This is a genomic window from Endozoicomonas sp. G2_1 (assembly GCF_017744155.1).
Taxonomy (GTDB): Bacteria; Pseudomonadota; Gammaproteobacteria; order Enterobacterales; family Alteromonadaceae; genus JAGHQT01.
The window spans coordinates 1-57,671 of the sequence record NZ_JAGHQT010000008.1; the positions used below are offsets into that span (position 1 = coordinate 1).

The following is a 57,671-nucleotide window of genomic DNA, read 5'->3' on the forward strand; positions in this document are numbered from 1 at the left end:
TGGTCGAGGAATCAGTTGTTATCTATAATCAACGAAGGCCACACATGGCCTTAAAATACAAAACGCCCGATGAAGTACATCGAGCGTTTTAGCGTAAATAGTGTCAACCTATACTAGGACAACACAGACCTATTTTGATTTATCTTTTAACTAACTCACCATAGCTCAAGATAAATTCCTTACTACCGCGCCACCAGCGACCGAAAACTCGTCCTAAGTCTTCAAAAATAACATAGAGACTTGGAATCAATACTAAGGTTACAACCGTTGCAAACAAGACACCAAAGGATAATGATACCGCCATTGGAATAACAATTTGTGCCTGTGTACTGGTCTCGAGCATGATAGGTACAAGGCCAATAAAGGTTGTTAACGACGTTAGCATAATCGCCCTAAAACGTCGGCAACCGGCGTAAACAACAGCCTCTTTTAGTGGAATGCCTTCACGTCGAGCATTGTTAACATAATCAACCATAACCAAAGAGTCATTAATAACTACACCCGCTGCCGCAATAATGCCAAACATCGACAAGTTACTGAGATCCATTCCTAAAACTAAGTGGCCAATTGTTGCACCGATAATGCCAAATGGAATAACAGTCATGATCATCAGTGGCTGTGTGTACGACTTCAATGGCACCGCCAGTAGCGAGAAAATAACCATTAACGAAATCACAAAGTTACGCAGTTGGTTACTAGTGCTCTCCATTTCCTCTTGAATACGACCAGATACTTGGCTTTGTACTAGCGGATACCTCTTCAATAACTGTGGAATAAAGTTATCGCGGATATCATTGGCAACTTTAAATGGCTCCACTTGTTCGGCATCAACACTTGCCCAAACGTTAATAGTGCGGTTGCCGTTTTCTCGACGAATACGGGTTACACCATCAGTCAATGTGATCTCAGCCAGTTCAGACAGAGGTAACTCGGCACCGTTTGGCGCTTTGATTAAGACATCATCAACATGTCCAACCGCACTGCGCTCTGCCAACGGGTAACGCACCATTACTTTAATTTCTTCACTGTCGCGAAGAATGCGCTGCGCTTCCAAGCCATAGAAACTATAGCTGACTTGAGCAGCAATATCAGACAACGTCAGACCGAGGCTATTTGCCAAAGGTTTTAAAGCAAACTGTACTTCCTTCGCACTTGTTTGACGACTATCGTTGACATCACCAACGCCTTTTAAGCTGTTTAACTTGGTTTTAAGCTCATTGGCAGCAGCGAGTAATTGCTCGTCGTTTTGGCTCTCAAGTCTAAAGCTGACATCGCCATCTTCACGACCACCGCCAAATAAATTATCGTCAATTTTAAACTGCTTCACACCTGGTAAGCTCGGGATGGCTGCACGCCATCGGTCAGCTAATTCAAAGGTGTTAATAGGTCTAAATTGTGGCTCGACTAACTTAACCATTAAATTGGCTCGGGTACGACTGCGCAAATCAACCTGCATATTAGCAATCATGGTTTGACCGCCAAACTCAGCGGCAATTTGCTCGTCAACTTGATACATAATACGCTCAACAGTCAGCGCTGTATCTAGAGTCGCTTGCTCTGAAGTATCGGTATTCATTTCAATGCTAATGCGAGGAAAATCATGTGGGATTTTCGGTTGACCAACATAGCGCACTAAGCCGCCTGCGAACATCCCTGCACTAACTAGTAGAATCGCCAAGAATACTGTTAATACCGTATAGCGGTAATGGATGGCACGAGTAATAAAAGGTTGATAGTAGTTATCAATAAAGCTCTTCAAGGTACCGTCAATAACTCTGCGTAAGCGATCTAAAGGGTTTTTATCACTTTGCTTTTTCACTTTCATTTGCGCTAAGTGAGCTGGCAGAATTAATTTCGACTCAATCAAAGAGAAAATTAAACAAAAAATAACAACAAAACCAATTGATTTACCAAAAGCAGATTCTGGGCCGTCGCCAAGTACTAATGGAACAAATGCGGCAATTGTTGTTAAGACCCCAAAGGTTGCTGGCATAGCAACGCGTTGAACACCGCGAATAACGCTTTCAGTTGAGTGACCTTTGTCTTCAATTTCAGCGTGAGCACTCTCCCCCATTACGATGGCATCATCAACCACAATCCCCAGTACCAAGATAAAGGCGAATAAACTGGTGATATTGATGGTAACGTTGACGAATTCCATTGGCATAACCAATAGCGTACCTAAGAAACAAACGGGTAACCCCATCATCACCCAAAATGCCAAGCGCACACGTAAAAATAGCGCCAACATTAAGAACACCAATACCGCACCACTTTTCATGTTGTCGAGCATCATGTCTAAGCGGCCTTCGAGGTAATACGTAAAATCTACCCAGGTTTCTAAAGAGACGCCATCAGGTAAGCTCGCTTGCTTTTCAGCAACATACTTTTTAACGACTTGAGCAACATCTGTAATCGACTGATCACCAGCAGCACCTACGAAAAAGGTGACAGAGTTCTTACCATTGAATTTAGAGTACTGTAGACCTTCTTCAAAGCCGTCAACTATGGTGGCAATATCACCTAAAAAGATATTAGAACCATCGGCTAAGGTCAGCACTGGAATCGTTTCAAATTGATGACCGCGATAGGCTTGGTTTTCAACGCGCAAGTTAATATAGCCATTTTCTGCGCGAATCTGACCTGCCGACATATTGCGTGAATGGCCACGCACAGCATTAGCGACGTCGTTGAAACTGAGGTTGTATTCACGCAATTTATCTTTGCTGACTTCAACCGAAATTTCATAACTCAAACCACTGTAATATTCTGAGATATTAATCAGCGGTAATTGTTGAATTTCATCGTGAATCTTGCGGCCAAGATCTTTTAACTCAATTGAACTCAAATCACCGTACAAGCTAATATACATAACTTCTTGGCGATATTTTTCACGTTCAACACTAATGCGCTCCATACCGTCAGGGAAGCTTGGAATTGAATCAATCGCGGATTTTACTTCTTCAAGTACTATTTGTGGGTCATATCCCAAATCTACTTCAAACCAGCCATTTGACGAGTTGCGATTTGAGTAAGTAATGACCCGCTTCAAGCCTTGCACGGTTTCAAGGGCTTCTTCGATTTTAATCGTAATGCCCTCTTCCACTTCTTGTGGCGCTGCACCAGGATAGGCAACGTTATATGAGAGCCAGTTGATTTCTATTTGTGGGAACATTTGCTTACTGATGGTGCCAGCAGTTAACCAACCACCGATAAGAATAAAAATCATCAATAAGTTAGCGGCAACACTGTTGCGGGCAAACCAGGCAATAAGCCCTTTTCTTGTTTTGTCTTCAGTTGCAGTGGTCATAATTAGTCCTCAACACTTGCTAGCTGAGTTTCTGACTCTGGTTCTACATTTGAGTCATCGTCTTCACTAATTTGACCAGGTAATGCTAACTGCATGCCATCAACGGGATAATCCAATGCTGAGGTAATGATTTGATCGCCGTCAGTTAAACCATCAGAGATGATCATATTTTTACCATCTTGTCGAACAATATTAACTGTTTGATAGCGCAACTTAGTGTTCGCATCTAATGTTGCAACTTGGTTATTGTTTACTAAATAACGTGGTACCGCCGCAGCATGAGCTAGCTCTTGACCAAGGATATCAGCATTGACATAAGCACCGAAACGCAGAGCTTTTGCTTCATTATTTTTGTTATTAGTAGTTAGCGCATAAGGATCTTGCACCGCCGCAACAAAGTAATTCATCCGGCTCATGTTATCGACGACACCTTCACTGCGAACAACCGTCGCTCGCCACTCTTGCATTTGACCAGCAAACTCACCTTTTAAAATAACCTCAGCGTTGTTGCCAGAGTCAGTCAAAAACTGAATTTGGTTATCGGCCACCGGTAAACGTACTTCTGCGACCGATGTGCCCAACACCTTACCCAATGGTAAGCCAGTAGTAACAAACGAGCCCAAACCAACAGAACGGCTTTCGATTAACGCATTATAAGGGGCTTTTATATAAGTGCGTTCGAGATTGCGTTTTGCTCTAAGTACTGATGCTTCAGCTGCTTTAACTCGCGCCAACTCTTGAGCGAGTTGAGGCTTACGCAAGCTCAGTTCAGTTGGTGCAGCATCGGTAATGCGTTTCCATTCATCTTCAGCGACCTTACCCTGAGCGCGCTCAGTTTCAAGTGATGCCCGTGCTGACGCTAGGTTTGCTTGAGCATCAATCAACGCGGCTTGATAATCGCTCGGGTCGATGCGAGCCAAAAGCTCGCCCTCATTAACAAAACCACCTCGAACGAAGGTATCAGACAGTTCAACAATTTGACCGCTCACTTGAGCAACTAAATCAGTTTCATATTTTGGTCGAACAACGCCATAAGAAGTTACTTTCAGCGTCATAGGCTCTACTTTAATCGACTCCACTGAAACAATAGGCGTATTGTCGACTGGCGCTTTCTCTTCGGGTGGTTTTTTCATACTCGATAGCAAGACAAAAAAACCGATGCCGACGGCTAAAACTATGATAGGTATAAAAATTTGTTTCCGTGTCACTTTGAATTCCCCAAAACTCAATGTTAGGTTTAACCCTAATTTAATTAAGTGAATCATAACGAATTTTTTACGTTAGTTTCACACAAATATGTAAATGCTTGTTACAAGAAATACGCCGAAATCACGACATTGTTTTACATTGCTAACAAATATTTTTAAGTATTTAAAAATCAATAAGTTAAAACCACTACAGACTATAGAAAAATACCTTAGCTAAAAGACATCTTGCTGTAGAGACAATATTGAGTTTAGTCGTTCTCGCTAAATAGTAAGTGATTAATGTTAAATTTGGTTTAATAGACTAAACCATTTATAAATTTGAACATTATCGAAAATATTTGGTCTTAACCTTTGGTTGCAGCGTTTTATCACTGTGCTTATGCTGCTCAATAAACCTTTTCTCAAAACAAATTCTCTAAATAAAGTTTCTTCCTATGCTTTCTATACTCAAAAAACTCATTAGCGATATCGAACAGGATCACCAAACTGACCAATACTCTATTGAAGCAGCGTGTACCGCGCTGCTATGTGAGGTGATGCGCGCAGATGGCCACCTAGACGCTGAAGAAAAAAGTAAGTTAAATGAGATTATTAGTGATAAATTCAGTTTAACAGCTCAAGAAACAGCTGAGATTATTGAAGAGTCAATGGCGTTAAGTGATCAAGCAATTGATTTATACCAATTTACTTCTGTCATTAATCAGCATTACAACACTGAACAGCGCATTGAAGTGGTTAAATTACTGTGGCAACTTGCCTATGCAGATCAAGAGCTTGCGGCCATAGAACAACACACCATTCGCAAAATTTCTGATTTACTACATTTGCGACACAGCGAATATATTCAGGCCAAACAAGCCATCGGTTTACCTTAAAGCGACGCAGGTGTAATGCTCGTATTTGTCGAATAGGTTACGGGAAATAAAACAGCAAGCCAAAGTCAAAGCAGGTATAATAACGCTTTTGAATTAACATCGAGCTGCGAATGGCGAAAATAGGCACTTATAACTCACTCCCAGTACTAGAACAAACCGAACAAGGCGTGTATTTAGACGCAGGAGAGTTAGGCGCAGTGCTGTTGCCTGACAGCAATGCGATATCGTCATCGGCATCGAGTGATCAGTTCGCCACTGGCCAAAGTGTTAAAGTTTTTTTGTATCACAATTCAAATGACCAGTTAGTTGCCACCACGGAACAAGCACTCGGTCAAGTTGGCGAGTTTTGCCAATTAAAAGTAAAACAAGTCAATAACATTGGTGCATTTTTAGATTGGGGGTTGAGTAAAGATCTACTCGTGCCCTTTAGTGAACAGAAACGCAAAATGGAAGCCGAACGTTCATATTTAGTTCGCATATACCAAGATCAACACACCGGCCGAGTGGTTGCCTCAAGCAAGCTTGATAAATTTATTAACGTTTGGCCAGCTGACTATCAATCAGGTCAGAAAGTTGAGCTCACTATTGCCACCAGAACCGACCTTGGCTTTAAAGCCATCATCAATAATTTGCATTGGGGCCTACTGTACAATAACGAAATTTTCCAATCGTTGCGCACAGGTCAAAAAGTCACGGGTTACATCAAAAAGCTACGTGATGATGGCAATATTGATCTAAGTTTAAGCCGAGCCGGTAAAGGCAAAGTCATCGACTTTTCTGATCAATTTATTCAGCATTTAATAGAAAACGACGGTTTTACCGCCGTGCATGACAAGAGTTCTCCGGCGCTGATTCAAAAGCTCTTTGGCGTGAGTAAAAAAGCGTTTAAAGCAACGGTCGGACACCTGCTCAAGCAAGATAAAATCGTCCTCGAAACCAATGGGATCAGGCTCAAACACAAGGACTAAAGCGGTAGCTAAAACAGTAGTGACAGACTATTTTTCGGCTAACAAAGACTTTTCTATTTGCCACAAGCGATCTTGCCCCCAACAGGTAAGATCGCCAAATTGAAAACACGGTACTCCCCAAAACCCCATATCATCCAGCGCTTGTTGATTGATTTGCATTTGAGACTGCCAATCAGTTTGCTGACCGTAATCAAGCGCTTGCTGTTCATCGACACCAAGCTCATTACAAATATCTTGAATATTATCGCGCTGCGCTAAATCGCGGCCTTCTACATAAACCGCTTGATATAACGCTTGCACATATTCCGTCAACAATCCTTGTTGCTCCATATACGGAAATAAAGGATAGCTATTGAAGATACCCTCACCAATAGGATCAGCAAATTTACCGAAGCGAATTTGATGGCGCTTGGCTTCTCGGATAGCATCTAAAAAAATGTATTTTTGTTTTGCTGGCGGTACCGTCAATCCCCGCATAACCATAGGTATAACCGGCTTTATTTCGAGCTGGAGTTGATAGTGCTTAGCCAATCGTTGCGCCTGTATTAAACCGAGGTAAGAGTATGGACTGCGGATCGATAAATATGCCGTTAATGTTCTACTTTTGGAGCTACTAAGCTGGTTGGGTAATGTAGTTAATTGTAAACTATTGCGCTGATAATAAATCTCACCATCAGCTATCGCCATCTTGAGTTTTTGCAATCGCACTTCAAAATGCGCTAATCGATCTAAACTCCAAAACCACTCGCCAGCAAAGAAAATGGTTGCTGGCAAATAATGTCCTTTGCGCTCTAAGCGCGCTTGATTGTGCAATTGAAAATTAATCACAGGAGTGGATAAATGATAATGGCGTTCAAATCCAGTCTTCCACGTCTGCTCAAAAATATTAATCGCGTCATCTATTGACTTTACCTCGAACTGCCACATGTGCTGGCCAGTTGCCAAATTGTCGGCATCAGGCATATCTGCGGGAACGTTAAGTTGATAGAGTTCAGCAATTTGTCCGGCATCTTTTAACGACCAATCGCGCCACAACTTTGGATTTGCCATGCTCGGCGAGTTTTCATAGACCAAATACAAGGTAAACTCGATTTTATAACGCGCAATTAACTCAGGTAGTGCCTGAACGAGAACATAACTGTAGGGATCATTTAATGCGAGGTAGACTTCAGCCCGAGCTTTTCGCCCCAGTACTTTAGGTACTAAGACATAGCGCAACAATAACCAACAACGACGTGCTTCGCTTTTTAACCACCGGATAACCATCCGTCGAACTGCATTGATCAAAACCTATCCTTATCGTCCAGACAACATTAAACATGTGCGTTGAGGTGACATGAGTATAGAGTAACTCTTGGTTGACTGTGTTAAAATACAACTTTCATCTAGCTTAATTGATCACTGAACACTTTTCACCCTATGTCAGACAGTAATATCACTCAAATTTTATCCCGTAATATCGATTTACTCGACAGTACTAGACCATTACTCGTCAATCTTACTGACAATTCGATTTTCTCTGAACTAAACAAAGCGTTCGATGGCTGTGAAGTGACTAGCTACCACAATAATTTCAAATACTATCAAGCAGATAAAAACAGAGGCTACACAAGCCATTTTGGTGTCGAATACCAAAGTTCTACCCCACACGACTTGGTGGTGATCGCATTTCCCAAGTCAAAAGCAGAGCTAAACTTTACGTTAGCAATGTTGGCCAGCTCGATAGCTGATGACGCGACTATTATTGTTGTTGGTGATAACAAAAGCGGTATCAAATCACTTGCCAAATTAACCAGTGGCGTTCTCAACAATGTTATTAAACAGGACTCGGCCAGACACTGTCTGTTATTTAGTGCTCAATTGATCGAGCCACAGTGCCCATTTAACCTTGAAGACTGGTTTGACGATTATCAAATTACCGTTAATTCCGAATCAATTTCAGTTGCTGCACTGCCCGGCGTATTCAGTCAAAAAGGGCTAGATAAAGGCACAGCGGTCTTGCTACGCCATGTTAAACAGCGCTTTTCTGGCAAGTTACTCGACTTTGGCTGTGGTGCCGGTGTCATTGCGGCTGCAATTGGCAAGCAAAACCCCGAATGCCAGTTGGTGCTCGCTGATGTTAGCGCACTGGCATTAGTGTCAGCTGAAAAAACCTTAGAGATGAATGAGCTCTCGGGTAGCTTTATCGCCACCGATAGTTTGTCTCATATTGCCGGTAAATTTGAACACATTATCTCGAACCCACCATTTCATCAGGGCTTGAAAACCTTTTATCAAGCAACTGAAGACTTTTTAGCCGGCGTAAAATCACACATGAGTAAACGCGCTGATATATACGTTATTGCCAACAGTTTTCTCAAATATCAGCCAATCATGGAACGCGCTATCGGGACTACGGATGTTAAAGTACAAGAAAATGGCTTCAGCCTCTATTACGCGCGGTCAAATTAGCGCTAAGCTCGCCGGATACCGGAAATGATATTGCTATTTAGCTGCTTTTCAGCAATTATCTAGATGAGTTCACTAAAACAAGTAGATATGACGACCAACCGCCAAATTCACTCAATCAACAAACCAATATTTTTCGGCGTAGTCGGCTTAATTGGTGCTAGCTTCAGCTGTGTTATTCTTTTGGTTGCTGCACTATTTCTTAACAGTACAATTGAGTACGCCAAAACAGACAGTGAACAAACGGCAAATTTGATTGGTCAAGCTAGCTTAACGCTACTAAAAGCCGATAATTACAATGCGCTCCAAAAGCAGCTAACCTCGCTCAACAAAGTCGACAGTATTAACTACGTTCACATATACACTAGCGATACCATCACAGGTAAAACGAGCTTTTTTTGCAGTTACAATCGCAGTACCGATTTCCCTGCAATCCCAGATAAAATTGATCAGATTAATCAGCTTAGCGTTGCTCGTTATCAAAATGGTTTGATTGAATTTATCGTCCCCATTGTTGAAAACAACATCCGCTACGGCTACGTCTATATCCAGATGAATGACAAAAAGATAAGTGCGGCTAAATCACAGGTCTTTATTGTTATTCTAATATTTATTATTAGCTTGTTGTTGATATCACTCTTTGTTTCAAAAAGAATTAAACATTTGTTAACGACTCCCTTAGAGGTGATGACTGCCGATATTCAGCACATCGCGCAAAAAAAAGACTATCACTACCGCTGTCGCGAACTGCCTTATCAAGAGTTAGATATCGTTGCGAAAAACATCAATATCATGCTGATGAGAACAGAAAAACATATCAGCAAGCAGCAAGATGCTGAACAAGAAATTCTCAAGTTAAACCAAGAGTTGGAAGATAAAGTTAGTTCCCGGACAAAAGCGCTCAAAGAGTCCAATCAAGAATTGCTGTCAACATTGGATAAGCTTCACAAATTCCAAAATCAACTAGTTGAAAGTGAAAAAATGGCTTCACTTGGTGATATGGTTGCTGGCGTCGCGCATGAAGTGAACACACCAATAGGCTTAGGGGTAACAGCTTCGACCTTGCTCAGCGATCGGTTGGACGAAATCAAAGACGCGTTTGAGCAAAAAACGCTGAAGTCTAGCCAACTCAAAAAGTTCCTCAATGACGGTGAAGAGAATATTCAGATTATCTGTCGCAACCTCGACCGAGCTGCTGAATTAATTTCAAGCTTTAAAAAAGTTGCCGTTGATCAATCCAGTGAAGCAGACCGAGAGATTAACCTTGAACACTTCATTCAGGATGTCTTTTTAACGCTAGCACCTGAAACTAAAGGTAAGTGTTTGTTAGAACTCAATTGCGCTGACAATATCGATGTCATCACCAAGCCGGGACCACTTAACCAGATTATTGTTAATTTAGTGATGAATAGTATTATTCATGGCTTTGAACACACTAACGACGGAAAAATTACGTTATCAATCAGCCAAGTTGGTCAGCAGCTATTAATGCAATATCAAGATAATGGCTGTGGCATCGCTGATGATATTCAAGACAAAATATTCGAACCATTCACCACCACCAAGCGCGGTGAAGGTGGCAGTGGTTTAGGCTTGCATTTAGTCTATAACTTGGTCACACAAGCACTTGGCGGCACGATTGCGCTCGTTAACAAAAATGAATCAGGCGTTAGCTTTGAAATCAACTTCCCAATCACATCAACTAGATTAGACTAGTCATTACTAAAAGCAGCTTTATCATATAGTTAGTTTTACTATTTTTTGCACAATTAGTTTTAATTGACTAAGATAGCGTTATAAACGTTAACAACTTGTAAACAGCATTCGTTAAAACTCTGTAAATAATTAGTCTTGTTAGCAATAGTATGTAACAATTGGCAGATAGCACTTTATGTAAATATCTTGCTATAAAATAAAGCAAAACAGATCAAATAGTAAACGGAATAGCATAATGCATAAACCTAATATTCTAATCGTAGAAGATGAAGAAGTTACACGCTTTAGTTTGCGTAACTTATTCGAAGCTGAAGGTTACCAAGTCTTTGAAGCGACCGATGGTCAAACCATGGACGATGCCCTAAAAGCTAATCGCATCAACTTAGTGATTATGGATATTAACTTACCCGGTAAGAATGGTTTATTGCTCGCGCGTGAGCTAACTAGTAATCCAGATTTAGGGCTTATTTTCTTGACGGGTCGCGACAACGACATCGACAAAATTCTCGGCTTGGAAATTGGTGCCGACGATTACTTAACTAAGCCGTTTAATCCTCGTGAATTAACCATTCGCGCTCGCAATATCTTGAGCCGCATTAGTCATCAGCCTCAGCTTGATAGTTCGGTGATCAAATTCAATCAGTGGACACTAGATGGCAATTCGCGACAAATGACCTCGCCAGACGGCGAAGTGTTAGCAATTCCAAGAGGTGAATATCGCGCCTTGCGTTTATTGATTAAAAATGCCGGTCAAATTGTTACCCGACAGCAATTGATTAAAGAAATGACAGGCAGAGAGTTACGTCCAAACGACAGAACTGTCGACGTTACTATTCGCCGCTTGAGAAAGCACTTTGAAACAGCGACAAATTCACCTGAACTGATTAATACAATTCACGGCGAAGGTTATCGCTTTGTTGGCTCTGTAGAATAAGCCAACACTTTACTGGCTATCTAGGCTGAGGGTTTAGTTATCGCTCAGCCAGGTTTCAAATTGAGCAATCCCTTCACTGTTTAGTTGTTCAAATACAGCAATTTTACCGCCAAATAACTCAGTATTAGTTTCATGCTCTGCTTGCGCTAGCTGCTGCTGCAATTCAGTCATGCCAACGCTACTCGCCGCCCCTTTCATCTTATGACAATGTTGACGCCATAACTCTTGATTTTCTTGCTCTGCTGCAGTTTTGATATCAAGCAAATATTGCTGCGCTTGCTCAACATACAAAGCCAACATTTGTTCAACAACACTTTTCGGCAACTGCTCGATATAACCTTTGAGTAAATTTGTATCTAACATAAATTCAAATCCGTGATAGTTTGGCTTCATCCTGCCGATTAACGATACAAAGATCAATAGTTAACCATCTAGGTTTCACCGTTTGACTGTAAACTAGCCGTAACTGTTAAAAGATAATCATTTGACAATAAAACGGTTAGCCATTGCTTTTGTTATCGAATTATTTGAGAATACCCGACCTTTTTACTAGGTTTTTGACTAAGCTATAGCAAGTAAAACTAGTAAAGCCAGTGTTAGCGCGTGATTAATGACCTTTCAAGGCTCGCATTTTAGAGCTGTTTAGGTATAAAATATGCCGCTTCATTTTGCCAGATAACAACTTGTAACCAAGACTAAGTAGCGGAGTAGTAATGCCGACATCTATGCCTGATATTGCCAACCACACTAAGGCACAAACCGAAGGTCGACTCGACTGGGTGGGTATGGGCGATATTGAAATGCCAATTATGATTGCATCTCAAGACCAATCACAGCGTATGGTTTCTGCTTATATTGACGCTTATGTCAATTTAAAAGATCCTCACGCCAAAGGCATTCACATGTCTCGTTTGTATCTGTTACTTGATGAATTATCAACGGAAAATACACTCAACTATCAAAGTCTAGTCAGCCTACTCGACGGTTTTGTTAGCAGCCACCAAGATCTCAGCGACAGTGCCAAAGTTAATATTAACTTTGACTACCACTTACGCCGCAAATCTTTAATCAGTGGCAAGCAAGGTTGGAAAGCCTACCCAATTACCTTGTCAGGCAGCTTGGTTGAAGGCAAGTTATCGATTGAATTATCAATTGATGTTCGCTACTCATCTACTTGCCCTTGTTCTGCAGCATTAGCAAGACAGTTAATCCAAAAGGCATTTACAGAACAGTTTGATCAAGACAGCATCGACTTTGACAAAGTTCATCAATGGCTCGGTACCACCGAAGGTATTGTCGCAACTCCACATAGCCAGCGCTCCATTGCGACAGTAAAAGTGAAGCTCAATGCCGCTTGTAATGAATTTCCTATTGTTAGTCTCGTTGACACCATAGAGCAAGCACTACAAACCCCAGTGCAAGCAGCGGTTAAACGGGCTGATGAGCAAGAGTTTGCTCGCTTAAATGGACAAAACTTAATGTTTTGTGAAGATGCGGCAAGACGTTTGAAACACGCTCTTAACCAAAACAATCTATTTGACGATTTCTGGCTCAAAGTAAATCACTTAGAATCACTACATGCCCACAATGCGGTTTCAATGGCAACTAAAGGCATTGAAAACGGTTATTCATCTAATTAATCCGAACTTAGGTTAATTAACTAAGCAACTTAACAAAGTTCATCTGCTTATTCGGGAAGCTAGCTATGCTTCCCGACGCTCTCTGCTCTACTGCCTTTTCTTGTCATTCCTGCACTGAAATATCTCCCCCAGATACAGCTTATACTTACAGTTTTAAGCGATCAAATTCTCGTCTATACATGACGAATAAAATATGAATATTATTCACACCTTATCTGCATAACCGATGCATAACCAAATAAAACCAATCAATAACCTTTATTTATAACATCTCGTAATAAATTTACGTCTTTTTAGTCTAAAAAGCCACCAGCAGCAAACAAGCAAAATAAAAGTTAATTATTATCAATATAATAGCGAGAAATATAAACAGCGCGAATCGTAAATATGTAACAAAAGCACGAGTAAATACTCTATTCCCGATTGACCTTTAGTATAATTGTGTTTAGTGTAGGGAGTTCATTCGGGGGGGTGAGCAGGGTATTTATGCAGTTTTTTCATAAAACCATTCTAATAACCACACTCTGCAGCCATTAATTATGCATTTCATTGACTACAAACAAATATTAGCAAAATCGTCATTGAGGCAGTAATTGGAGAGAACAGATGCAGCTTTATGATCCCAACTTCCAGAAAGATAATTGTGGATTTGGCCTAATAGCCCATCAGCAAGGTGAAACTAGTCATAAACTGATCAAGACCGCTATTTCAGCACTTGCACGTATGCAACATCGCGGCGGTATTGCTGCCGATGGTAAAACCGGTGACGGTTGCGGTTTATTGATTCAAAAACCTGATAGCTTTTTTAGATCGATTGCCGAAGAAAACGGCTGGCAACTGGGCCGTAAATACGGTGTTGGTATGATATTTCTAAGCCAAGATCCTGAAAAAGCAGCGTTATCAAAACAGATTCTTGAACAAGAGCTCAGCCATGAAACATTAACCATCGTCGGCTGGCGCCAGGTACCTATCAATCCAGATATTCTTGGGCCAATTGCCTCAAGTAACTTACCGGTTATCGAACAGATTTTTGTCGATGCGCCTCCGGGATGGCGCAACCGCGATTTAGAGCGTCGCTTATATATGGCAAGACGCCGCGCCGAAAAACGCATTGAAGACTCAGAATTTTATATCGCGAGTTTATCTTGCCAAGTAACCATCTACAAAGGCTTGATGATGCCGGTCGACTTGCCGAATTTTTATCTCGACTTGGCCGATATTCGCATGAAGAGCGCTATTTGTGTCTTCCATCAACGTTTCTCAACTAATACTTCGCCACAATGGCCGTTAGCACAACCGTTCAGATACCTAGCCCACAACGGTGAGATCAATACCATCAAAGGTAACCGCCAATGGGCACGGGCTCGCACCTATCGCTTCCGTTCGCCATTGTTACCCGATTTACAAGACGCAGCACCATTTGTGAATGAAAGTGGTTCAGACTCGTCATCACTCGATAACATGTTAGAGTTGTTCTTGGCTGGCGGCATGGATTTATTCCGCGCTATGCGTTTATTAATGCCTCCTGCATGGCAAAATAACCCCTGCATGGATGACGACTTAAAAGCGTTTTATGAATTTAACTCAATGCATATGGAGCCTTGGGATGGCCCAGCTGGTGTTGTATTGACCAATGGTCGTCACGTTGCTTGTAACTTAGATCGCAACGGTTTGCGCCCTGCCCGCTATGTCATAACTCGCGACGGTTTTATCACGCTAGCGTCAGAAGTAGGTATTTGGCAATACGGTGAAGACGAAGTCGTTGAAAAAGGCCGTGTTGGCCCAGGTGAAATGCTCGCTATTGATACCTACACCGGCAAAATATTTACCTCGACTGCTATCGATCACGAACTTAAAGTTCGACACCCTTACCAAGAGTGGTTAAAGAACAATATACGCCGCTTAGTACCATTTGAACAAATGGATGCGGAATTGGTTGGCAAACGCGCGTTTAATGACAGCGAAATGAGCCAATATCACAAGTTGTTTAATTACAGTTATGAAGAGATGCAGCAAGTCATCAAACCATTGGCAGAAAACGGGCAAGAAGCGACGGGGTCAATGGGTGATGATACACCAATGGCGGTATTGTCGAGCCAATCCCGCAGTCTATTCGACTATTTTAGACAACAATTTGCTCAAGTCACCAACCCACCAATTGACCCGCTACGCGAGCGCTACGTCATGTCACTCGCCACTTGTATTGGCCGTGAGCACAATGTTTTCAATGAAACTACGGGGCATGCTGATCGCATCACTTTCGACACACCAGTCTTGATGTATACCGGCTTGAAGCAGCTAAGAGAGCTTGACCCAGAGCACTACCGCTCAGATACGCTAACCTTGAACTACGACCCAGATGAAGGCTTAGAAGCGGCAATTATCCGTTTATGTGATGAAGCGGAAGACTTAGTTAAGAACAAAAACACCGTTATCTTGGTATTGTCAGACCGTCAAATTTACCCTGGTTTGCTACCTATTCCTGCGGCGATGGCAGTTGGTGCAGTGCAAAAGCGCTTAGTTGATAAACAATTGCGTTGTGACTCAAATATTATCGTCGAAACTGCATCGACTCGTGATTCACACCAATTTGCTGTGCTGCTTGGTCTTGGCGCAACAGCAATTTATCCATACGCGGTTTACGAAACGATTGAGCAAATGGTCGAACAAGGTCAAATTGCTTTTGACGCACGCCAAGCGTTAATTAACTACCGCAACGGCATTAACAAAGGCTTGTTGAAAATCCTCTCTAAAATGGGGATTTCTACCATTGCCAGTTACCGCTGCGCATGCCTGTACGAAGTTATTGGTTTAAACCAAAATATCATGGATCTTTGCTTCCCTGATTTACCAAGCCGTATTCAAGGGGCTGATTTCAAAGATATTGAACAAGACAATATCAACCTTGCACGCCGCGCCTTTTTACCACATCAAAAAGTCAATCACGGCGGCTTACTCAAATATGTCCACGGTGGCGAGTATCACGCCTTTAACCCCGATGTTGTCCGCCATGTTCAACAAGCGGTTAAAACCGGAAATTACAGTGACTACAAGACCTTTGCCGACGCGGTTAACAACCGCCCACCAGCAATGCTGCGCGATTTACTCGCTCTCAAAACGGACCAAGAGCAAATTAGCCTTGACCAAGTCGAAGCAGACACTGCCCTATTCAAGCGCTTTGATAGTGCCGCGATGTCAATTGGTGCACTCAGCCCAGAAGCCCATGAAGCACTCGCCATCGCCATGAACCGTTTGGGTGGCTTTTCAAATTCAGGCGAAGGTGGCGAAGATGAAAAACGCTTTGGTACTGTGAAAAATTCACGTATCAAGCAAATTGCCTCAGGTCGATTTGGCGTAACGCCGCACTACTTAATCAACGCTGATGTCTTACAAATTAAAGTAGCACAAGGGGCAAAACCGGGCGAAGGAGGTCAACTGCCGGGTGACAAAGTAACACCACTTATTGCCAAACTGCGCTTTTCAGTACCTGGGGTGACATTAATTTCGCCACCCCCACATCACGACATTTATTCAATTGAAGATTTAGCTCAGTTAATTTTCGATTTGAAGCAGGTAAACCCAACGGCGGTCATTTCAGTCAAGCTGGTTTCAGGTCCGGGTGTTGGTACTATTGCCTCAGGTGTTGCCAAAGCCTACGCAGACTTTATTACTATTTCTGGTTACGACGGTGGTACTGGTGCTAGCCCATTAACCTCAGTTAAATACGCGGGTTGCCCATGGGAGCTTGGTCTTGCCGAAGCGCATCAATCTCTGGTTGCCAATGGCTTGCGCCACAAAGTGCGTTTGCAGGTTGATGGCGGTTTAAAAACCGGTTTAGACATAGTCAAAGCTGCTATTTTAGGTGCTGAAAGTTTTGGTTTTGGCACTGTGCCTATGGTCGCACTCGGCTGCAAATTCTTGCGTATTTGCCACCTAAACAACTGTGCAACAGGTGTTGCAACCCAAGATCAAGTATTGCGTGATGAATTCTTCAAAGGCTTGCCAGATCAAGTAATGAATTATTTCAAATTCGTCGCCCAAGACGTTCGCGAAATTCTTGCATCACTGGGCGTAGCTAGCCTGACAGACGTTATTGGCCGCACCGACTTACTTGAACAGTTACCGGGCGTTAGCAGTAAGCAGCAAAAACTCGATTTATCGCCGATTATTGCACCAGTGGTTGCCGACGAAAATACTGCCTTGTATCAAACCGAAAAGAACACGCCGTTTGATCCGGGCCAATTAAACCAAGATATTTTAGTCGCAGCCCAAGATGCCATTAACCACAGTACCGGTGCCGACTTGCGCTTTAACATTCAAAACACCGACCGCTCAGTAGGTGCTGCGATTTCTGGTGAAATTGCCAAACACCACGGCGATCAAGGGATGGCAGCAACGCCAATAAAAATAGCCCTTACCGGTACCGCCGGCCAAAGTTTTGGCGTCTGGAATGCCGGTGGTTTGGAGCTAACCCTCACTGGCGACGCCAACGATTACGTCGGTAAAGGTATGGCTGGCGGTAAAATTACCATCAAGCCACCAAAAGGTGTTGATTACACTAGCCACGAAACCATGATTATGGGTAATACCTGTTTATATGGTGCTACCGGAGGCAAGCTTTACGCTTGTGGCCGTGCAGGTGAGCGTTTTGGCGTGCGTAATTCAGGTTGTCACGCGGTTGTCGAAGGTACAGGTGATCACGCATGTGAATACATGACCGGCGGTATTGTTACCGTATTAGGTGATATCGGTCTTAATTTTGGTGCCGGTATGACGGGTGGTTTTGCCTATGTCTTAGATGACAAAGGCGACCTAGACGTCAGACTCAATACTGAGTCTATCGAAATGTTAGAAATTGGCGATTTAGTGATTCACCAAGAGCACTTACGCGGCATCATTAACCAGCATTTTGAGGAAACCGGCAGTTTACGCGCGCAAGCTATTCTCAACGACTTTGAACTGTACGCCAGTAAATTTAAGTTAATTAAACCAAAAGCGACCGACGTTAATAGCCTACTTGGTCATCGCAGCCGTTCATCGGCAGAACTTCGCGTTCAAGCGCAATAAACGGGGGACACATCATGAGTAAAAATGTTTATCAATTTATTGACGTGAAGCGCATTGATCCGCCGAAAAAGCCGATTGAACAGCGTAAAATTGACTTCGTAGAAATTTATCAACCTTTGGGTAGTGAACAAAGCGCTGGTCAAGCAGACCGCTGCCTTGATTGCGGCAACCCTTATTGTGAGTGGAAGTGCCCAGTGCACAACTACATCCCACAATGGCTTGAACTAGTGACCGAAGGCAAAATTTTTGAAGCAGCTGAACTTTGCCACCAAACCAATAGTTTGCCCGAAATGTGTGGGCGCGTTTGCCCGCAAGATCGATTGTGTGAGTCGGCCTGTACCTTGAACGACGAATTTGGCGCAGTCACCATAGGCAATATTGAAAAGTACATTACCGACACCGCCTTTGCCCAAGGCTGGACACCTGACCTATCACAAGTGATTAAAACAGGTAAAAAAGTTGCCATTGTTGGCGCTGGCCCAGCCGGCCTTGCCTGTGCAGATGTCCTCACTCGCAACGGTGTCGATTGTGTCGTTTTCGACCGCCACAGCGAAATTGGTGGCCTTCTTACCTTTGGTATTCCAGCGTTCAAATTGGAAAAAGACGTTATTGTTCGTCGTCGTAAAATTTTTGAAGGTATGGGCATCGAATTTCGACTCAATACTGAGGTTGGCAAAGACGTTAGTTTTAGTGAACTAAGTGACAATTACGACGCGGTATTTTTAGGACTTGGCACTTACAAAGATATGACCGGTGGTTTTGAGCACGAAGGCGCTCAAGGTGTTTACAACGCCTTAGATTTCTTAATCGCCAATACTCAGCATATAATGGGTGTTAGTGAAAACGCTAAGCCATATGTCAACTTTAACGGTAAAAAAGTGATTGTCTTAGGTGGCGGTGATACCGCGATGGACTGTGTTCGCAGCTCTGTTAGACAAGGGGCTACTGAAGTCACTTGTGCTTATCGTCGCGATGAAGCAAACATGCCTGGTTCACCACGGGAAGTACAAAATGCCAAAGAAGAAGGCGTTAACTTTCAGTTTAATCTCCAGCCTTTAGATATTGCTGTTGATGACAGTGGTAAGGCAATTGGCGTTAAGTTTGTTAAAACCGAGCTCGGTGCACCAGATACCAATGGCCGTCGCAGCCCAGAGCCAATTGAAGGATCAGAGTTTATCATGGAAGCTGACGCTGTCGTTATCGCCTTTGGTTTCTTGCCAAGCCCACCACAGTGGATGCTCGACGCCGGTGTAGAAATTGACAACAAAGGCCGTGTGATTGCAAAAGACAATTCTCAATTTGCTTTACAAACCAGCAATAACAATATTTTTGCTGGTGGCGATATGGTCTTAGGTTCAGACTTAGTGGTAACAGCAATTGATCAAGGTCGAAAAGCCGCTCTCGGTATTCTCGACTACGTTTTTGAAGATCAATACGCTTCTGCGGTTTAATTTCAAAAACCAATAATTTATTGACTCTACTTAGCATAAAAAATACTGAGTAGAGTCAAATTATTCTTGTTTCAAATCACATATTCCCATCGTTAGATTTTGTCCCGTACTTAATAAACTGTTATTATTTAACCAAGTAAGAATTTTTATAGGGTTTTGCAGTACCTGTGCAGCAACATTCTCAACAACGCATGATCAGCATTGTCTTTGTCATTATGTTTACCTCTTTGGTAATCGTATGTTGTTATGTCGCGCTAAATAAAATTAAGCAAAACACTGAACAAAATATTAAGAACACCATGCAAACAGTGCTGATTAGTGTTCAAGAAGCTCACCATATTTTGGTTGCTCAACGAATGATTGCCATTGAGAGCTTAGCCGAGTCGCCTGAGCTTGTCAGATACAGCCAAGAGCTATTGGCCATGCACAGTGCCAAACAAAGCACTAAAGATAGCCAAGCACTGCATCAATTAAGGCGAACGATATCTCCTTTGCTCAATAAATTTGGCGATCGTGGCTTTTTCATTATTGCACCTGACTTTATTAGCATTGCCTCGATGCGCGACGTCAATATTGGTCACATAAATCTGATTCACCAGCAAGAGCCAAATCGCTTAAAACAGGCTTTTCAGGGTAAAACGACGTTTATTCCACCAGTTCAATCAGATGTGCCAATTCACCGAGGCTTTGGCTATCTCATCGACAATGCTGATACCATGTTTATCACTACACCGATTGCCGATCAAAACGGACAAATTATCGCGGTATTGGCATTGAGATTAGATCCAATCAAGCACTTTTCTGACATTACACAATTGGGTCGTTTGGGCGATTCAGGTGAAACCTATGCTTTTAATAAAAAAGGTATTTTACTCACTGAAAGCCGTTTTGCTTATCAATTGATCAAAACAAACCTAGTACCGCTGGGGCAAAGCAACATATCAAACTTGCGCATTGCTGACCCAGGAGGCAATTTACTCAGCGGTTACCAACCGACGATTGAGCGAAAGGATATGCCATTAACAACAATGGCTGAACAAGCAATACACGGGAAAAGTGGCAGTAATTTAGACGGTTATCGAGACTACCGCGGCGTTGAAGTTATGGGCGCTTGGATATGGGATCACCAATTCGGTTTTGGTTTAACCACTGAAATAGACAAGTCAGAAGCACTGCAAAGCTATTACGACACACGGGACACTTTTGTTTTAACCATAGTCTTCACCTTTATGCTAGGTGCCGTATTGATCGCCATTATGATTCGCGGGCAACGCTTAGCTAAAAAACAAATCTTACTTGCCAATAGAAACCTAGAACACAAAGTGCAAGAGCGCACCGCGGAGCTCGAACAAGCAAAACGCAATTTGTCATATGTCATCAAAGAATTAGAAGTACTAGCAATTACCGATTCATTGACTAATTTAGCCAACCGCCGTCACTTCGACAACCAGCTCAAACAAGAGTGGAAACGCTGTTTACGCCATCACAAACCACTCTCACTGATCTTATTTGATGTCGATAGTTTCAAACAATACAACGACAGATATGGCCATTCCGGTGGTGACGAGTGTTTGGTGCAAATAGCCGAAATGTTGGCACATTCTAATTTGGCCAAACGCCCCGGCGATTTGATTGCTCGCTACGGCGGTGAAGAATTTGTGGTTTTGCTCAGCGATGCTGACGAGGATTACACCCGCGCGGTCGCAGAACGTATTCGCGATGGCGTCAGTCAATTATCAATCTCTCATGACTGTACGAAAGTCGCTGAAAGCAATCATGTTACTGTCAGTGTTGGCTTTGCCGTTGCTCGAATCGAACAAGAGCTAACGCCTGAGGACTTGCTGGTACAGGCTGATGAAGCGCTCTATCTCGCTAAACACTCTGGCCGCAATCGCGTATGCCAGTACCTAGACACGAGTGAAAGCGACAACGTCACCAAAATGCACAAGAAACCAACAGAGTCGTAACTTTATTTTCGTCAATGCTTGCCTGACTGATTAGCAAAGTGCACACTATTGCTAATCAACATTAATGAGATTTTTTGACAATGACCAGCCCTCTTTTTTCCGATAAATCAGTAGCGATTAATCAAGTACGTCAAATGCTTGCTCTGCAAGATGCTATGAATACTAAAGTCAGCGCTACATGGCGTGACAACAACTATGAATGGTACCGCGCGATTTGGGTTGAGTGTGCTGAAATGCTCGATCACTACGGCTGGAAATGGTGGAAACACCAAGAAATTGACGTTGCTCAAGTACAGCTTGAATTAGTTGACATTTTTCACTTTGGTTTAAGCTTGAGATTGGTCGCGGGCGGTGATGTTGGTGCTATCGCTAGCCAAGTGGTTAATGAATTTGAACAGCTCGAACAAGACAATCAACAAGGTGACTTTAAAGTCGCACTAGAAGCTCTGGCAAGTGCTGCTGTTAGTGAAAAGGCATTCGATGCCTTAGCCTTTGCTCAGTGTTTATTGTTAATTGATATGGATCTAACGGAACTGTTTCGTCAGTACGTCGGTAAGAATACCTTGAACTTTTTCCGTCAAGATCACGGCTACAAAGACGGCAGCTATATTAAAGTGTGGCACGGTCAAGAAGATAACGAAGTATTAGCAACTGTGGTAAAAGCATTAGACCCGAGTGCCGATGACTTTCAAAGCCAAGTATATCAAGCATTACAGAGCAACTATCCAAACTAAGTAACACTCACTTAGACCAAGACCAAGCGCTGCGATTACCTCTGGCATAAATTCTGCTTATTTCATTTAGAATTTTTATCTAAACGAAATACTGTCAAGAATTTATCTGTTGGAGTTACTATGGAACTTATTCTTTTCGCTATGCTTGGTCTTATTGTCACTGTCGCTGTGCTAGCAAGTCGACTCAATGACAACAGCTTCCCCTTTCCATTTGATCGCAAAAGTAGTGTCTTCACTCCTGCGGAAAAAAACTTTCAAACATTAGTAGAACGCGCACTTGGTGACGAATATCGCATTTTAAATCGAGTTAAGCTCAGCGATATTGTTACTATTCGCAATGGCGTGTCAAAAAAAGCTTCACAAACAGCGATTAACAATGCCAACAACAAGTACTTAGATTTTGTGATTTGTGACCGCAATAGCATGCAATTACTCGGGACCATAGATTTAGTCGATACCCAAGGTAAAGGTTACAAGGTGAAAAAGGACTGGTTTGTCAGCGGTGCCCTAGAAGCGGCAGCAATTCCGCACATTCGCATCAAAATCAAAAGCAATTATACCGTTGATGAAATTCGCGCTTGTATCAACAGTAAATTGTTAGGTCACAAGGTACTAGCACCTAAAATGGCTGGCCGTAAAATTCCAGCAAGCTTAATTAAGCCAAGACCGAAAAACACTGGCGTGCTGTCACCAACAGCCGTTAAAGCACCAGAGCAACTCGGTCATAGCAAACCGACACCAGCGCAAATTCCAGCACCACAGGTCGCAGCATTACCACATTAACGCACCTGTTTTCGTAGAGCGATGGAAAATGACTTACCACCCATTGCTCTGCCCCTGGGTTTATTCCAGTTTCTGATGACGTGAAACTGCCGACTTACAATCAATATCGCTCGTCAAAACAGCAACTTACTGTTGATATACTGAACAATTCATGTACAGTAAAACAAGCTGTTATATCAACATGGATTGCTGACAATGAAACGCCTATCTAGCTCTCGTGGCTTTACCCTTATCGAACTTGTCGTGGTCATTGTAATTCTTGGTGTCATTAGCGCCGTTGCCCTCCCTCGCTTTATCAATTTGAGCAATGACGCAAATACTGCAGTGTTACAAGGCGTTGTTGCCAGCCTGCGTTCAAGCTCTAATTTAATTCGCGCCAAAGCTCTAGTTGATAATGTCACTAATGGCCAACTCGCAGTCAATAATACGCAAGTGAGGGTGCGTGGCGGTTACATGGATGGCCGCTGGAATTCAGCTATTCGACAAGTACTTGACTTAGGGCAAGACACTAGTTTTACCAACCGCAATGCCATATGTACCATCAACGAAGTTTGTGCTGTAGGCGCACAACGCAATGCTCCGGGACTTCCCATTTCAACAACAGGTAACCGTGGCTTAGCGTTATTTTGGCAACGAGGACGGAGACTCGCTGACCGCTGTTACGCCTATTACTATAATCCTGGTAATGGTAGTGCGCCAAGCATTGGATTAGTAGACCAAGGCTGTTAATACCGCTCTGTTCCAGTATAATTGCGCCATTATTCGTCACGAGCAAGAGATATGAAAGCAGGTATTATTGGCGCAATGGAGCCAGAGGTAGCCATTTTAAAAGGCCAACTGACTAATCCAGAAGTAACAGAAATTGCGGGCTTCACTTTTTACCAAGGCCAACTTAACGGCGATGACGTCGTTATTGTGCAATCAGGCATAGGTAAAGTAGCAGCGGCTTTAGCGACAGTACTATTAATCGACAAATTTGCACCAGATTACGTCGTTAACACCGGCTCAGCTGGTGGTTTTGATCAAAGCCTGAAAGTGGGTGATATCGTGGTCAGTTCAGAAGTTCGTTATCACGATGTAAACTTAACGGTATTTGGTTACGAGATTGGACAATTACCGGCTAACCCAGCGGCTTTTATTCCACACCCAACGTTAGTTGAAGCGGCTAAAAAAGGCATTGAAAAGCTCGACAATATCAATACGCTAGTCGGCTTAATCACCACAGGTGATACTTTTATGACCGCTGATGAAGACATTGCCAAAGCACGCGCTAACTTCCCAACGATGGCGGCGGTAGAAATGGAAGGTGCAGCAATTGCGCAAACTTGTCACAAGTTTGACGTGCCGTTTGTCGTCATTCGTTCAATGTCTGATATTGCCGGAAAAGAGTCACCAAGCTCATTTGAAGCATACTTAGAAACCGCCTCAGTTAATTCGTCACAGCTGGTATTAAACATGCTTGCTGAACTAAAGCACGACAAACTAAGTTAATCTAGGGGAGCAGTATCAAGACATGGCTGAATTTTTTACATCGTTACCATCACTAAGCCAAGCTTGTTTACTCGCTGTTTCAGTTTATCTACTAAAAGCGCTATTGAGCCATTATTTACCACATCGGCCGCTAGCGTTTTTCACATTCTTCTGTCAATTGTTGGCGAATAAGGTCAATCGACGAGACAACGCCAGCAATCAACAAAAATTATCAGGTACCATTGCCATCGTTGTAAGCCTAGCACCTGTTGTTATTATCTTGTGGCTATTTGCCGATTTTATCGAAGTAATAGAACTATGGCATGGCTTGCTGCTTTACCTAGCACTTGGCGGTTTCGGTATTAGTCATGAATCTAAAGCCATGGCCCAGGCCCTTGTTGCCAAGCAAAACTATGTCGCCAAACAGACTTTGCAAACTCGAGTGCTAAGAGATACTAGTGAACTATCCACTATGGGCTTAGCCAAAGCGAATATTGAAATGCAGCTGCTGACTTTTGCTCAGCAACAAGTGATGATTATTGGTTACTTTTTGTTGTTTGGCCCACTGTTTGCCCTCAGCTGCCGACTGCTTTTAGAGATGCATTACAGTTGGAACCACAAACAAGACAGTTTTCGCTATTTTGGTCAACCAATTGCCGCGATGGTTAATCTATTACAGTGGCCGTTTAGCAAAACACTTGGCCTATTAGTGCTATTTTCAACCATTCAGCAAAACCTGGTGTTGCATTGGCGCTTGAGCAAGCAGCACTTATTGACTAATAACAATAACTTTTTACTCCACAACGGCGCGCTCGCGCTAGGTGTGCAATTAGCAGGAGTAGCAATATATCAAGGCAAAAAACTGCGCCGTGATAGCTTTAACCAACAAGCGAGACAACCAGAAATTCGCGACATTATTGCAGCCAGTCGCTTAGTGCGCTTACAAAAAATACTACTGAGCGTTATCTTGCTGTTTATTGCTATTGTGCCAATACTATTGAGCTAAATAGCATAAGTGTTCGCATACATACTAACGGGTAATATTATCCATTAACGATGAGTTTTCGCCTATGAGCTATGATCTTATTTATTGGCTTGACCTGTTTGGTGTCGCTATTTTTGCGCTTTCAGGTACGTTAATGGCTGGCCGCTATCAGCTCGATCCATTCGGCGTTGTCGTTTTAGCTGCGGTAACTGCAATAGGCGGAGGCACAACTCGCGATATTATTCTCAATGTACCGGTATTTTGGTTGGCAGATCCCACTTATCTGTACGTGATCTTACTCACCGCGCTGTTCACTATTTTATTAGTTCGAAAACCAAGGCTCATTCCCAAACGCTTTATTATGGTCGCCGACGCCTTCGGTTTAGCCTTGTTCGCTGTGTTAGGGACGCAAAAAGCGCTTGCTTTAGGTATGCCAGCGTCAGTTGCCATTGTAATGGGCACCATGACTGGCGCTTTTGGTGGTATGCTACGCGACGTTCTGTGCAACGTGATTCCGATGATTTTACGTCAAGAGATCTACGCAACCGCGGCAGCGCTAGGCGGTGGCATTTTTGTCTTGTTGGTAAAACTCGATATTACAGAAACACTGGCGATGCTATTGGCCATTTCAGTGGCGTTATCATTGAGACTTGCTGCCGTTTATTGGCGGGTATCATTACCCGCATTTGCTTTTGTTGACCAAGAATTGACTAACAAAAGTAGTAAGCGTTAACTAGGCTTCAATACCCCAACCGTCGTTGTAACCGTTAAATTTAGCGGCCAATTTTTCCATCGCTTGTTCTTGCTCAACAATGGCTTGATAACTCGGTGTCATCGCAATAGTGCAATCTAAATCCCAAACATTGGGAATTTCATCTGGGTGCACAGACACTGATAAGTCAGGCTGCTCTTGTCCAAGATGGGCTGCCATTGCCTTAGCGTCGGCCTCATTTTCAAATAACTGGAAAAAAACAACCGCGTGCTGCTTATTTAAATCAATACCGGCGGCCGCCATTTCCGTTAAAACTTGGCCTGTTTCATCATTTGGAAATGACGTTTCGTTTGTGCTTGCTGACATCAGTTATCCGACGCTAAGAATAAAAAAGAAAGCAGAATTATACTCGCTATTCGCTTGAGAGCAACTGACAGAGGTTGTCGAGGCAGCTTGCTTTTACTTTGCTCAATTGCGCGCAACTAGAATTTATTGATATTTGTCCTGGCGAAGTCAGGTCAACAAGCTTTTTCAATTGGCTCGCGCCAATAAAATTAACCGCGACAGCACAGTTATCCGCGTCAATAAAGCTGAGTGAAACCACTCGGCATTGACTGTCATCGCGACAGGTTAAATTGGCTACTATCAGCTCTTGCTCAGCCTCTTGCGCCTTGAGCAATAAGACCTGTTGATCTAATTGCGCTTTGACTAACGCGCGCTCAGCGAGGCTTGTTTGATTAGCCCTAGCTGGAACTGTTGTTTGTTGTTGCTGAGCTTGCTCGGCGAGCTGCTCAGAAAATTCAGTAACCTGCTGTTCATTGCTTTTTAACAGATAACCCAATGCCAAAATAACAGCGATCAAGCCCAATAACGCCAGCAAAGTAGCCATTAACCAGCGAAGCACAGGCGCAAATGAACGAGGCATTAGCGTGCTCGCTGCAATAACTGTTGGTCGGGATATTGACTAAGCATAGCGATCAAGGCTTGCTCAAATTTAACTTGCAGTTCTTGGCTGTTGTCTTTATCACTCAATCGAATATCACTGACTGCTCGCCACACCGAACGTTTGGTTTTGGTATCGACTAAATCAACAATAAAGGTACCAAAAGGCTTTACCGATAACTCTTTGCTGTCATTATCATATTCTTGCAAACAATAACGACAATAGCGCACACCTTGATTATAGCGAGCTAAATCTCGCCGGCTGTTCTGACTGACAAAATAAGTAATAATAAAATCTGCTTGTTCAGGCTCTTTGTAAGCAAAGCCGCGAGCATCAAACGCTTGTTCTATCGCCAACTCAACGCTATTTCTATCAGTGTCACTGAGGTTTTGATAGTCACTAAATACCGAATTGCGATAATAAAGGCTATAGCTCTTGGCCGTTGTGAAGTCAAAACTAGCTTGATAACGGCTTTGTGCCTTCGGTTTCACACTGCATGAAACAACGAGCAAAGCAAAGCATAGGGCAAGGAAGATGGTAGATAAATCACGAAAATTAAATAAGCTCAATTTGATCACAAACAAAAGCACCAGAAAAGACAATAACTCTAGCCTAACCCGCTAACTAGAAAAAACAAGCGCTAAACACTAAATCAAAGTGAAAAATAATCTCCAAATATAGCCGAACTAAAACCATTGCACATAGATAATTAGCCGAAAAAAAAGCGCTCAATGAATATCATTGAGCGCTCAGATAAAGCTACAACTTAAACAGTAAATTAATTAACTGTCACTCGTGCAAATTTGCGTTTACCCACTTGGTAAACAGCAGTTGTACCCGATTGACACTGTACTTTAGCATCGGCGACTTTTTCACCGTCAATTTTTACTGCACCTTGTTTAATCATGCGCATCGCTTCTGAGGTGCTGGCAACTAAGCCGGCCTCTTTCAATAAATTTGCAATCGCTAAACCGCCATCTTGACTGGCGAATTCAAATTCAGGCATTTCATCTGGCATCGCGCCTTTTTGAAAGCGATTGATAAATTCTTGATGCGCCGCTTCTGCTGCAGCACTGTCGTGAAAGCGCTCAATCAATTCTTTAGCAAGCTCAATTTTAATATCGCGAGGGTTAGCGCCATCCGCGACTTGCTGTTGGTAAGCTTCAATTTGCTCAAGTGGCTTAAAGCTTAACAACTGATAGTAACGCCACATCAAATCATCAGAAATAGACATGATCTTGCCGAACATTTCCGACGGCGTATCAGTAATACCGATGTAATTACCCAATGACTTAGACATTTTTTGAACACCGTCTAAGCCTTCTAACAATGGCATCATTAATACCGTTTGCGGGCGCTGACCTTCAGATTTCTGTAATTCACGCCCCATAAGCAAATTAAACTTTTGATCGGTACCACCAAGTTCAACGTCAGCTTCTAAAGCTACTGAGTCCCAACCTTGTACTAATGGATACATAAACTCGTGAATAGCGATAGACTGACCACCGGCGTAACGCTTTTTAAAGTCATCGCGTTCCATCATACGAGCAACGGTTTGACGTGCGGCGAGCTTTAACATACCTGCCGCGCCCAGTTTTTCCATCCACGTTGAGTTAAATTCAACGCGCGTTTTCGCCGGGTCTAAAATCTTAAACACTTGCTCTTTATAGGTTTCAGCATTGGCAAGCACGTCTTCTTCAGTCAGTGGCTTACGGGTAACGTTTTTACCTGTTGGGTCACCAATCATGCCGGTAAAGTCACCAATCAGAAAGATAACTTCGTGGCCTTGCTGCTGAAACTGGCGCAACTTATTGATTAATACGGTGTGACCTAAATGCAAATCTGGTGCTGTCGGATCAAAGCCAGCCTTGATTTTTAGCGGCTTTCCTTCCTTTAGTTTTTCCAATAATTCATCTTCTAACAAAATTTCTTCTGCACCGCGTTTTAGTTCAGCAAACGCTTGACTGACATCTGTCATTGAGTAGCTCCAGTGGCACCAGTTTTTCATAAGTTTGGCGAATTCTACTGCAATTTTTCGCCATGACAACACCCTACGGCTGTTTCATTGCTTAAATTTTGTTATAGTATAGCGTTAAAAGTCGTACAAGCCATTTTAAAGTAGTAGTAACACCTTGAAAAATATAGACAATATAAAAAATTTATATTTACAACTGCCGAAGAAGCACAAACTCATTATTAGTGCTTCAAGCCTAGTATTACTGCTATTAATCTTAATACCTAGTGAACCAGCAAGTGCCAGTAAACACAAAGCAGATGTCGAAGTTGGCAAACGCTATCAACTCGCTCTGCCAGGCCAAGCACCTATTTCTTCAGGCCAGCAAGCTGTCGAAGTCGTAAAAACTACACAAGCTGACACAACAGTCACAGCGAAAAAACAAAGTACACTGGCTGCGACAGAAGCAGCAACCGCAGAAAAAGCATCACACAAGCCATTATCAAACCTAGAAAGCACAAGTGCGGCTGAGACTGCCCCATCAACGGAGAAACTGGCTGCGAACATTAATTGGCAACAAACCAAAGTTCGCAGCGGTGATTCGTTAGCAAAAATATTTAAACGCTTGGGCTTTAGCGCTAAAACGACCCACGCGGTTACGGTTGCAAGCGGCCCAGCAGGTAAAATTTTAAAGAAGATTAACGTTGGCGACGTCATCAAATACCACAAAGACCAAGACCAACAACTGGCCGGGCTTGACTATCCACTGAGTGATATAAAAACCTTACACGTGCGCTTAACTGATAACGGCTATCAGTCAGAAATATCGGAAAAAGCCGTTGAGATTCGCGAAGCCGTGGCACAGGGAACCATCAATAGTAATTTTTGGAATGCCGCCAGCACAGCCGGCCTGAAAGACAACCAAATTATTAATTTGGCAAACATTTTCGGTTGGGATATCGATTTCGCACTCGATATTAGAACTGACGACAGTTTTCATGTTGTTTACGAGCAGCGTTATGTCGACGGTGAGTATATCGGCACGGGTGAAATTTTGGCTGCGGAGTTTATCAACCAAGGTGAAACATTTCAGGCGATTCGCTTCACCGATGGCGACTACTACACCCCAAGTGGCAAAAGCATGCGCAAAGCGTTTTTACGCGCACCAGTTAACTTTCGCTACATCAGCTCAAACTTCAAGAAACGCCGTTTTCACCCCATCCAAAAGCGTTGGAAAGCGCACAATGGTGTTGACTATCGCGCCAGTACTGGCACGCCTGTCGTCGCTGCAGGTAATGGTAAAGTCACCCACTCTACCTACAACAAATACAACGGTAACTACGTCTTTATTCAGCATGGCGACGGCATAGTCACCAAGTACCTGCACTTTTCAAAACGCGCGGTTAAAAAAGGCCAGCGGGTAAAACAAGGGCAAGTTATTGGTTATGTTGGCTCTACCGGTATGTCGCAAGCACCGCATTTGCATTATGAGTTTTTGGTCAACGGCGTGCACCGCAATCCAAGAACGGTAAAACTGCCTGATGCAAAACCAATCAACAAAAAATACAAGGCTGAATTTAATCAACTCGCAAATGCTCGCTTAAAACAGCTCGCTGGTTCACGTAAAGCCTTACTGGCAATGCAACCAAAAGCGACAGACGGGCAAGGTCGATAAGCTCGGTGAGTGAACTCTATCTCGGCATCATGTCAGGCACTAGTGCCGATGGTATTGATCTAGCTTTGGTGGATTTTAGCAACAATAGCACCAAACTCGTTGCTCACGACTACCAGCCCTACTCAGACCAACTACACAACGAAATTACCGAGCTTTACACACCAAGTGCTAACGAAATTGATCGCGCGTTTAGCTTAGATGTTAAATTAGCTCGGATATTTGCTGATGCGGTCAACCAGTTTTTAGCAAAGCATCAACTCAACGCTGAAGATATTCGAGCCATTGGCAATCACGGGCAAACTATTCGTCATCGTCCTATTGGCAACAGTATTACTGACCAAGCGTTTACAATTCAGCTAACCTGTAACCATACGCTTGCAGCTTTGACTAAAATTGAAGTGATCGGTCAATTTCGTCAGAAAGATATTGCTTTTGGTGGCCAAGGGGCGCCACTTGTGCCGGCTTTTCATCAGTTTCTCTGCCAACAAACTCAACACGACGTAGTTATCGTTAATATTGGCGGTATTGCCAATCTTAGCTATTTGCCATCGGTGGTGAGTAAACAGCAAGTCACTGGTTTTGACACCGGCCCGGGTAACTGTTTATTAGACGCTTGGTATCAGCAGCACAACGTTGGACGCTTTGATCAAAATGGCCAATGGGCAAGCCAAGGTCGCAGCGATCCAAAACTTGTTGAGCAACTGTTACAAGACCCTTACTTTGGTCAAGCAAGCCCGAAAAGTACAGGACGCGAGTATTTCAACCTTGCTTGGTTAGAGAATCAATTAGCCTTGTACAACCGTGCTAACACAGCCCAAAAGCTGACTCCATGTGATGTTCAAGCGTGTTTATCAGAGCTAACTGCAATCAGCATAGCCAATGCGATAAAAGCGTTAACTGTGCACGCTAAGGTCTATATTTGCGGTGGTGGCGACAATAATCAACATCTGCGAAAAGACCTAGAAAAACAGCTATCTGGATTCGAAATAACAACAATTAATGCACTTGGTGTTAATTCAGATGCAATCGAAGCGATGGCTTTTGCGTGGTTGGCTTATGCTTATAACAAAAAGATTTATGGCAACATGCCAAGCGTGACGGGGGCTAGCCAGTCTTTGGTCTTAGGCTGCTTATATTCTCCATAAAAAAGACTAGCATTGCTCGTTTTTCACTCTATAATCGAAATCGATTAATCTAAAAAAATAGCTATTTCGTATTAGTTTTCTGCAAACAAATATACGAAGAAAGCGAATACCAATCCACATAAGAGATTGGCCACTCAGCGAGAATTTAAAGGCTTAGAGGCAAGGCATTGATTGCAAAGAATGGTTATTCCCTTGTTAAAATCAATAACGCAGCATATAAGCCTTTAAAACTCGCCCGTAGGGAGCGCATGGAGCAACATGATAACTACACAAAATGAGTTCAATGTAGAACCACTATATTTTCTCTCATTTTGCTTGTTCTAATGTCGCCCACGACGCTCTGAGCGGTCAACTATTTATGTGGAATGGTATCAATCAAAACCAGCAAGTCATGACATGTCAGTCATTGTAATAGGGGGAATAATGGAGTTTGATGACATCCATATTGGTATGAAGTGTGGTAGCACCAAAGGTAGCGGTACAGTTACTTGGATAGACGGTTCAACCCGCACAATCTATATGTCTGATACTGAAAACAATCACAGTTTTGAAGTGTCATTTGAAGAGCTGAGCTTAGAGCCTCAAGCTCACAACACCGGTGACGCTTACTACTAAAAACACCTACCGATGTGACGAATTACGAGCCCGTATCAGCTGTGTTGATACGGGCTTTTTCTATTGTGAAAGCCCTGAAAAATGTCCACCACACTGTTTATAAACTTTTCTCGCCCAACACCTTGGTGGTTATTATTTGAACTATCTTACCAGATTGCTATCTAAGCTAAAGCGCCATTTGCTGCGTTAAAAATTGCTTAGCTTTAACTGTTAGGAGGCTCTATGGAATTCGACGATATTCATATCGGCATGAAGTGTAGTAGTAATAAAGGCAGTGGAACCGTTACTTGGATAGATAATTCTACGCGGACAATTTATATGGAAAGCAATAACAACCAAAGCTTTGAAGTCGCCTTTGAAGACTTACTTACAGATCCTCAAGTTCACAATCCTGAGGATACCTATTACTAGCTCGCTAGAGCGAGTTTTATTCGCATCAATTTGATTGCCAAGCCCTGTTGCTTGCACCTTAGTAGAAACTAGGTGTCGTCAATAGGGCTTTTTTAATTTACACAACGATAACACAATACAGTGCAATAAAATTCTCCACTCAATAGATCAAGACTAAAGCATTTTTCGTATTGCTAACAAATTGCACAAAAAGAGTTAGCGCTATTAAACACCTTTATTGGTTTAGCCACGATCTACGAATCCAAGACAACTTGGCTCTTGCCTTAGCCGCAGCTAAAGCGGCTGAGCTTGAGCTTATTTATATTTTCGATCCGAGACTGACCGAGTATCAGCAGTGGCAGTCTAAAGCTATTGGTAAACATCAACAACGCTTTATTGAACACAGCTTAATCGAGCTAAACAATCAGCTTCAGGTATTTGGCCAGCATCTTAAAGTGTATTACGGACACAGTGAAAAAATTATCGCTCGCTACCTGATTCAAAATAACTTTGCGCAAGTACACACCAGCGTTGCCATCGGTAGTTATGAACAGAAACTGCAAAGTAAATTGATAAAGCAATTTGGCGACAGAATTGTTAGAACATGGCAGCACACACTTTTCGAGCAAAACCAATTACCTTTTGCCATCGATGACATCGCCAAAACCTTTTCTAGCTTTCGCAAGCACATTGAAAAAGCCAAATTAGCGATCAGCACCTGCTGTAAAATTAGTCACTTACCGCCGCCAGTAAGCAAGGCGTCGTTTAACTTGTTAATCAATAACAGTAAGCACGGGTCTCAATCATTAGCTCATCTAGGTGGCTGTGCATCAGGAAAAAAGCACTTAACTGACTACTTTGGCTCAGACGCAGCTCTCAGTTACAAAGCAACTAGAAACGAGCTAGACAACTGGCAATCATCGACAAAATTTAGCCTCTGGCTTGCCCATGGTTGTTTGTCACCGCGCCAAATTTGGCATGCATTAAAAGCGTTCGAAAAACAGCGCGGCAGTAATGAGTCCACCTATTGGATCGGCTTTGAGCTACTTTGGCGTGAGTATTTCCACTGGTTGCTGGTGAAATTTGGCAATAGCTTCTTTGATTTTGCTGGTATCAACGACAAAGCGCCGCTGACCAGTTTCCACGGCGAACGTTTTCAAAAGTGGTGTCATGGCTCAACACCCTACCCCATCATCAACGCTTGTATGAAGCAACTAAAAGCAACTGGCTACTTATCAAACCGAGGCCGTCAGCTGGTGGCCAGTTGTTTGGTTAACGAATTACAGCTGGATTGGCGCTACGGCGCGGCGTATTTTCAAGAAATGCTGATCGATTACGATATTGCGAGTAACTGGGGCAACTGGCAATACCTTGCTGGCGTTGGTGCTGACCCTCGTGGTGGCCGCTGGTTTAACCTTGAAAAACAGCAACAAATGTATGACCCCGATGAGCGTTTTATCAATCACTGGGGCGGTTACAACGAGGTTATGCCACTCGATTCCATCAACATTAATGACTGGCCGATTAGTTAGCACTAACACTGCGATTAACCTATTGACTGACAAAAGTTATGACGACTTGCCCAACACCACATTCAACAATAAATATAACAACTGCTAGCGCGAACGATAGAGCAACCCAAACAGAAGACGTTGTGGTAGTCTGGTTTAAGCGCGATTTGCGCTTATCTGATCACCAACCACTGCAAAACGCAGCGCAAACCGGCTTGCCAGTGCTCTTACTTTATCTCGTTGAAGACATCATGCTGGCCGATCCGCACATGTCATTGCGCCACTGGCGTTTTATCTATCAGTCTTGGTGTGACATTAACCAACAACTGAGCAATGCTGGCATTAACAGCCGTCTACTCATTCTTGGTGGCAATGCGATTTCAGCGTTTGAAAAACTCAATCAAGCCTTTGATATTCAATATTTATTTAGTCACCAAGAAATCGGCCTTAATCACACCTTTGAGCGCGATAAACAGGTTAAGCATTGGTGCCAAGACCACAACATTCACTGGCAAGAGTCAGCCACTGGCGCCGTTATTCGCGGTTTACGACACCGCACTGTTTGGGACAAACGCTGGCAAAAAACCATGCGTGGGCCGATAATTTCGCCACCTCTTGGACAAATCCCTTGGTTAGCGATTAATGAACAGCAACTTAGCCAATTACCGCTATTCAGCCCACCTGAAAGTTGGCAACAGCACGACGATAGCTTTCAGTACGGTGGTGAACAGCAGGCGTTTGCATGGCTTAATTCATTTTTTCAAGAGCGAGGAAAACGCTATCAGTACAGTATTTCTAGCCCGAGCTTGAGTCGAGAAGGTTGCTCTCGGCTCTCGCCTTACTTAGCTTGGGGAAATATCAGTCTTAGACAAAGTTACCAAACCCTACTCAGTCATTGGCAAAAACCCGGTTGGCGGCGTTCACTGAGCGCATTGTCGTCGCGGTTTCATTGGCACTGTCACTTTATTCAGAAGTTTGAATCAGAATCGAGCATCGAATTCGACCACCTAAACCCCGGCTATCGCGACTTCCCCTATCAACAAGGCCAAGTTGCTGAGCAGCTGTTAAACGCTTGGCAAGATGGCAAAACCGGCTATCCACTGGTTGACGCTTGTATGCGCTGTTTGGCGGCAACCGGTTATATCAACTTTAGAATGCGGGCGATGCTGGTCAGTTTTCTCTGCCATCATCTGCTGCTGGATTGGCGCTTAGGTGTGAAACACTTAGCCCGTTTTTTCCTCGACTATGAACCTGGTATTCATTACAGCCAGTTTCAAATGCAAGCGGGTGTCACCGGCATCAACACGATTAGGGTTTACAACCCTGTGAAACAATCTGAAGAGCAAGACCAAGACGGTGATTTTATTCGTCGCTGGTTGCCAGAGCTTGCCGAAGTACCTGCACCTTTTATCCATCAACCGTGGCAACTTACCATGATGGAGCAGCAAATGTATGGGGTGATTGTTGGCGAAGACTATCCAGCGCCGATTGTCGATTGCCAAGCAACTGGCAAAATCAGTCGAGATTTACTGTGGCAGTGGCGTAAAACACCGGGGGTAATGTGTCACGTACCTGCGATTTTATCGCGCCATGTCAGGCCGGATAACGGCTAACCGTTCAAAGCTACGCCAAGCCATATGTCAAAGAAGCAAGTAAACACTAAACCTAAAAAAAGCGACTTTAAGTTATGCCTACACTGCAATAAACCGATGAATTGGCGAAAAAAATGGCGTAACAACTGGGCATCGGTAAAGTACTGTTCAGAGCGTTGTCGCCGTAGTAAAAATCTCAGCGACTCCTTAACGAGGCCCTTAACGAAACCGGAGTAAACCAGCATTGTGGTAATTTTAATGAATAAATATAAGACCTTACGACTTATTTTAGGTGATCAGCTCAACGCTAGCCACTCTTGGTTCAAACAAGACAAAACCGACGTTGTTTACCTAATCGCTGAACTAAAACAAGAAGCTGGCTACGTAAAACATCACAAGCAAAAGATCCAAGCGTTTTTCGCCGCCATGCAAGCATTCGCCCAAGGTCTACAAACTGCAGGCTTCAATGTTGACTATTTAACCCTAGACGATAGCTGCCAATATTCTGATCTTAGCGAGCTTATTGTCGCTAAGTTAGCTCAGTATCAATTGAACCATTTCGAGTACCAACAACCTGATGAATATCGCCTTAGCCAGCAATTAAGCACGCTAACAGCAACACTTGCAGAGCAAAATATTAGCAGCCAATGTGTAGACAGCGAACATTTTTACTTACCATTTGATCAGTTACCCGACTACTTTAGCGCCAATAAAAAGCATCGCTTAGAACACTTTTATCGACAAATGCGACAGCGGTTTAACTTGCTAATGGTCGGTGATAAGCCAGAGGGTGAACAGTGGAATTTTGATCAAGACAATCGCAATAAACTCTCTAAACAAGAGATACAAAAACTGCCGCCTGCAAAGTGTTTTAACAATGATGTTAGCGATATTAATCAGCGTTTAGCCGAGCATAAAATCGATAGTTTTGGCGAGGCCAGCGATCAACTACTGTGGCCGATCAATCGTCGTCAGGCACTGGAGTTACTCGACTATTTTTGCCAGATTTGTCTGCCCTGCTTTGGCCGTTTTCAAGACGCCATGACTTGCCAAAGCGACGATATTTTTGAAGATAAGCAGTGGAGCTTGTATCACTCACGTCTGTCTTTTGCCCTCAATAGTAAAATTCTTAGCCCAATGCAGGTAGTTGACCTTGCCATAGAGCATTATCGGCAGCGACCTGAGCAAATATCTCTAGCGCAAGTTGAGGGTTTTGTCAGGCAAATTGTCGGTTGGCGAGAGTTTGTTCGCGGCATTTATTGGGCCAACATGCCCAACTATCAACACATGAATGCTCTATCAGCTCAAGAAGATTTGCCCGAGTGGTTTTGGCACGGCCAAACCAAGATGAATTGCTTAAATCACAGTATTGGTCAATCCCTCAAATACAGTTACGCCCACCATATTCAAAGGCTAATGGTTATCGGTAACTTTGCGCTCTTGGCAGGTGTAGACCCAGATCAAGTCGACGCATGGTATTTAGGGGTTTATATCGACGCCATTGAATGGGTAGAAATGCCGAATACGCGGGGTATGAGCCAATTTGCGGATGGTGGTATTCTAGCTTCCAAGCCCTATGCCGCCAGTGGTAATTACATTGCTAAAATGAGTGATTACTGCGCCAGTTGCCACTATAACGTAAAAGAAAAAGTCGGCGCGCAGGCGTGCCCGTTCAACAGCTTATACTGGCGATTTATGAACAAGCATCGCGAGCGCATCGGTAAAAATCCTCGCACCGCCATGGTTTATCGCAACTGGGATAAACAACCTGAAGCGCAAAAACTCGAAGTACTGGCACATGCCGATTATTTAATAGATACCATCAACAAGCTCTAGCACATTTTTATTGATTGAGCCGACGCACTCGCAAATTAGTTAACGGCTAAACTAGTGCGTCACTGAACCAACAAAAGCGGCTAAACGTAACACTGACAGTTGATATTATTCTAGGTAACCTTATCGTGTTTTCATTCTTTAAATCTGACCCTGTCAAAAAACTCAAAAAGCAACATGCCATTAAACTCGAACAAGCGATGTTAGCGCAGCGAAACGGTGACATTCGCAGCTATGCAAGCTTAACCGCGGAAGCGGAAGAAATAGAAAATCAAATTAAACAAAAGCAGTCTCAACTCTAAGTAAGTTAACAAGTTACTTCATCGAGGGGGTTGGGCCATCTAAAGAAATTTCACTGGGCATTAAATCTGGCTTTGCATAGCTAAGGCGAGATAAACGCTCAGTTCGGTGGTAGCTATCTAACCCACTAACAGTGACTGTTTCTAAAGCTTGTAAATCAATAAAGCCGTCGGCTCTCACTGCTTCGGGCTCAACCAACACATGTTCAATTTCACCAATGACAAATTCGGTATTGTTAACGGCCAAATGAATAATTTCGCGCAGTTTAACACTGTATTTAAGCCTACTTTCTAAAACGAACGGCGCTTTGATGCCATCGACAAACTGGGCTGTTAAACCAACCTGAGCAAACTCTGACTGGGCTTTTTCATAACGAGCTGAGGTTTGATGCGCTTGTTGCCAAAAGCTCTGGCTGACCTGATTAATGGTATAGCAGCCTGTATTTTTAATATTCTCAAAAGTATGTCGAGGAACCGTGTTAGGACGCATAACTAAGCCAACCAATGGCGGGTGCGCACCAAGATGAACAACAGAACTGACAATAGAAAGGTTAGTTTGCCCCGACTCATCAATACTGCCAATTAAATTAGCACTTTTAAAGCCAGAAAGGCTATTAATCAGTTGGGTGCGATAACGCTGAGGAAAGTCCATTAAAGTTTGTTTGTCTATTTGCATAGCATCGTTTTCTTTTTAAATGTCAATTACCTAGTAGTACGCAAATAACCCAGTCAACGATCGAACCAATCAACCTCAATGATCAAATAGAGCATTATTCTCGTACTAAATCTTTAGTTATATAAAACATGAGTTGTACAGAACAATTCAAGCTTCAAATAACATTGGTCAAAGAGGAATCAGAAATGGAACAAGCAAAACTAATTGAGCTATGCCGTACTAATACCTTAACCGCGACAATCATCAGCACCGCAGACTCTCCCCACTACTTAGTTGGCGGAGAAGACAGTCAGGGCAATTTCTACAGTATGAATAACCGCGAAGACCAACCCATTGTTGCTAACTCGTTGGAACAAGCCAAAGTGGTGCTAAAAGCCAATGGCATTGATCGCGCAATTTTTGAAATGCAAACGCCCTACGACGAAATGATTGGTGCTCCCGCAGACACAACTTCAAGACTAGCATTGCAGTTTTAGCACCTGATTTTTGGCTTAAATATTTCCACATTGACATTACTTTTGAGAAAACACCGTTGAATAGTAAAACCGATAAAATTCAAAAAATAGCTGCCGTTGTCTTTGACTTAGACGGAACCTTAGTCAGCTCTAATATTGACTTTTCACTACTGCGAAAAGAGCTAAATTGCCCACCAGATAATGATTTACTCAAACACATAGAAACGTTGCCCAAGGAGCAACAGGAGAACGCAACTCAACTGATTGTTGCGCATGAACTTATTGATGCAGAAAACTCGCTGCCATTGCAGGGTTGTCATAATTTGCTTGAGTTTCTGAGTCGACAACAACTCAAAACCGCAATTGTCACTCGCAACTGTCGCAGTGCAGCGCTTGCAAAGCTCAAGCAAAACGACTTGGGCATAGGCGAGCTATTAACGCGAGAAGACTATCCCGCGAAACCAGCGCCGGATGCCTTGCTAGCACTTGCCAAGCAATGGCAAATTGCGCCTGAAAGCATTATTTACGTCGGTGACTACAAATACGATTTAGAAGCGGCTAACAACGCCAACATGATCGCCTGTTTAATTCATCACAACAAACCAGCGCCCTATCAGCATCTGGCCGATTTAGCTTTTGCAGAGCTTGACCAATTAGAGCAATTTTTGAAAAACCAGTTATTGCTTTCACAAATCGCAAAAGAGGCGGTGGCTTAACCAAAAAAGGCCTAGCTAACGTAAACTAATGAAAAAAAGCTTAACACTAAGCATCTGCGAACAATGAATAGAGTCAATCCAAAAGTACTGCTGCACAGCAAATGGACCAAGACACAAGTGACGGCTAAAGAAAAGCATTTTGCCGTAATTGAAGTCGAGTTCGACGACAATCAAAAGGTAATTAGTTGTGTCGTTGAAGCCGTCATGACCCGCAATCAATACCAAATAAACTGGCGAGATTTAAAACAACCGAGCTTGTGGCGGCAAGGTTGGGTTTAACAATTGCTGTTGCTGATAAAGTATTCCTTGGTATTCACCCTAATATTTCTGTCTACCATTTTTATCTACCAATGAACGGTTTTACCCTGCCAATCGAGAAATTGCGCTTGCTGGTCAATTGGCAAATTAGCCACGATAGTCAACAATTGCTCAGCAACAAACTCTGCATTAAACAACTTGCCCGGTTTGACGTTGGCTTGAAACGGTTTAGATAGTGGGGTGTCCGTTGTCCCTGGGTGAAAAGCAATTAACTTAACGTTTTTCGCCCGCCTGCTATATTCTACTGCAGCAGTTTTTACTAGCATATTGAGCGCTGCTTTTGAAGCGCGATAGCTGTACCAGCCACCAAGTTGGTTGTCGCTAATACTGCCAACACGGGCACTAAACACGGTAACAACACAAGGTTTGTCATGTTTAACCACGCTCGGTAGGTGTTTAAGCCAAAGTGCCGGCGTTAAGGTATTGGCTTTAAACACCTGCATCATGGCATCAACGTCGATGTCTTCCAAACGCTTTTCTGGATTTACCTCAATAGCACTTTGATTATTAACATTTTTACTTTGGTTTTTAGTGTGCAAGACACCGTGACAAATATATACCTGAGTTAATGGAAATGACCCGGCGCGGATAGTGTGAATAACTTCACCAATATCTTCTTCGCTATAATCACAAACCAAACATTCAATTCGTTGTTCACTCGTCAGCCATTGATTCTCAGCAGCACTAAAGCCTCGGCTTACCGCGTACACTTTACTAACGTTGAGCAGCAATAATTTTTTGATCACCGCTTGTGCAATCTTACTGCTAGCACCAGTCACCAAAACGGCATTATTTCTCATTGGCATAATAACAACCTCAACTATTTATTCGACATTAACTAGCGTTTGTCGGTTTTTTGAATCTTGCACTGACCATCTGAACATTTACCTTCAAGAAAAGGGCTTTGACCAATAGCTAAGCGTGGAAACAAACGTTCAGCAAGTAGAGACAAACGGTGTCGGTGTTTAGCAAAAAACAAGTAGACCAAATCAGCTAACGACCTGACCACAGGCCAACGCAATATTGCCACCCAAGTGCCTTTGCCGACAGCTCGCCATGCGTGATAGGTAACATCTAAGCCATAAATAGCCTGCCCTTGATAACGCCCGTGTAAAACAGCCATCGCTTTTTCAGGGTCGACTTGAGGAAACTTTTCTGCGAATGCTGTTTGATGTAAGTCTTGTAAATCAAGCAGGTTTTGGTCATCCAACGCTTTCAAGTGCTTCATTTCAGCAAGGCATATTGGGCATTGACCATCGTAAAAAATTGTCACTTGCTTTGAACTGGCTAACGAATTGCTATCTGTTAACTGAGTCATCTTTACGCCACCAACTTAGCAATAACGAGCAAATGTAAGCTACATACCACGGCGGTTAAGTGAGTGCGCAATCTAAAATAGCTCGACTGCAACTCGGTTAGCTCGTCGTTTACTCTTGCTACTTTAACCTGTTGATAATCTAGATAATAAACACCAATAAAGACTAAAAATAGAATCACTAGCGCCGGCAATTCAGGCATTAGCATTGCTGCAAAAGCAAACAAGGCAAATACATTGCTGGCGACAATTTGTCTGTTTAGTTTCACTTCTTGTTCACGGCTCGGCTGGTGCTGGCTTGAGGCACTACGGGGTTGACCAAACCATAAACTACCGGCGAGAAAACTGGCAATAACAACACTGTATGCAGTAAATATCGACAACGCGCTAGTGTCAGTCAATGCGTTGAAAGAAACAGAGAAAAATACCGCGGTTGCTGATGCTACAAAAGGAATTAGCCCCAGATAACCAAGCCATTGGCGAGTGCGAAGCATATTTGCGCCTTATCAACAAAAATTAGTTTTATTAGCCTTATTTACGAGTAATCGGCTGGTTTAGATTACCAACATTGGCTATGGCAAATTCTTAGCTGATGCAGATAAGTATTTATGTGCTTACATTTTATAAACAAAATAGCAGGGAACTGCGCTGAACAACTCACTAACTCTTTGGTAAACTTGCTGTTCGAATGTGGAGCTCACGGAGCGTTAACTCCAAAATGATAAAATATTCTTCTTTTATGCTCAGTTTGCTGCTTAGTTTAGTGCTGATAAACTCGGCGCACGCCTCAGCTAAAGGTGATGATTCAACACTGTTTAACTTGGGTGACATTGTCACCACCGAAAGTGATGGCGCAATCAAAGAAACGTCAATTGCTGGTGAAACCATCTCGTGGCAGCTAATGACCAGTATCGCACTGCGCGACAATACCTCTCCTATTGTCGGCATTGATGACGATGCTCAACTCGACCTCAATTTATTATTTGATATTTATTATCGAGGTTTTTTTGCGCAATCTGACTCGCATCGCTTTTCTAACATTGGCCGCGGTGTTGCCGTGGGTTACGAGTTGATTGTTGAGCAAGACTGGCAGCTCGATATAATTTCCAAAAGCTACTTAAACGGTTTTGACCAACAAGGCATTAAAGGCTTGCGAGAAGATAACCCACCAGAGTTAGTCGGTATCGCCAGCCGTCAGCACGATTACAGCCAAGGTTTTCGCTTCAGCTATTTATTTGACGACGGCGCACTATGGCTCGACCTAGCCGCAAACTTACTGACTGATGCCCATCACGGCTGGCTCTTTGATCTTTATTATTCAAAACTCATCCCCTACAAAAATTGGGATATCTATTTAGGTTCAGGCTTTACTTACTACTCGAGCGAATTTAACAACTATTACTACGGTGTCGATGAGCGAGAAATAACCGCCAATCGCCCTTTGTATCAAGCGGGTAGCGGTTATCGCGTGCAAATGGAAGTAATGGCGCAGTATCCGTTATCACGTGACTGGTTAGTCGCTACTGGCGTTAACCTAAGCCACTATTCAAGCGACATCAGTGACAGTCCACTGATTGAAAAAAGCAGCTTCGTCCAACTAATTATTGATTTTCGCTATGTATTTTAAAGGATTAATACTCGCACTGCTGATCGGTATTAGTCAGTCAGCGCAGAGTCAGCAAACAAACAGCCCTGAGCTGAACAAAAGCCCTGAGCCGAACAAAAGCCTTGAGCTGAATGATAGCCTTGAGCTGAAAAACAGCCCTGAGCCAGAAAACAGCCTTGAGCCAAGCAACAGCCCTGAGCTAAACGCCAAACAGGCGACTAACACTGAGCTCATCGCAACCAATGCACGCGCTGGCCAACTGAGTTTGCAGCCCAATCAATGTGTTGCCCTGCGTAAGAACCGCGATTGCTTCGCAACCATCGAAATGTTGTGGTCGGCAACCGAAAAAGGCAATTACTGTTTAGTAACACGGTCGCCTAAACGAGCGTTAGCCTGTTGGTCAAACGCAGAGCAAGGTACCTTTGTTTATCAATTTGCTTCAAGAAATACCATTGAGTTTATTTTAATTGAACAGAACTCAAAGCAAGTGTTATCGCAATCAAAAGTAGAAGTGAGTTGGTTGTACAACTCTACCAATAAAAGGCGTCGCTGGCGTTTATTCTAACTAGCACTAACACCGAAATTTACTAGCACGGAACGAACACGAAGAGTTCATACCACGGGGAAAGATATGAGTAACTATGGCAAAATATTATTGGTTGAAGACGACCGCGCCCTTGCCCAATGGGTGCAAGAATATTTAGTTGAACAAGGCTTTGAGGTTAGCCATATTGATCGCGGCGATTTGGTGGTCAACGCCGTTAAACGAGACAAGTTTGACTTAGTTTTGCTCGACTTAATGTTGCCGGGGCTCGATGGCATTGAAGTATGTCGTCAGCTCAGAGGATTTAGCCAAATCCCTATTATTATGCTTACTGCCAAAGGCGATGAATTTGACGAAGTGATTGGTCTTGAAGTTGGCGCTAATGATTACATCATTAAACCGGTGCGACCACGCGCGTTGCTGGCTCGAATAAAAACTATGCTGCGCAATCAAACAACGAGTCAAACATCAGAACAAGCTCAAACCAGTCAACCACAGTGTATTGAGCACGGTGACTTTGTTATAGATAACAAATCAAAAAGTGCGCGTTATCAAGGTACTGAAATTGAACTTTCAACAAATCTATTTGACTTACTTTGGTTGTTAGCCAGTAATGCCGGACAAGTTATCAGCCGCGATACCGTATTTAAAACCTTGAAAGGTCGTGAATACGACGGTATGGATAGGCGCTTCGATATTATGGTCTCGACACTGCGTAAAAAGCTTAACGACAACCCGCAAAAACCAAAGAAAATCAAAACCGTTTGGGGCAAAGGTTACTTATTTGTCGCCGATGCTTGGCACTAACTCACTTTAACTAACTGTATGGATCAGCTACGTTGAAACGCATTTATCTGAGCATTGTTTTTACCGTTGTCAGCACATTGCTAATGCTGGGCTGGGGCTTGGACTATATTTTTCAATCCAACGTCAAACACCAAAGCCCAGAACTCGCGATATCGCTAAAACAAGCTCAAGGCTTTGCTAAAAGTTTAGCGCTAACTGCGCCGGAATTGCGCACCGAACAGCTGAGTCAGTTCATTGAAAACTTCGAACTCGCACTCTCACTAGCCAATAGTGACACCCTAGCACTGCCAAGTGAAGTAATGGCTGAACTAGCAACCAATAATTACCTAATTTTAGAGTCAAACCTTGGCCCGTATGTGCTAACCCCCATTGATGGCAGTAATCAATTACTTAAAATGCAGCTGCCAACAACGCCTGAGTCGGCTAACGAAACACTTGAACTCGCCCTTACCATTATCTTTTATCTCGGTATCTGTGCAGTGCTTGGACTTTGGTTAATTCCCTTGACCCGACGCCTGAGATTGCTCAACAAAACCGCTGAACAATTTGGCCAAGGCGATTTAACCGCTCGGGTTCCAAGAGATAAGTTTTCTTACATCAAGCCATTAGAAGCCAGCTTTAATCGCATGGCCAACCAAGTAAATCAGCTTATTGATGACAATAAACTGTTGGCCGATGGCCTGTCCCATGACTTACGGACACCACTCGCTTGTTTGCACTTTGGTATCGATGCCGCTATTAGCACCGAAAACCCCGTTAAGAAGCAAGAATACTTGACCCGCGTCGAAGACGAAATCGAGCGTATGGAACAGATGATTCAAGCATTTTTAGAGTATGCCAATATCGAACGCCAAGGGCTTAACCTCAACAAAAAGCCACTCGATGTCGACAGTTTGTTGCTTTCATTAGTTGACGAGTTTGAACCGCTTGCCAATCAGCAAAATATCTCGTTGGCACTGATTTCCGAGCCGACCGAGCGCAGTATTATTGCCGACAGTCATTGGCTTTATCGCTTACTGCTAAACCTCATCACCAACGCCATTCATTACGCAAAAACTGAAATAGCAATTAACTGTTATCTGCAAGGCCAAACGCTGGTGATAACGGTTGCCGATGATGGTGACGGTATCCCGCCTGAACAGCAAAGTGAAGTATTCAAACCATTCACCCGACTTGAAAAATGCCGTAACCGCAATCAAAGTGGCTTTGGTTTGGGCCTTGCCATGGTTGCTCGAATCACCGAGTGGCACCCGGGCAGCATTGAGGTATCTCAAGACGAAAAACTCGGTGGTGCCTGTTTTATTTTGCGATTGCCGCTGACATAACAAGGGTTACGGCAGCTCTTCCCAACTCGCTTTTGAATCGACAAATATATGCTTTTTCAGCCGCAAATTTTCGTGGCCAGAATCGAATAAACTCACTGGGATGTAGGTTGAAGCTTGGTCATTTTTCCCCGGTAATGGCGAGCCACAATATTGGCAAAAACTGGTTTCCCAATCGTGGCCGGGTTTATACCAAGTCTTAATCGCGTTTTGTCCCGCTAGCCAAGAAAATTTGTCGTTATCAACTACCGTAACCGCGATGCCACCACTGCCTGTCGACTTGCGACAAATAGAACAGTGACAGACATAGACGTCTTTCGGCACTACATCAATTTGAAACTTTATATGACCGCAATTACAACTTCCTTCAGCGATGTTACTCATACTCTTTACCTCTTGTTAACACCTATAAAAGAAAAGTTTACGGGACATAATCGTATGTCGCTTGCAAACCAAGTGGAATGCCTAAACTCCAAAACACCAGTAAAAATACAGTCCAGGTGATCATGAAAATCACTGAAAATGGCAACATCATCGCCGCCAACGTACCAATACCAGCAGACTTAACGTAACGCTGACAAAAGACCACCACAAGCGGGAAGTAAGGCATTAACGGGGTAATAATATTAGTGCTTGAATCACCAATACGATAAGCCGCTTGCGCTAAATCAGGCGAAATACCAAGCTGCATTAACATAGGAACAAAGATAGGTGCTAATAACGCCCACTTAGCTGATGCTGAGCCAACAAACAAATTGATAAAGCCAGTTAAAAAGATAATCCCTGTAATTGTCACGCCACTAGGTAATGCAAGGGCTTGCAGAACCTCAGCGCCTTTTACTGCTAATAAAATACCCAAGTTAGACTGACCAAACGCGTATATAAACTGGGCGATAAAAAACATAATCACCAGATAATAGCCCATATCGCTCATTGCTTTACTCATGCCTTGAATAAAGTCTTTACTGGTTTTAATTTTGCCAATAGCGATTCCGTACACCACGCCCGGAATTAAAAACAACAAAAAAATCAGCGGCACAATCGACTTCATTAGTGGCGCGGCAAATGCTGTTAAAGAACCATCGGCAGCACGCCACGCAGAGTCGTCAAACGACGCCGTGACAGCGAGTACAACAATACCGATAACGGTTGCCAGCAATGCCCAGCGCAGTGCTTTGCGCTCGTTTTCCTGCAGCGGTTCCATCGTAGGTAGGTCTTCTAAATCACCGTCGAGTTCGTTGCCTTTTAGCTTAGGTTCAACAATTTTGTCGGTAATAAACCAACCAATCGTAATAATCAGAATCGATGAAATTGCCGTGAAGTAATAGTTGTTAAGCGGGTTGAGTACGACGCTAGTATCGAGAATTTGGGCACCTGCTTGGGTAATACCCTGTAACATAGGGTCAAGTGACGACGGCACAAAATTGGCCGAAAAGCCACCAGAAACCCCGGCAAATGCGGCAGCGATACCCGCTAATGGATGGCGTCCAGCCGCGTAAAAAATCACGCCTCCCAACGGAATAACGAGAACATAACCCGCATCAACCGCAGTATGGCTAACAATTCCAACCATAATCACCATGGGCGTGAGTAGCCATTTAGCGGTTACCGCCATTAGCGCGCGCAAACCCGCATTAATAAAACCAGAAAACTCGGCAACGCCAATGCCAAGCATGGCAACTAAAACGACGCCAACGGGGTGAAAATGGGAAAAGTTAGTGACCATCTTAGAAAAGAAAGTCGCCATCGCCTCGCCACTAAGCTGGTTATTGATAACCAAGTCTTGGCCAGTGCGCGGATCAATTGCCCCTAAATCAACTCCGGACAATGCCCATGATAACAACCAAACAAAGACCATGAGCGAAATAAACAAAGCGGCAGGGTCTGGTAGCTTGTTACCCCATATTTCTACTTTATTCAAAAAGCGTTGTACTAGTGGAGCTGAATGTTCAGTCATAGCGTTACCTAATTGTAATATTAGTGTTAATGTTACTAACTAACCTACAACGTTAAGCATGAATACTGCAAGCTCTGACAGACACTTTTTGAATAAAATTAAAGCAATTCTCGCTGCTATTTAAACCGCTAAAATACAGAATATTAACGGTTTTCAGGTTTAGTTTGGCAAACCCTATCACCGTAGTAATTGTCGCTGTAATTACACTGCTGTGCATTGTTACGAGAAGTATCAACAAGACCTGTTTGCTTAGTAGCAACAGTAATTAAATAAGCTAAAAGACTCATAGTAGTTTCCTCATTAAACCTTAGTTATTAAGGCTTCTTTTGTTAAGACAACACTATAATGCGCTTTAAATATAAATTAATAAATCTAATTAATTGGATAACTATGTACACAAAAAACGATTAAGGATGATATTTGACAGTGTGTATATTTTAGCCCATTTGACGTATCCAACATTGACATACGATTTTTCACATATAACAATAACCATATATATGAAAAATCGTATTTGATAAAAAATAAGAGTAATGCCAATGACCCCATTACAGTTTTACAAGTGCATGTCTGAAGACACCCGACTGAAATCACTACTGTTAATCACCATAAAAGGTGAGCTTTGCGTATGTGACTTAACAGCGGCTTTAGAGTTGAGCCAGCCAAAGGTTTCTCGCCACCTTGCCGAGCTGCGTAAGTGTCAGCTGTTACTCGACGAGCGTCGCGGCAAGTGGGTTTATTACCAGTTAAACCCTGAATTGCCTAGCTGGGCACGCGAAGTGTTAACCCTTACCGCAAATGAAAATACCGACTTTTTAGCTGACTGCGCAAACAAGCTAGAACAAGCACTTACCGCAAGGTCCTGCTGTTAGTACCAATTGAACTTTTAAACCGCTTAAACCAGGAATCAGAGTTTAACCATGAAAATTCTCTATATTTGCACACATAATCGCTGCCGTAGCATTTTGTCAGAAGCGATTACTAACCACTTTGCCAATGGTGCAATTACCGCGAAAAGTGCCGGTAGTCAGCCCGCAGGAGAAGTGCATCCTCTGTCGCTTAAATACCTCGCCGAAGCAGGTATTTCAATTGATGGCTTACAAAGTCAGTCGTGGGATGAACTAGAAGACTTCGCGCCAGATGTTGTTGTCACCGTGTGTGACTCAGCCGCTAACGAAGCCTGTCCGGTTTGGTTTGGCAACAGCATAAAAATCCACTGGGGCTTGGCAGATCCATCTAAGCTAACTGGCAGCGAACAAGAGCTTGCCGACGCGTTTAACCAAACCATTGACGTGATCAAACAGCGCGTTAAATCGCTAAGTGCTATTGCGGAGCTGAAATTATCAGGCGATCAGCTTAGCCACGCGCTTTATCAGTTAACCAATAGCCAGTTAACTGAGCACTAATATCACTGCGTTTAAACCATACGCATATCAATAACCAATCAATATTTAATAAACCAGATCAGAGCACCAAAACCATGTTAACCGATCTCTCATTACCTCATTTAGATCAAGACCAAGCGCGCGATGCCGAGCACTTTGCTGACCATGCATTGCCCAGCGCGAATGAGCCGAGCCTAACTCACAAGCCGAAAATTTTGTTGTTGTACGGTTCGCTGCGCAAGCGCTCATACAGTCGCTTAGTGATTGAAGAATGTGCCCGTTTACTCAACCATTTTGGTGCTGAAGCACGTATTTTCGACCCTACAGATTTGCCACAACCAGATACTGAAGACGAGAACCACCCAAAAGTACAAGAGTTACGCGAGTTAATGATTTGGTCTGAAGGCCAAATTTGGTGTTCACCTGAACGCCACGGCAGCATGACCAGTATTTTGAAAAGCCAAATTGATTGGGTGCCGCTATCGGTTGGTGCAGTTCGCCCTACCCAGGGTAAAACGCTGGCAGTTATGCAAGTGTCAGGCGGCTCGCAATCGTTCAACGCGGTTAATCAAATGCGTATTCTAGGGCGATGGATGCGCATGGTGACAATTCCAAATCAATCATCAGTGGCAAAAGCGTTTTTAGAGTTTGAAGAAGACGGTCGCATGAAACCATCGAGCTATTACAACCGCATTGTCGACGTTGTTGAAGAGTTAGTTAAATTCACGCTGCTAACTCGCGGCCACAGCGAATACTTAGTCAGTCGCTACTCTGAACGCGTTGAATCGGCTCAACAGCTTAGTGAACGCGTTAATCAACGCAGTATTTAACCTATTTTATTGATTACCTAAAAAGAGAACAGTCATGGGACTTTTTGAACGCTACCTGTCGGTTTGGGTTGCCATCGCCATCATCGCAGGGGTTGGTCTTGGCATTGTTATGCCAGACGCCTTTGCCGCTATTGCCAAACTAGAATACGCCCACGTTAACCTTTTGGTTGCGGTATTAATTTGGTTAATGATTTATCCAATGATGATTCAAATTGACTTTTCATCATTGAAAGATGTTGGTAAAAAGCCAAAAGGTTTATTGCTCACCCTAGTCGTCAACTGGTTGATTAAGCCATTTTCAATGGCTGTACTCGGTTGGTTATTTTTCAAAGGCATTTTTGCCGACTGGGTTGATCCTCAATCGGCCAATGAATACATCGCAGGCATGATTTTACTGGGTGTTGCTCCCTGTACGGCGATGGTTTTTGTCTGGAGCCAAATGACTAAAGGCGATGCTAACTACACCCTAGTGCAAGTGTCGATTAACGACATTATTATGATTTTTGCCTTTGCACCAATTACCGCGTTATTACTCGGTGTCAACGATATTAACGTGCCTTGGCAAACGCTATTAACCTCAGTAGTACTCTACGTACTCCTGCCGCTAATCGCTGGTGCCTTAACTCGCAAACGCCTAGACAGCAACAAGGGTAGCAACAAAGATAGCCACCAGCTAGATAACTTTGTCGGCAAATTAAAACCCTGGTCAATCATTGGTTTGCTCGCCACCGTGGTTTTACTCTTTGGTTTTCAAGCAGAAACTATTTTGGCCAAGCCACAAACCATTGTATTGATAGCCATTCCGCTATTGCTGCAAACTTACGGTATTTTTGCCATTGCTTACTTTTTCGCACTGCGTTTAAATCTGCCTCACAACATTGCAGCACCCGCGTGTATGATTGGTACGTCAAACTTTTTTGAACTCGCCGTTGCTGTCGCAATTTCATTATTTGGCCTTCATTCAGGTGCGGCACTCGCCACCGTAGTCGGCGTGTTGGTTGAAGTACCAGTAATGTTGTCCTTGGTTTATTTTGCCAATCGCACGCAACACTGGTTTGCCAAGGCTTAACAAAATCAGCTGTGCTTATTCAGTTGCAATTAATTCACTAAACAAGCTTGATTCAAGCGCCAGCAACTTTTGCTTGGCGCTCAAACCTCCCGCGTAGCCCACTAAACTGCCGTCGCGGCCAATAATGCGATGACACGGGACAATAATCGACATGCCATTGGCACCGTTAGCATTGGCAACCGCGCGCACTAATTTGCTGTCGCCGAGTTTTTTCGCCAAGGTTGAATAACTGGCCGTTTCACCGTATTCAATGGTTTGCAGCACTCGCCAAACACTTTGCTGAAACTCAGTGCCGGCGAACACCAGTGGTAAGTCAAACTGCTTGCGCTCAGCGAGAAAGTACTCTTGCAATTGCAATCTCGCTTCTTTAATAACAGCGTCATCACGCTCAATAAAATCAGCCTTAAAATATTTCTTCAAGCGATTATCAACGCGATCGCGTTGTTTGCGATAACGCCAATCGGCCAAGCAAAGTTTGCCGTTAAAGCTGGCCAAAATCATTTCGCCTACTGGCGTTTGAAAATACTGATAGTGAATATTCATTGTTTTTAAAGGTCGAGTTATAAGTCGCTCATGTTCAGTCGAGCTTACCAAATATCAGCTAACGGCAATACTTCACCGTGCTCAACTGTGATAAAACTGCCCGCTGGCACCTGATATTTTGCCTTAGCTTGCGCTAAGTCTTTTGGCGGCTGATCCATTGGTTCATCGGTCAAAATAAAACTACCCCAGTGCATTGCTACCGAGAATTTAGAATTGACATCAAGGTGGATTTTCACCGCTTCTTCTGGGTTCACGTGAACGTCGCGCATAAACCAACGTGGCTCGTATGCACCAATGGGAATCAGCGAAACATCGAATTCGCCAAAGCGTTTACCAATATCGTTAAAATCATCAGAGTAGCCAGTATCACCAGCAAAGAAAAAACGCTTACCTTGTTCGTCTTCAGACTCCGCAGGTGCTTCCATTACCCAACCTGCCCACAAGGTATTGTTTTGCACAATACCGCGACCACTAAAGTGTTGTACGGGTACAGCGGTAAAAGTCCAGCCCTGATAATCTGCGGTTTGCCACCAATCGAGTTCAACCCAGTTATCTATACCTAATTTACTCAACCAACGACCTAGTTTTAGCGGCACAACAAACATCGGTGGCTGATCTTTTTGCTTCTGCCACAGTGTTAATACTGAATCGCGATCGAGGTGATCGTAATGATCGTGAGAAACGATCACGACATCGATATGCGGTAATTCTGCAATCGATATTGCCGCTTGTGTCGTGCGTTTAGGGCCAGCAAATTGAACAGGCGAAGCCCGATCTGAAAAGACAGGATCTGTTAACATGGTTAAACCCAAATGCTGAATCAAAAAGGTCGCGTGACCAATCCAAACCAGTTGGGAGTCTGGGTTTTCCACGTGCAATTGATGCCAGTCTTCGTCGACAATCGGCTGTTCAATGGCAGGCACTTTAGGACGATTGAGCTGCCACTTTAAAACATTAAAAATACTAGTATGAGAACTACTTAGCTCAGTATTATTGCGAAAACAGCCATTATTTAAATGGTGTTTAGCCGAAGACTTTGACATATCACGAGACGAGTTAACCAACAGTGAAAGCATTGTAGCACTGTGAAGTTTGGCTCCCTAATTGAAAATTTCGATTTAGGGTACCAAGACAATTGGCACACCAACTTGATGCGCAAGCTTGTTAGCGACACTGCCAAGTAAAATATCAGCAAGTCGAGAACGCCCTCTGCGCCCAACAAAGACCATGCTAGCGTGTTCAACCTTCACTTTTTCCAACAATACCTCAACAGGGTCGCCCCACAAGACTTCTGTACTCACATTAACTCCTAAATCTTGCGCATTACTCACCAGCGGAGCAAATATTTTCTGCTCAACACGGCTGTTTTCTTGCGCTTTTAACATTGGAGTTAACGCCAACCCTTCAACATTTATCGGTTGTAGTTCTAAGGCATCGATAACACTAATAAGTTTTACTTTAGCGCCAGCTTTGGCGGCTAAATGTATCGCTCTATTAGCGGCGCGTTCAGCCCATTCACTGCCATCAACCGCAACTAAATACAAAGACTTACTCATATTGGGATCCTCCGTTATTCGCTACTCTTTTAATAGTATTGAATAACGCAAGACACGCCATATCAATCAACCTATTTCTAGATACAGATCAACTTTTTACTAACAATTTCTGAGTACAAAATAGCTGTTAAACGCATCGTTTTTTTAAACAGCACTTAGCGAACAACTTTTTCAACTTGCACACCGAGTCGTTTTGCCAAGCGCGTTAAATTGGCGCGGTCCATTTCTAAGAGTTTAGCGGCAGCACTCCAATTGCCATTGGCTTGAGTCAATGCTTGACGAATAAGCCGACGTTGAAAGTTGTCACTTGCGATGCGCAGGTTAATCGGCTGGTCGATTGAAAGTAATTCGCCAGTATTTTTGTTTTCAGCTGAGAGTTCACCGGCTGTTGTCACAGCATGCAATGCGCTTTCAGCCATTAAATCACAATCTGCGATACTAATACTGACAATAGTTTTTGGTGCGGTTCCTGAGCTGGCTTTGAGTGCCGCGCGACTCAACATATGCTCTAACTCACGAACATTGCCCGGCCATTGATATTGCTGTAGTGCCACTAATACTTGGTCACTGAGCTTTAGTTGTTGTAAGCCGAGCTTTCTTCTCAGCTTCTCAACGAAAAAACCCGCCAATAACTCAATATCACCTTGGCGCTCACGCAAGGCCGGTACCTGAATAGGGTAAACGTTAAGGCGATGGTACAAATCGGCGCGAAAGCGATCGGCTTGCACTTCAGTGGCGAGATCGCGGTTGGTCGCAGCAATCACTCGAACATCAACTTTAGTCACTTGGTCTTGACCAACGGCCTGTATTTCGTTGCTCTGCAATGCGCGCAGCAATTTACTTTGCGCCACCAACGGCAATTCCCCTACTTCATCGAGAAACAAAGTGCCTCCATCAGCAATAGCAAATTTGCCCAATCGATTGCTGTCTGCGCCTGTGAATGCCCCTTTAACATGACCAAACAACTCACTTTCAATTAAGTTTTCAGGTAAGGCCGCGCAGTTAACGTAAATAATTGGCTGTTGGTTTCGTCGCGATTGTTGATGAATACTGTGGGCAATGAGCTCTTTACCTGTACCGCTTTCACCACTGATTAACACGGTATAGTCTGACGGTGCCACCAAACCAACTTCTTGTTTTAACTTGGTCATTACCGGGCTTTGCCCGAGCAATTGATTTTGCTCCACTAAGGCATTGGCCTGACTTAGTGCCGCCATCACTTGCTGTGAGTGGTGGACATTGGTCTCGAGTAACTCTATCGTTAAGGCGGTATTTAAACTCACCGCCGCCAACGCCGAAATCACCTCAAGCGTTCGATTGGGTAAGTCGTCAAAAATATTTGGCGTTAAGCTGTCGAGGGTTAATACACCTATCAGCTGTTGGTCGAAATACAAAGGTAAGCCCATACAAGCGTGAACCGGTAAATCTCCTTCGCGGTCGATTAACAAGCCATCATATGGATCCGGCAGTGGGCAGTCGGCGGGAAAGCGCACCGGCTTGAGCGACTGACAAATTTGTTCAAAACGCGGGTGCTCTGTCACGACAAAGCGTCGTCCCAAGGTATCAGAGCTCAACCCTTGTTGCGCCAAAGGCACTAAAAACTCACCTTGCACCGCCAAGACAGCAACCGCTTCACAGGTAATCGCTTTACGCAGCGTGGTTAGCAGTTGATCAAATCGATCATTGCTGGTCAGGCTACTTGCCAAATCCAGTGATAACTCAATTAGCGCTGTTGAACTAATCGCTTTCATAACAACCACTGCTCTATTTAAAAAACATCAATAGAGTCATTATGACACATAAAATATATAGGTCAAAATGACTCAAAAACATCACTAAAAACCAATAACCAATTGAAATTTTTAAAAAATAAATTTTGGCACTGTAATTGTAAATGTACTTGCAAGATAGCAGGTACGTTAAGTGATTGAACGTACTTGATATCACCAATTAATTTTTAACGATAAGGCTGTGCGTTAATGCTTAGTAATACTCAAGTTAGTCACCAAACCAACTCTCTGTTGTCGTCAAATGAGATCGAACAACAGACCTTACAGCGTCATGTCAGTATCGGTAATCAATTAATGATTTGTTCGTTGGTCATTGTCACCCTGTGCCTGTTGATTAGTTTTGGCTTTGAACAATATTTCACACTTGCTCAACAAGTCGCAGCTCATATCAGCACTATTGTGTTTGCTGGCTTATTCAAGCTTGGCTATGTGGTGAGATGTGTTGGCCTGCACGGGCTTGGTTATCAAAACTTTTAATCTATTTTTGTGAATAAATCATGTTAAATATTTCAGAACCAGCACCCGTTAGACAAGCAAACAGCTTTTTTAACAGTACTTTTGAGCTCGCTTTTCGGCCTTATTTCTTGCTTGCTTCAGCAAGCTCGGTAATAGCACTTTCCCTTTGGTTACTGGTGTTAAGCGGCTACGTTAGCTTTTCCACGACCGGGCTTTCAGCTGTTAACTGGCATATCCACGAAATGCTGTTTGGCTACGGCGCTGCTATTGCGGTTGGTTTTATTCTAACCGCGGTACAAACCTGGACTGGGCAAGCAAGTATCTCTGGGAAACCCTTGGCAGCCTTAGTGTTAATTTGGTGCTTAATTCGCTTGGCGATTTGGCTAAATACTTCAACAACGGTGCAAGTTGCTATTGGCTTACAAAGTTTGTGGTGGCTAAGCGCAATAATTTGCTACGGCCGTCTGGTTTTTATCTCTAAAAATAAGCGCAATTACTTGTTTGTGCCTCTGCTTACCCTACTGGGCTTGGCTAATGTGGCGATGTTATGGGCAGATATCTCTGATAACACAGACATCGCATTACATATCGGTCGTTCCGCAGTGCTGCTATTTACGATTTTGATGTCGATTGTCGGTGGTCGAGTCATTCCTTTTTTCACGGTTAGAGGTGCCAATACAGCGCCGATAACAACTAAGCCCGTACTTGAGTGGGGACTTCTATTCAGTTCGATTATTGCCGTTACCAGCTTTATTAGTAGCCCCTTTATTCAATTACCTTATACCCCTGGTACCCTGATGATATTAGTGGCGAGCTTGCATTTAATTCGACTAAGCTTTTGGCGGACAACAGCAACTTTTGCAGTGTCTTTATTGTGGTCACTACATATCGCTTATCTGTTAATGGCAATAGGCTTATTACTTTTGGGCGTCAGCTATTTCACCACAGCCATTAGTTTCAGCGCGGCGCTTCACCTAATTACGATAGGCGGCCTTGGTTTAATGACACTGGCAATGATGAGCCGAGTGTCGTTAGGACACACAGGCAGAGCCTTAGACACTCGCAAAATAGTCAACTGGGCCTTTATCTCAATGATCGCTGCTGCGATCAGTCGCGCAGTGCTTATCTACTGGCTATCACCAGTAACTGCATGGACCCTCAGCGCCTTGCTGTGGCTCATTGCCACGCTAATTTTTTTAATCGTTTACTGGCCAATACTAACCAGCCCGCGCCAGCAAAAACTTCCTTATTAACCGCAAACAACCTCACTGGAGTATTAAATGTTATCAACCCAAGATATCGCGATTGTTAAAAGTACTGTGCCATTGCTTGAACAAGGTGGCAGCGCCATTACTCAGCACTTTTACCAACGTATGTTTCGCCACAACCCTGAGCTCAATGATATCTTTAACATGAGTAATCAACACACTGGCCGTCAAGTTGAGGCGCTGTTCCAAGCCATTGCTGCCTATGCGCAAAACATCGATAACCTAGCGGTTTTACAGCACATGGTTGAGCGCATTGCTCATAAACACACAAGTTTTCACATCAAGCCTGACGACTACAAGATTGTTGGTCACCACTTGATAGAAACTTTACGCGAATTATTACCCGAGCAATTTACCGAACAAGTTGAACGAGCGTGGGGCAATGCTTATCAAGTACTGGCTAATATCTTCATCAATCGCGAAGAGCAGCTATACAGCACACGCGAGCAAAGCCAAGGGGGTTGGCGTGGCAAACGGGCTTTTGCATTAGTTGAAAAAACGCCAGAGTCTGAACTAGTCACTAGCTTCGTGTTTAAACCGATTGATTGTCAGCCAGTACTCGATTACGCCGCGGGTCAATATCTGGGCATAGAATTAAAGCCTGTAGGCAATCAATACAATGAAATTCGTCAATACTCATTGTCGACTATTCCTAATGGCGAAAGTTATCGAATTTCAGTTAAACGGGAAACCGGCAAACACCAAGGAGTGATGTCGAACTACTTGCACGATCAGCTTAACGTTGGCGATCTCGTCGACTTACACGCACCAACGGGGGATTTTTTCCTTGAGCCAGTGGCCAATCGCGCCCCCGCACCTATTGTCTTAATTTC

At 43.4% G+C, this 57,671-nt stretch carries 58 protein-coding genes (1 of these 58 running past the window's edge); 39 read left to right on the top strand and 19 right to left on the bottom strand.

Annotated elements, in window-relative coordinates:
* Positions 1–92 (top strand): integrase core domain-containing protein (locus J7384_RS10905; RefSeq protein ID WP_209114217.1); only part of this gene is annotated, 92 nt, incomplete at its 5' end.
* Between the two features lie 47 nt (positions 93–139).
* Here the strand turns inward: J7384_RS10905 and J7384_RS10910 are convergent.
* Positions 140–3,310: an efflux RND transporter permease subunit gene (locus J7384_RS10910; protein ID WP_209113925.1), complete on the bottom strand. Its 3,171-nt coding sequence runs from the start codon at positions 3,308–3,310 to the stop codon at positions 140–142.
* A 2-nt stretch (positions 3,311–3,312) separates the two neighbouring features.
* A complete protein-coding gene (locus J7384_RS10915) occupies positions 3,313–4,443 on the bottom strand; it encodes an efflux RND transporter periplasmic adaptor subunit (RefSeq protein WP_209113927.1) in 1,131 nt (376 codons plus the stop codon).
* Between the two features lie 509 nt (positions 4,444–4,952).
* Here J7384_RS10915 and J7384_RS10920 point away from each other — a divergent pair.
* Both J7384_RS10920 and J7384_RS10925 read left to right on the top strand, forming a co-directional pair.
* Entirely contained in the window at positions 4,953–5,393 is a 441-nt protein-coding gene (locus J7384_RS10920; RefSeq protein WP_209113929.1) for a TerB family tellurite resistance protein, read from the top strand.
* A gap of 110 nt (positions 5,394–5,503) precedes the next feature.
* A complete protein-coding gene (locus tag J7384_RS10925) occupies positions 5,504–6,361 on the top strand; it encodes a S1-like domain-containing RNA-binding protein (protein WP_209113931.1) in 858 nt (285 codons plus the stop codon).
* Positions 6,362–6,388: 27 nt separating this feature from the next.
* On the opposite strand, the gene J7384_RS10930 is transcribed toward J7384_RS10925, so the two are convergent.
* Entirely contained in the window at positions 6,389–7,648 is a 1,260-nt protein-coding gene (locus tag J7384_RS10930) for a DsbA family protein (RefSeq protein WP_209113932.1), read from the bottom strand.
* Between the two features lie 132 nt (positions 7,649–7,780).
* Here J7384_RS10930 and J7384_RS10935 point away from each other — a divergent pair, with 132 nt between their 5' ends.
* The 3 genes from J7384_RS10935 to arcA all read left to right on the top strand — a co-directional run bounded on the left by J7384_RS10935 (position 7,781) and on the right by arcA (position 11,459).
* Positions 7,781–8,812, top strand: a complete 1,032-nt coding sequence (locus tag J7384_RS10935) for a methyltransferase (protein ID WP_209113934.1) — start codon at positions 7,781–7,783, stop codon at positions 8,810–8,812.
* Between the two features lie 63 nt (positions 8,813–8,875).
* Entirely contained in the window at positions 8,876–10,525 is a 1,650-nt protein-coding gene (locus J7384_RS10940) for an ATP-binding protein (RefSeq protein WP_209113936.1), read from the top strand.
* Positions 10,526–10,760: 235 nt separating this feature from the next.
* Entirely contained in the window at positions 10,761–11,459 is a 699-nt protein-coding gene (gene arcA, locus J7384_RS10945) for a two-component system response regulator ArcA (RefSeq protein ID WP_209113938.1), read from the top strand.
* Positions 11,460–11,492: 33 nt separating this feature from the next.
* Here arcA and J7384_RS10950 read toward each other — a convergent pair whose 3' ends face one another.
* Positions 11,493–11,822, bottom strand: coding sequence for an Hpt domain-containing protein (locus J7384_RS10950; RefSeq protein ID WP_209113940.1), 330 nt, complete (start codon positions 11,820–11,822; stop codon positions 11,493–11,495).
* 350 nt (positions 11,823–12,172) lie between these two features.
* On the opposite strand from J7384_RS10950, the gene folE2 reads away from it, so the two are divergent.
* From folE2 to J7384_RS11000, 10 genes are all read left to right on the top strand, one after another.
* Complete coding sequence (gene folE2, locus J7384_RS10955) at positions 12,173–13,099, top strand: GTP cyclohydrolase FolE2 (protein ID WP_209113942.1); 927 nt, start codon at positions 12,173–12,175, stop codon at positions 13,097–13,099.
* Positions 13,100–13,705: 606 nt separating this feature from the next.
* Positions 13,706–18,166: a glutamate synthase large subunit gene (gene gltB / locus J7384_RS10960; protein ID WP_209113943.1), complete on the top strand. Its 4,461-nt coding sequence runs from the start codon at positions 13,706–13,708 to the stop codon at positions 18,164–18,166.
* A gap of 14 nt (positions 18,167–18,180) precedes the next feature.
* Positions 18,181–19,617: an FAD-dependent oxidoreductase gene (locus J7384_RS10965; protein ID WP_209113945.1), complete on the top strand. Its 1,437-nt coding sequence runs from the start codon at positions 18,181–18,183 to the stop codon at positions 19,615–19,617.
* A 167-nt stretch (positions 19,618–19,784) separates the two neighbouring features.
* The gene (locus J7384_RS19700) at positions 19,785–21,584 is read left to right on the top strand and encodes a diguanylate cyclase (protein ID WP_209113947.1); all 1,800 of its coding nucleotides are present in this window, start codon (positions 19,785–19,787) and stop codon (positions 21,582–21,584) included.
* An 80-nt stretch (positions 21,585–21,664) separates the two neighbouring features.
* Positions 21,665–22,318 carry a dUTP diphosphatase gene (locus J7384_RS10975; RefSeq protein WP_209113949.1) on the top strand — a complete coding sequence of 218 codons (654 nt, stop codon included), beginning with the start codon at positions 21,665–21,667 and terminating at the stop codon, positions 22,316–22,318.
* Between the two features lie 120 nt (positions 22,319–22,438).
* Complete coding sequence (locus J7384_RS10980) at positions 22,439–23,101, top strand: DUF2726 domain-containing protein (protein WP_209113951.1); 663 nt, start codon at positions 22,439–22,441, stop codon at positions 23,099–23,101.
* A 195-nt stretch (positions 23,102–23,296) separates the two neighbouring features.
* Positions 23,297–23,830 carry a prepilin-type N-terminal cleavage/methylation domain-containing protein gene (locus J7384_RS19580; protein WP_209113953.1) on the top strand — a complete coding sequence of 178 codons (534 nt, stop codon included), beginning with the start codon at positions 23,297–23,299 and terminating at the stop codon, positions 23,828–23,830.
* 51 nt (positions 23,831–23,881) lie between these two features.
* The gene (gene mtnN, locus J7384_RS10990; RefSeq protein ID WP_209113955.1) at positions 23,882–24,592 is read left to right on the top strand and encodes a 5'-methylthioadenosine/S-adenosylhomocysteine nucleosidase; all 711 of its coding nucleotides are present in this window, start codon (positions 23,882–23,884) and stop codon (positions 24,590–24,592) included.
* A gap of 22 nt (positions 24,593–24,614) precedes the next feature.
* A complete protein-coding gene (locus tag J7384_RS10995; protein ID WP_209113957.1) occupies positions 24,615–25,577 on the top strand; it encodes a cobalamin biosynthesis protein in 963 nt (320 codons plus the stop codon).
* Positions 25,578–25,641: 64 nt separating this feature from the next.
* Entirely contained in the window at positions 25,642–26,289 is a 648-nt protein-coding gene (locus J7384_RS11000; RefSeq protein ID WP_209113959.1) for a trimeric intracellular cation channel family protein, read from the top strand.
* Here J7384_RS11000 and J7384_RS11005 read toward each other — a convergent pair whose 3' ends face one another.
* From J7384_RS11005 to tyrS, 4 genes are all read right to left on the bottom strand, one after another.
* Positions 26,290–26,634, bottom strand: coding sequence for a ribonuclease E inhibitor RraB (locus J7384_RS11005; protein WP_209113961.1), 345 nt, complete (start codon positions 26,632–26,634; stop codon positions 26,290–26,292).
* Between the two features lie 46 nt (positions 26,635–26,680).
* Positions 26,681–27,193, bottom strand: a complete 513-nt coding sequence (locus J7384_RS11010; protein ID WP_209113963.1) for a hypothetical protein — start codon at positions 27,191–27,193, stop codon at positions 26,681–26,683.
* Positions 27,193–27,702: a DUF4136 domain-containing protein gene (locus J7384_RS11015; RefSeq protein WP_209113965.1), complete on the bottom strand. Its 510-nt coding sequence runs from the start codon at positions 27,700–27,702 to the stop codon at positions 27,193–27,195. Before J7384_RS11015 ends, J7384_RS11010 begins: the two co-directional genes overlap by 1 nt.
* A 287-nt stretch (positions 27,703–27,989) precedes the next feature.
* Entirely contained in the window at positions 27,990–29,189 is a 1,200-nt protein-coding gene (gene tyrS, locus J7384_RS11020) for a tyrosine--tRNA ligase (protein ID WP_209113967.1), read from the bottom strand.
* 154 nt (positions 29,190–29,343) lie between these two features.
* Between tyrS and J7384_RS11025 the strand changes: the two genes are divergently transcribed.
* The 9 genes from J7384_RS11025 (at position 29,344) to J7384_RS11065 (ending at position 38,228) form a co-directional block, all read left to right on the top strand.
* The gene (locus J7384_RS11025) at positions 29,344–30,840 is read left to right on the top strand and encodes a peptidoglycan DD-metalloendopeptidase family protein (RefSeq protein ID WP_247741755.1); all 1,497 of its coding nucleotides are present in this window, start codon (positions 29,344–29,346) and stop codon (positions 30,838–30,840) included.
* Between the two features lie 5 nt (positions 30,841–30,845).
* Complete coding sequence (locus J7384_RS11030) at positions 30,846–31,985, top strand: anhydro-N-acetylmuramic acid kinase (RefSeq protein ID WP_209113969.1); 1,140 nt, start codon at positions 30,846–30,848, stop codon at positions 31,983–31,985.
* 423 nt (positions 31,986–32,408) lie between these two features.
* A complete protein-coding gene (locus J7384_RS11035) occupies positions 32,409–32,600 on the top strand; it encodes a hypothetical protein (protein WP_209113970.1) in 192 nt (63 codons plus the stop codon).
* Positions 32,601–32,822: 222 nt separating this feature from the next.
* Positions 32,823–33,011: a hypothetical protein gene (locus J7384_RS11040; RefSeq protein ID WP_209113971.1), complete on the top strand. Its 189-nt coding sequence runs from the start codon at positions 32,823–32,825 to the stop codon at positions 33,009–33,011.
* A 170-nt stretch (positions 33,012–33,181) separates the two neighbouring features.
* A complete protein-coding gene (locus tag J7384_RS11045) occupies positions 33,182–34,522 on the top strand; it encodes a DASH family cryptochrome (RefSeq protein WP_280636365.1) in 1,341 nt (446 codons plus the stop codon).
* 38 nt (positions 34,523–34,560) lie between these two features.
* Positions 34,561–36,114: a deoxyribodipyrimidine photo-lyase gene (locus J7384_RS11050; RefSeq protein ID WP_209113975.1), complete on the top strand. Its 1,554-nt coding sequence runs from the start codon at positions 34,561–34,563 to the stop codon at positions 36,112–36,114.
* Positions 36,115–36,138: 24 nt separating this feature from the next.
* Positions 36,139–36,330: a DUF2256 domain-containing protein gene (locus J7384_RS19585; protein ID WP_209113977.1), complete on the top strand. Its 192-nt coding sequence runs from the start codon at positions 36,139–36,141 to the stop codon at positions 36,328–36,330.
* 21 nt (positions 36,331–36,351) lie between these two features.
* A complete protein-coding gene (locus J7384_RS11060; RefSeq protein WP_209113979.1) occupies positions 36,352–37,929 on the top strand; it encodes a cryptochrome/photolyase family protein in 1,578 nt (525 codons plus the stop codon).
* A 125-nt stretch (positions 37,930–38,054) separates the two neighbouring features.
* Entirely contained in the window at positions 38,055–38,228 is a 174-nt protein-coding gene (locus tag J7384_RS11065) for a DUF6435 family protein (protein ID WP_209113981.1), read from the top strand.
* Positions 38,229–38,241: 13 nt separating this feature from the next.
* Here J7384_RS11065 and J7384_RS11070 read toward each other — a convergent pair whose 3' ends face one another.
* Positions 38,242–38,901, bottom strand: coding sequence for a flavin reductase (locus J7384_RS11070; RefSeq protein WP_209113983.1), 660 nt, complete (start codon positions 38,899–38,901; stop codon positions 38,242–38,244).
* A 185-nt stretch (positions 38,902–39,086) separates the two neighbouring features.
* On the opposite strand from J7384_RS11070, the gene J7384_RS11075 reads away from it, so the two are divergent.
* From J7384_RS11075 to J7384_RS11085, 3 genes are all read left to right on the top strand, one after another.
* Positions 39,087–39,377 (top strand): DUF6482 family protein, encoded by a 291-nt coding sequence (locus J7384_RS11075; RefSeq protein ID WP_209113985.1) that lies wholly within the window; start codon positions 39,087–39,089, stop codon positions 39,375–39,377.
* A 56-nt stretch (positions 39,378–39,433) separates the two neighbouring features.
* The gene (locus J7384_RS11080; RefSeq protein ID WP_209113987.1) at positions 39,434–40,072 is read left to right on the top strand and encodes an HAD-IA family hydrolase; all 639 of its coding nucleotides are present in this window, start codon (positions 39,434–39,436) and stop codon (positions 40,070–40,072) included.
* A 63-nt stretch (positions 40,073–40,135) separates the two neighbouring features.
* Complete coding sequence (locus tag J7384_RS11085; protein WP_209113988.1) at positions 40,136–40,351, top strand: TIGR02450 family Trp-rich protein; 216 nt, start codon at positions 40,136–40,138, stop codon at positions 40,349–40,351.
* A gap of 65 nt (positions 40,352–40,416) precedes the next feature.
* Here J7384_RS11085 and J7384_RS11090 read toward each other — a convergent pair whose 3' ends face one another.
* From J7384_RS11090 to J7384_RS11100, 3 genes are read right to left on the bottom strand one after another with little or no spacing between them, the layout of a single operon-like run.
* A complete protein-coding gene (locus J7384_RS11090) occupies positions 40,417–41,196 on the bottom strand; it encodes an SDR family NAD(P)-dependent oxidoreductase (protein ID WP_247741757.1) in 780 nt (259 codons plus the stop codon).
* Between the two features lie 32 nt (positions 41,197–41,228).
* Positions 41,229–41,708, bottom strand: a complete 480-nt coding sequence (locus J7384_RS11095; protein WP_209113990.1) for a DUF393 domain-containing protein — start codon at positions 41,706–41,708, stop codon at positions 41,229–41,231.
* A gap of 2 nt (positions 41,709–41,710) precedes the next feature.
* Positions 41,711–42,199: a DUF3429 domain-containing protein gene (locus J7384_RS11100; protein ID WP_209113991.1), complete on the bottom strand. Its 489-nt coding sequence runs from the start codon at positions 42,197–42,199 to the stop codon at positions 41,711–41,713.
* Between the two features lie 224 nt (positions 42,200–42,423).
* Here J7384_RS11100 and J7384_RS11105 point away from each other — a divergent pair, with 224 nt between their 5' ends.
* The 4 genes from J7384_RS11105 (at position 42,424) to J7384_RS11120 (ending at position 45,987) form a co-directional block, all read left to right on the top strand.
* Complete coding sequence (locus J7384_RS11105) at positions 42,424–43,332, top strand: MipA/OmpV family protein (protein ID WP_209113993.1); 909 nt, start codon at positions 42,424–42,426, stop codon at positions 43,330–43,332.
* On the top strand, positions 43,322–43,876 hold the full coding sequence (locus J7384_RS11110) for a DUF3019 domain-containing protein (RefSeq protein ID WP_209113995.1): 555 nt from the start codon (positions 43,322–43,324) through the stop codon (positions 43,874–43,876). Before J7384_RS11105 ends, J7384_RS11110 begins: the two co-directional genes overlap by 11 nt.
* Positions 43,877–43,942: 66 nt before the next feature.
* Complete coding sequence (locus J7384_RS11115) at positions 43,943–44,662, top strand: response regulator (protein WP_209113997.1); 720 nt, start codon at positions 43,943–43,945, stop codon at positions 44,660–44,662.
* Between the two features lie 32 nt (positions 44,663–44,694).
* Entirely contained in the window at positions 44,695–45,987 is a 1,293-nt protein-coding gene (locus J7384_RS11120) for an ATP-binding protein (protein ID WP_209113999.1), read from the top strand.
* 6 nt (positions 45,988–45,993) lie between these two features.
* Here J7384_RS11120 and J7384_RS11125 read toward each other — a convergent pair whose 3' ends face one another.
* The 3 genes from J7384_RS11125 to J7384_RS11135 form a co-directional block, all read right to left on the bottom strand.
* Positions 45,994–46,368, bottom strand: coding sequence for a GFA family protein (locus J7384_RS11125; protein WP_209114001.1), 375 nt, complete (start codon positions 46,366–46,368; stop codon positions 45,994–45,996).
* Between the two features lie 37 nt (positions 46,369–46,405).
* Positions 46,406–47,941 (bottom strand): AbgT family transporter, encoded by a 1,536-nt coding sequence (locus tag J7384_RS11130; RefSeq protein WP_209114003.1) that lies wholly within the window; start codon positions 47,939–47,941, stop codon positions 46,406–46,408.
* A gap of 143 nt (positions 47,942–48,084) precedes the next feature.
* The gene (locus tag J7384_RS11135) at positions 48,085–48,228 is read right to left on the bottom strand and encodes a hypothetical protein (RefSeq protein ID WP_209114005.1); all 144 of its coding nucleotides are present in this window, start codon (positions 48,226–48,228) and stop codon (positions 48,085–48,087) included.
* A gap of 252 nt (positions 48,229–48,480) precedes the next feature.
* Between J7384_RS11135 and J7384_RS11140 the strand changes: the two genes are divergently transcribed.
* The 4 genes from J7384_RS11140 (at position 48,481) to arsB (ending at position 51,225) form a co-directional block, all read left to right on the top strand.
* On the top strand, positions 48,481–48,813 hold the full coding sequence (locus J7384_RS11140) for a metalloregulator ArsR/SmtB family transcription factor (RefSeq protein WP_209114007.1): 333 nt from the start codon (positions 48,481–48,483) through the stop codon (positions 48,811–48,813).
* A 48-nt stretch (positions 48,814–48,861) separates the two neighbouring features.
* A complete protein-coding gene (locus J7384_RS11145) occupies positions 48,862–49,347 on the top strand; it encodes an arsenate reductase ArsC (RefSeq protein ID WP_209114009.1) in 486 nt (161 codons plus the stop codon).
* Positions 49,348–49,496: 149 nt separating this feature from the next.
* Positions 49,497–50,156, top strand: coding sequence for an arsenical resistance protein ArsH (gene arsH / locus J7384_RS11150; RefSeq protein ID WP_348523866.1), 660 nt, complete (start codon positions 49,497–49,499; stop codon positions 50,154–50,156).
* Positions 50,157–50,190: 34 nt separating this feature from the next.
* Positions 50,191–51,225 carry an ACR3 family arsenite efflux transporter gene (gene arsB / locus J7384_RS11155; RefSeq protein WP_209114013.1) on the top strand — a complete coding sequence of 345 codons (1,035 nt, stop codon included), beginning with the start codon at positions 50,191–50,193 and terminating at the stop codon, positions 51,223–51,225.
* A 15-nt stretch (positions 51,226–51,240) separates the two neighbouring features.
* Here arsB and J7384_RS11160 read toward each other — a convergent pair whose 3' ends face one another.
* From J7384_RS11160 to norR, 4 genes are all read right to left on the bottom strand, one after another.
* Entirely contained in the window at positions 51,241–51,768 is a 528-nt protein-coding gene (locus J7384_RS11160; RefSeq protein ID WP_209114015.1) for a methylated-DNA--[protein]-cysteine S-methyltransferase, read from the bottom strand.
* A gap of 44 nt (positions 51,769–51,812) precedes the next feature.
* The gene (locus tag J7384_RS11165; protein WP_209114017.1) at positions 51,813–52,844 is read right to left on the bottom strand and encodes an MBL fold metallo-hydrolase; all 1,032 of its coding nucleotides are present in this window, start codon (positions 52,842–52,844) and stop codon (positions 51,813–51,815) included.
* Between the two features lie 42 nt (positions 52,845–52,886).
* Positions 52,887–53,324, bottom strand: coding sequence for a universal stress protein (locus tag J7384_RS11170; RefSeq protein ID WP_209114019.1), 438 nt, complete (start codon positions 53,322–53,324; stop codon positions 52,887–52,889).
* Positions 53,325–53,479: 155 nt separating this feature from the next.
* Positions 53,480–55,075 carry a nitric oxide reductase transcriptional regulator NorR gene (norR, locus tag J7384_RS11175; protein ID WP_209114021.1) on the bottom strand — a complete coding sequence of 532 codons (1,596 nt, stop codon included), beginning with the start codon at positions 55,073–55,075 and terminating at the stop codon, positions 53,480–53,482.
* Positions 55,076–55,303: 228 nt separating this feature from the next.
* Here norR and J7384_RS11180 point away from each other — a divergent pair, with 228 nt between their 5' ends.
* The 3 genes in view from J7384_RS11180 to hmpA are tightly spaced (at most 27 nt apart) and all read left to right on the top strand, a layout consistent with a single transcriptional unit that may run on beyond the window.
* The gene (locus tag J7384_RS11180; RefSeq protein WP_209114023.1) at positions 55,304–55,591 is read left to right on the top strand and encodes a hypothetical protein; all 288 of its coding nucleotides are present in this window, start codon (positions 55,304–55,306) and stop codon (positions 55,589–55,591) included.
* Between the two features lie 20 nt (positions 55,592–55,611).
* Positions 55,612–56,823, top strand: coding sequence for an NnrS family protein (locus tag J7384_RS11185; RefSeq protein ID WP_209114025.1), 1,212 nt, complete (start codon positions 55,612–55,614; stop codon positions 56,821–56,823).
* Positions 56,824–56,850: 27 nt separating this feature from the next.
* A protein-coding gene (gene hmpA, locus J7384_RS11190) for an NO-inducible flavohemoprotein (protein ID WP_209114027.1) crosses the window boundary here: on the top strand, positions 56,851–57,671 show its 5' portion. 406 nt of this gene lie beyond the right edge of the window; only the first 821 of its 1,227 coding nucleotides appear in the window; it begins with the start codon at positions 56,851–56,853; the stop codon falls past the right edge of the window.

Coding starts and splice junctions, on each gene's coding strand:
- J7384_RS10910 (WP_209113925.1), bottom strand. CDS start 3,310: ATGACCACTGCAACTGAAGACAAAACAAGAAAAGGGCTTATTGCCTGG.
- J7384_RS10915 (WP_209113927.1), bottom strand. CDS start 4,443: ATGAAAAAACCACCCGAAGAGAAAGCGCCAGTCGACAATACGCCTATT.
- J7384_RS10920 (WP_209113929.1), top strand. CDS start 4,953: ATGCTTTCTATACTCAAAAAACTCATTAGCGATATCGAACAGGATCAC.
- J7384_RS10925 (WP_209113931.1), top strand. CDS start 5,504: ATGGCGAAAATAGGCACTTATAACTCACTCCCAGTACTAGAACAAACC.
- J7384_RS10935 (WP_209113934.1), top strand. CDS start 7,781: ATGTCAGACAGTAATATCACTCAAATTTTATCCCGTAATATCGATTTA.
- J7384_RS10940 (WP_209113936.1), top strand. CDS start 8,876: ATGAGTTCACTAAAACAAGTAGATATGACGACCAACCGCCAAATTCAC.
- arcA (WP_209113938.1), top strand. CDS start 10,761: ATGCATAAACCTAATATTCTAATCGTAGAAGATGAAGAAGTTACACGC.
- J7384_RS10950 (WP_209113940.1), bottom strand. CDS start 11,822: ATGTTAGATACAAATTTACTCAAAGGTTATATCGAGCAGTTGCCGAAA.
- folE2 (WP_209113942.1), top strand. CDS start 12,173: ATGCCGACATCTATGCCTGATATTGCCAACCACACTAAGGCACAAACC.
- gltB (WP_209113943.1), top strand. CDS start 13,706: ATGCAGCTTTATGATCCCAACTTCCAGAAAGATAATTGTGGATTTGGC.
- J7384_RS10965 (WP_209113945.1), top strand. CDS start 18,181: ATGAGTAAAAATGTTTATCAATTTATTGACGTGAAGCGCATTGATCCG.
- J7384_RS10975 (WP_209113949.1), top strand. CDS start 21,665: ATGACCAGCCCTCTTTTTTCCGATAAATCAGTAGCGATTAATCAAGTA.
- J7384_RS10980 (WP_209113951.1), top strand. CDS start 22,439: ATGGAACTTATTCTTTTCGCTATGCTTGGTCTTATTGTCACTGTCGCT.
- J7384_RS19580 (WP_209113953.1), top strand. CDS start 23,297: ATGAAACGCCTATCTAGCTCTCGTGGCTTTACCCTTATCGAACTTGTC.
- mtnN (WP_209113955.1), top strand. CDS start 23,882: ATGAAAGCAGGTATTATTGGCGCAATGGAGCCAGAGGTAGCCATTTTA.
- J7384_RS10995 (WP_209113957.1), top strand. CDS start 24,615: ATGGCTGAATTTTTTACATCGTTACCATCACTAAGCCAAGCTTGTTTA.
- J7384_RS11000 (WP_209113959.1), top strand. CDS start 25,642: ATGAGCTATGATCTTATTTATTGGCTTGACCTGTTTGGTGTCGCTATT.
- J7384_RS11005 (WP_209113961.1), bottom strand. CDS start 26,634: ATGTCAGCAAGCACAAACGAAACGTCATTTCCAAATGATGAAACAGGC.
- J7384_RS11010 (WP_209113963.1), bottom strand. CDS start 27,193: ATGCCTCGTTCATTTGCGCCTGTGCTTCGCTGGTTAATGGCTACTTTG.
- tyrS (WP_209113967.1), bottom strand. CDS start 29,189: ATGACAGATGTCAGTCAAGCGTTTGCTGAACTAAAACGCGGTGCAGAA.
- J7384_RS11035 (WP_209113970.1), top strand. CDS start 32,409: ATGGAGTTTGATGACATCCATATTGGTATGAAGTGTGGTAGCACCAAA.
- J7384_RS11040 (WP_209113971.1), top strand. CDS start 32,823: ATGGAATTCGACGATATTCATATCGGCATGAAGTGTAGTAGTAATAAA.
- J7384_RS11050 (WP_209113975.1), top strand. CDS start 34,561: ATGACGACTTGCCCAACACCACATTCAACAATAAATATAACAACTGCT.
- J7384_RS19585 (WP_209113977.1), top strand. CDS start 36,139: ATGTCAAAGAAGCAAGTAAACACTAAACCTAAAAAAAGCGACTTTAAG.
- J7384_RS11060 (WP_209113979.1), top strand. CDS start 36,352: ATGAATAAATATAAGACCTTACGACTTATTTTAGGTGATCAGCTCAAC.
- J7384_RS11070 (WP_209113983.1), bottom strand. CDS start 38,901: ATGCAAATAGACAAACAAACTTTAATGGACTTTCCTCAGCGTTATCGC.
- J7384_RS11075 (WP_209113985.1), top strand. CDS start 39,087: ATGGAACAAGCAAAACTAATTGAGCTATGCCGTACTAATACCTTAACC.
- J7384_RS11085 (WP_209113988.1), top strand. CDS start 40,136: ATGAATAGAGTCAATCCAAAAGTACTGCTGCACAGCAAATGGACCAAG.
- J7384_RS11090 (WP_247741757.1), bottom strand. CDS start 41,196: ATGCCAATGAGAAATAATGCCGTTTTGGTGACTGGTGCTAGCAGTAAG.
- J7384_RS11095 (WP_209113990.1), bottom strand. CDS start 41,708: ATGACTCAGTTAACAGATAGCAATTCGTTAGCCAGTTCAAAGCAAGTG.
- J7384_RS11100 (WP_209113991.1), bottom strand. CDS start 42,199: ATGCTTCGCACTCGCCAATGGCTTGGTTATCTGGGGCTAATTCCTTTT.
- J7384_RS11105 (WP_209113993.1), top strand. CDS start 42,424: ATGATAAAATATTCTTCTTTTATGCTCAGTTTGCTGCTTAGTTTAGTG.
- J7384_RS11110 (WP_209113995.1), top strand. CDS start 43,322: ATGTATTTTAAAGGATTAATACTCGCACTGCTGATCGGTATTAGTCAG.
- J7384_RS11115 (WP_209113997.1), top strand. CDS start 43,943: ATGAGTAACTATGGCAAAATATTATTGGTTGAAGACGACCGCGCCCTT.
- J7384_RS11125 (WP_209114001.1), bottom strand. CDS start 46,368: ATGAGTAACATCGCTGAAGGAAGTTGTAATTGCGGTCATATAAAGTTT.
- J7384_RS11130 (WP_209114003.1), bottom strand. CDS start 47,941: ATGACTGAACATTCAGCTCCACTAGTACAACGCTTTTTGAATAAAGTA.
- J7384_RS11135 (WP_209114005.1), bottom strand. CDS start 48,228: ATGAGTCTTTTAGCTTATTTAATTACTGTTGCTACTAAGCAAACAGGT.
- J7384_RS11140 (WP_209114007.1), top strand. CDS start 48,481: ATGACCCCATTACAGTTTTACAAGTGCATGTCTGAAGACACCCGACTG.
- J7384_RS11145 (WP_209114009.1), top strand. CDS start 48,862: ATGAAAATTCTCTATATTTGCACACATAATCGCTGCCGTAGCATTTTG.
- arsB (WP_209114013.1), top strand. CDS start 50,191: ATGGGACTTTTTGAACGCTACCTGTCGGTTTGGGTTGCCATCGCCATC.
- J7384_RS11160 (WP_209114015.1), bottom strand. CDS start 51,768: ATGAATATTCACTATCAGTATTTTCAAACGCCAGTAGGCGAAATGATT.
- J7384_RS11165 (WP_209114017.1), bottom strand. CDS start 52,844: ATGCTTTCACTGTTGGTTAACTCGTCTCGTGATATGTCAAAGTCTTCG.
- J7384_RS11170 (WP_209114019.1), bottom strand. CDS start 53,324: ATGAGTAAGTCTTTGTATTTAGTTGCGGTTGATGGCAGTGAATGGGCT.
- norR (WP_209114021.1), bottom strand. CDS start 55,075: ATGAAAGCGATTAGTTCAACAGCGCTAATTGAGTTATCACTGGATTTG.
- J7384_RS11180 (WP_209114023.1), top strand. CDS start 55,304: ATGCTTAGTAATACTCAAGTTAGTCACCAAACCAACTCTCTGTTGTCG.
- J7384_RS11185 (WP_209114025.1), top strand. CDS start 55,612: ATGTTAAATATTTCAGAACCAGCACCCGTTAGACAAGCAAACAGCTTT.